Below are 57,057 nucleotides of genomic sequence, written 5' to 3' on the forward strand. Positions count from 1 at the left end.
GGAAAGGGCTGAATCGGACATATCTATGAAGCCGGAAATTTCTACTTTAGACCGGTACTAATTCTGGGGTACGGTCATTTTAACCGCAGACTCCAAGTCGTTCTCGTACTAAATTGGGGAGCAGGTCAGAGCGAGTGGTGCTTCGAAATGGTTAGGTGATTGATAGCCCAGCGCTGAGTGCATACGTCGCTCGTTGTAAATCTCTTCGATGAAATATAGAAGAGGTGTTCATTGCCGGAGAGCGTAACGAGCGGCTCTTGCGAGTGGAGGTGAAGGGGCTGTCTGGCGAAGGAATGGCCGTTGAGCTTACATCGAACGAGTATGATGCGTTCAAGGAAAATAAGATGGAAAAGTGATCGGTTCACTGAAATTCTCTCAAAGCAATCTTCTCGTCGACGTACCATCGAATCAGGCACTCTCGATCTTGGCAAGCGGTTTCGCGGTAGTTCCAGGCCTGCCGGGCGTGTGCTTTAAGGGCTGTCTGATCATTGACGGCCAGCTTAGCTTTGGCAAGTTCATCGGCCAATTCACGGTCATGTTGTGCAAGTTCCGGATCCTGGCAAATTAGCTTTTCCGCATAGGAACGCTTTTTGCTGCAGTCGAAGCTCGTCTTTTGCGTGGGCGTCGCCGCGGCGGCTTTTGGCTGATCGTTGCTCACGTTCATGCCATTTGAGGTGAGCCACGCAACGATCGGTGAGCCTTCCAAAGGGGCATTCGGCCATCCGAACCCTTTAGCGTTGGCCTTGTTCGTGGTGTAGTCGGTCGTCTCTTTGTAGACGACGGTCCCTCTGCCAGTGGCCTTATCAATCGAAAATGCGGCGATATCCGAACCACAAAAATGGGCCATACAACCTTCAGCAAAATAGTAGCCATCTTTGAATTGAATGCCATCTTTATCGCTGACATATAGTCGTTCAGCGATTTTCTTCCAGTCGGCGGCTGATATGCCATAGAAGGCAGCCCTAAAGCGTGCATCTTTGACGACGTCTGCAGGGTGTTTGCCCTTTAACCAGCTGAGATCAGAAGCACCTTTAGTATTCTCTCCGCTTTTTACGCTCCTATTGCTGTCGGCAACCTGCTTGGAGGTGCTTTTTCCCGTAGCAGCATTTTCACTCATGGTTGCACTATTGGTGTTAGACGCGGTCTGTGTTTTGCCGGTATCGTGGGGCTGAACCAGCACGGTCAATACCAGTAAGGCGACAATGGTGCCAAGCGTCCACGCCTTTGCTCGGGTGCGATCCACGGGCATTACAAATGTGGGCTTTGGCGTAATTTCCGTAGCCATGCGTAGCGAGAAGTGATGGTCAGCTTCGTCAATTTCGGCTTTGGCTTGCGATTTCTGCTGAGCAAAGGATTGAATTTTGAAGAATGAGAACAGTATGGCGCCGGCCACGAAGGCGCCACCAAGCGGCAGATTGCCTGAGCTCATGATCAACCATCCGACAATGCAGACGATGAACGGCCATAATAAGGCGGGGCGGTTTGGCCATTGCGCGATAGCTGAATTCAGCGCGTTCGCTGCAGCTTCCAAGCCTTCATGATCGCCTGCATGTTCGCTGCACTGTTTTTCGATGTCATACAACGCCCGCATTGCCTTTTCTTTTTCCGCCAACGAAATGCTACCAATGTCGATAGCAAGTCTAATGGCGCGAGAGGTCACTTCCAAATCGCCTGCAATACTATTAAGAAAATCCTGGTGATCGCCCAGCGTAGCTGCTTCAGCAATATCTTCGGGGGCAACGTAGACACCGTGAGAAAGAAAATACTGCCTTAGCGTATCGGTTAGGCGACTCTGCAGACGGTCCACAAAATCACGGGTGGCTTGCTCTCGCTTGGACAAGCGGACGATGCCGTCTGGGTCGATCGACGTGCTTCCTTTGAGCCGGGGATCCTGGCGGCCAGATGATTTGCGGCTATTCAGATTTTGGGTATAGCGAATTCCTGATCCAGGAATGCTTGCGGTGACGCGCCCACGTGTGTTGTAGGTCAGTCCTTTTGTACCGAGCGAGGCGCTGACGCCTTTTTTGCTCAGATTAATGCGCACGCCTGGTGCAATCTTGATGCTTTTTCTAAAACCCCATCCCATGCCGATCCCCTAAGTAGTTTTTTGAGTTTGATCGTTCGTACATGAATATCGAGAGCCACGCTATCGTTCCCCAACGTTGTTTATGTCGTACGCTCGATTCATTGATCGCGCAATATTATCGCGATATGGTTCATCACGTCAGTGCTGGCAAAGTAGCAAAAAGAAAGTGAGGATTGTTGCGTGGAAACCCTCTGTCTTGGACGCTGCGTAGGCCCGAAATTTGCGATAAATTTTCTACGGGGCTGAATGAGCTAATTCGTAAATGAGGAATGGGATGGCAAATCCAGAACAGCATTTCTTGGTTGTCGATGACTTCGCGACTGTTGATTTGCGGGAGAAATTGACGCAGTTTGATTTTTGAAGTCCCAAGGCCAGACCGAAGTAGAACAAGGTGGCCCCGGGTCAAGGGGCAATACAAATCAACACGCAGCCTTCGAGTTGGTTGACGACTGTTTTGCACCAGTCGCTGGCCCACAGAGGGCTAACGCAATCCCATCAGAGCCAAGTCATCGTGGCATGCCCAATGGCATACTGGTTGTGGTGGAAAAAGAAAAAGCCCTTAAAAATCAAGGGCTTTTTCAAATTTCCTGGCGGAGGCTGTGAGATTCGAACTCACGGACGGGTCACCCCGTCGGCAGTTTTCAAGACTGCTGGTTTAAACCACTCACCCAAACCTCCTTGTGCCGCAGCCGGGCATGGCGCCCGTCGCACGAGGGCCGCATTATACATCACATCACTTGCTTTGCATCCATCCCTTTCCGGCATGCCATGCGCCAGCGCAGCAGACCTGCCTCAGAACGTTCCCGGATAAGCCCCGCCATCCATCAACAGATTCTGTCCCGTGATGAAACCCGCCTGAGCACTGCACAGATAGGCACAGGCATCGCCAAACTCGGCCGGATCGCCGAAGCGCCCGGCCGGGTTGAGCTTGCGCCGCTCCGCCAGCACTTCATCCACGCTGCGCCCGCTCTCGGCGGCGGCACCGCTGGCGGTGGAACGCAGGCGATCGGTCTCGAACGGCCCCGGCAGGAGATTGTTGATCGTCACGTTGTGCGCCACCGTCTTGCGCGCCAGTCCCGCCACAAAACCGGTCAGCCCCGAACGCGCACCATTGGAGAGTCCCAGAATGTCGATCGGCGCCCGTACCGCGCTGGAGGTGATATTGACGATGCGCCCGAAGCCGCGCGCAATCATGCCATCCACCGTGGCCTTGATGAGCTCGATGGGCGTGAGCATGTTGGCGTCCACCGCCGCAATCCAGTCCTCCCGCGTCCACTCACGGAAGTCCCCCGGCTTGGGGCCGCCTGCATTGGTCACCAGGATGTCCGGAGCAGGGCAGGCAGCCAGCGCCAGGGCGCGTCCTTCCGGGGTGGTGATGTCGCAGACGACGGCGGCAATGACGGCGCCGGTGGCGGCGGTCTCCGCGCGGATCGCCCGGGCCGTGGCTTCCAGCGCCTCGGCACCGCGCGCCAGCAGGGTCACGTGGACGCCCTCACGCGCCAGCGAGAACGCGCAGGCGCGACCAAGTCCTTTGCTCGATGCGCAGACCAGCGCAGTTTTACCTTTGATGCCGAGATCCATTCTGTTGTCCTTTGCTTGAGGGGGATGGCAGAAAAACACAAGCGGCCGGGACAGCATGGGCCGGCTGCGCTACACTGTCGGGCCTGAACGGCGGCGCTACTTCTTCATCACCATGTAGATGGCCAGCGCAATGAGGGCGATAACGCCCATCTCCAGCGCAAACACCATGACGCCGCTCATGTCAGTCTCCTTTTTTATCCTTCGATGCGGCCACTGCATCCTGCAGCCGGCCAGCAGAGGCATCACTGTACACCGATGACGGCTTCCTTGTTTTTCTCCGGCGTAGTCAACTTCCTGCTCGGTGGCCTGCTGGGCGCCATGGGCGGTCTGTTCGGGATCGGCGGCGGGCTCATCGCCATTCCGGTGCTGGGCTACCTCTACGGCATGGACCAGCAACTGGCCCAGGGCACGGCGCTGGTGATGATCGTGCCCAATGTCGTCATCGCCTTCTGGCGCTACCGGCAGCGCAATCGCATCCAGTGGAGTACGGCCGCGATGATGTGCGTGCCCGCCGTCGTGACCACCTACCTCGCGGCCCGGATAGCCACAGCCATGGCCGCACGCAGCCTGCATGTCTGCTTCGCCGCCTTCATGGGGCTGCTCGCGCTTTACTACCTGTGGACGCTGTTGCGCAACAAGCGCAGCGTCGAGTCGTCCATGGTGCTCTCACGCCGCTACATTCCACTGGTGGGGATGTCGGCCGGAGCCTCGGCCGGTTTCTTCAGCGTGGGCGGCGCCATCGTGGCCGTGCCCATGCTGACGGCCTTGTTCGGCGTGACGCAGACCGCCGCGCAAGGCCTCGGACTGGCCATGGTCACGCCCGGCACCCTGGTGGCGCTGTGGACCTACGCCCAAGCGGGCCACGTGGACTGGTCAGTCGGTCTGCCCATGGCGCTGGGCGGCGTGCTGAGCATCTCATGGGGCGTGGCGCTGGCGCACCATTTGCCGGAACGGCGTCTGCGCATCCTCTTCTGCGCGGCATTGTTGTTGCTGTCGGTCTGGATGATGATCGGCGGCTGAGCGCTTCTCTTCCGTCCAGCACCACCTCAGGCGCTCTTCCTTGCACGAGCGACAGGCTTGCCTGCATCGGGCGCAGATAGTTTGTCTTCGTCATTGTCCGGCATCATCTGCTCGCTGATGAACTCCACCAGGTTGCGGGCATGCGGCGAGAGCGTCTCCATGTTCTGAAACACCATGCTGCGCTCGCGTACGCTCCACGGATCGCTCAATTCCACCACCGATAACTGCATGGTCTGCTGATGCCGCTGTGCCGCTGAACGCGGCACGATGCCGATGCCGACATTGGTCTCGATCATGCGGCACATGGCTTCGAAGCTGCGTACCTGGATACGCAACTTGAGCCGCTGGCCATGCCCGGCCACGATGTTGTTGAGGAAATGGTGCAGGGTGCTGCCCTCGTGCAGGCCGATGTGTTCGTATTCCAGCGTGTCCTGGAAGGGAAGGCTGCCAGCGCCGGCCAGCGGGTGTTCCAGCGCGGTGGCCAGGACCAGGCGGTCGGTGGAGAAGTTGAGCACCTGCAATCCATCTCCCTGTACCGGACCGGCGACGATGCCGATGTCGGCCGTGCCTTCCTGGATGCCGCGCAGGATGTCATGGTTCAGGCGTTCTTCCAGGGCGACATTGACCTGCGGATACCTGGCCAGGAACTTGCCGAGAATCTCGGGCATGAATTCGGTCACCGCCGTGGTGTTGGCGAAGATGCGGATATAGCCCTTGATGCCGTTGTTGTACTGCTGCATGTCGCTCTTGAGATGTTCCATCTGCTGCATGAAGAGCTGTGCGTGATGCAGCAAGGTCTGCCCGGCCGGTGTCAGTTGCACGCCCTTGCTCTCGCGATAAAGCAGGCGCGTACCGAAACGTGTCTCCAGTTCCTTGATGCGGTTGCTGGTGGCGGCCAGCGAGAGATTCATGCGCTCGGCGCTGCGGGTGAGGCTGTTGAGTTCGGCAATCAGGATGAACAGGCGCAGGTCGGTCAGATCGAAAAGCATGATGTCTCCCGGAAAGGATCAGTGAGGATCTCGCTTGCATTCCGGCAAGCCGCCCTCTCTTGTGTTGCGGCACGTTCCCGCGTTCGTTGCGCGCGTGCCCTCGGTGGCTGCTCATGGTACGCCGATTTGTCCGAGCGCATGCAGAGAAATCCCTGGCGCGCGTGATGCGATGCCGCATCCGCATCCTGGACGTGACTTCAGTTCTGCGTAAGCCCCCCTTCCAAAAATACAGATTGTTTGCCGCGTCGGCTGGCCACAGACTGGCGCCCATTGCACAACAACGACACGAGCAGACATGTCGCATCCCGACCTGGATATCACCTTGCTGCGTCAGTGGCTGGACAAGACCGAAACGCGCCACGACCAGATCAATCCTGCCTTTGCGGCAGCGCTGGCGGCGACGCTGGACGGTCCGCGTTATCCCGTCGCCGGGGATGCGCTGCCGCCCTTGTGGCACTGGATCTATTTCTGGAACGTGTGCCCTCAGTCGGAGGTGGGCGCGGATGGGCATCCGCAGCGTGGTGGCTTCCTGCCGCCGGTACCCTTGCCGCGGCGCATGTGGGCCGGAGGCCGGCTGCGCTTTGCCGCGCCGCTACCCATCGGCGCACAGGCCGAGAAAGTCTCGCGCATTGCCAGCGTGGACGTGAAGCAGGGACGCACCGGCGCGCTGGCCTTCGTGACCGTGCAGCACACCATCCATCATCAGGGCCAGCTCTGCCTGAGCGAAGAGCACGATATCGTCTATCGCGATTTGCCGCAGCCTGGTGCACCGGTGGCGGTAGCCCAAAGCGCGCCCGCCGATGCGCGCTGGTCGCGCCGGGTGGTGCCCGATCCGGTGCTGCTGTTTCGCTATTCGGCGCTGACCTTCAACGGTCATCGCATCCATTACGACCGCAGCTATGTCACCGGGGTTGAGGGCTATCCCGGCCTGATCGTGCATGGTCCGCTGATCGCCACCTTGCTGGTCGACCTGCTGGCGCGCGAGATGCCGCAGGCGGTGCTGCGCGAGTTCAATTTCCGTGCCGTGGGCAGCCTGTTCGATATCGAGCCCTTCACGCTGTGCGGCAAGCCCGCAGCCGATGGCAGGAGCGTAGCACTGTGGGCGCAGAACCAGCGCGGCGAGCTGGCGATGCAGGCGCAAGCCCTGTTGGGCTAAAAAAATAAATCATTTACACAATATTGAGCCGGAGTCCCTCATGTCGTATCAAACCGTCCCCGATGCCTACACCGACCTGCGCGATGCCGTGCGCGACCTGTGCCAGACCTTCCCCGCAGAATACTGGCGCAAGGTCGACGAGGCACGCGGCTATCCCGAGCAGTTTGTCGATGCTCTCACCAAGGCCGGCTGGATGGCCGCGTTGATTCCGCAGCAATACGGCGGTTCCGGATTGGGCTTGACCGAAGCCTCGGTCATCATGGAAGAGATCAACCGTACCGGTGGCAATTCCGGGGCCTGCCACGGCCAGATGTACAACATGGGCACCTTGCTGCGTCACGGCTCCGAACGGCAGAAGCAGCAGTACCTGCCCAAGATCGCCAGCGGTGAACTGCGCCTGCAATCGATGGGCGTGACCGAACCGACCACCGGTACCGATACCACGCGTATCAAGACCGTGGCGGTGAAGAAGGGCGATCGCTACGTGGTCAACGGCCAGAAAGTGTGGATCTCCCGAGTCCAGCATTCGGATCTGATGATCCTGCTGGCACGGACCACGCCGCTGGACCAGGTCAAGAAGAAATCCGAAGGCATGTCCATTTTCCTGGTCGATCTGAAGGAGGCCATCGGCAAGGGGCTGGAGGTGCGGCCCATCCTGAACATGGTCAACCATGAGACCAATGAACTCTTCTTCGACAACCTGGAAATTCCCGCCGAGAATCTGATCGGCGAGGAAGGGCGGGGCTTCAAGTACATCCTCGACGGCCTCAATGCCGAACGCACCCTGATCGCCGCCGAGTGCATCGGCGATGGTTACTGGTTCATCGACAAGGCTACCGCCTATGCCAATGAGCGCGTGGTGTTTGATCGGCCCATCGGCATGAACCAGGGCGTGCAGTTCCCGATTGCCGACGCCTACATCGAGATCGAAGCCGCCAACCTGATGCGCTACAAGGCCTGCGAACTCTTCGATGCGCACCAGAATTGTGGCGCCCAGGCCAACATGGCCAAGTACCTGGCAGCCAAGGCCTCGTGGGAAGCGGCCAATGTCTGCCTGCAGACCCATGGCGGCTTCGGCTTTGCCTGCGAATACGACGTCGAGCGCAAGTTCCGTGAGACGCGCCTGTACCAGGTGGCGCCGATTTCGACCAACCTGATTTTTTCCTACGTGGCCGAGCACATTCTCGGTCTGCCGCGTTCCTTCTGAGGCAAATCATGCAGGCCATTGCAGAAAACTCCACCCATGGTGCAGAAAACGTCAGGCCCGATGAGCATCCCTCGCGCCTGCTGGCGGCCTTTCTGGCCGGGCTGCGTTACGAGGATATCCCGACGGCAGTGATCGCCCGTACCGAAGATCTTTATCTCGATTGGTTCGCCTCGGCGCTGGCCGGCAAGACCGCGCGCCAGGTCGGCATCATCGAACGCTATGCGGCGCAGATGGGGCCGCAGCAGGGGCCGTCGACCATCCTCACCAGCCGTCGCAGTACCACGCCGTATTTTGCGGCGCTGGTCAATGGTGCAGCCTCGCATGTCGTGGAGCAGGATGACGTGCACAACGGTTCGGTGTTCCATCCGGCGGCCGTGGTATTCCCGGCTGCGCTGGCTGCTGCGCAGGCACTGGGCAAGTCCGGTGCGGACTTGCTGGTGGCCGCCGTGGCAGGCTATGAGGCCGGCATCCGCATCGGCCAATTCATGGGGCGCTCGCACTACCGGGTCTTCCATACCACCGGGACAGTGGGCACGCTGGCCGCTGCGGTGGCGGTGGGCAAGCTCATGGATTTCGATGCGCGACAATTCCTGCATGCCATGGGTTCGGCCGGAACCCAGGCCGCAGGGCTGTGGGAGTTCCTGCGCGATGCGGCCGATTCCAAGCAACTGCATACCGGCAAGGCCGCTGCCGACGGGCTGCTGGCAGCGTATCTGACGCGGGATGGTTTCACTGGCGCGCAACGCATCCTCGAAGGTGCCCAGGGCATGGCGGCCGGCATGTCCAGCGACGCCGATCCTGCTCGCCTCACCGATGGCCTGGGTACGCGCTGGGCTACGGCGGAGACCTCGTTCAAGTTCCATGCTTCCTGCCGTCATACGCATCCGGCCGCCGATGCGCTGCAATTGCTGATGCAGCGTGAAGGTCTGCGTCACGACCAGATCGCCCTGGTCACCACGCGCGTGCATCAGGGTGCCATCGATGTGCTGGGGCCGGTGGTCGATCCGCAGACGGTGCACCAGGCCAAGTTTTCCATGGGTACGGTGCTGGGCTTGATTGCCGTGCATCAGCAGGCCGGGCTGAGTGAATTTGAACAACAGGCCTTGAGCGATCCGCGCGTGGCGCAGTTCCGCCAGAAGGTGCAGATGCGGCTCGATAGCGAGGTCGATCAAGCCTATCCGGCGCGCTGGCTCGGCCGCGTGGAGGTACAGACCACTGATGGCCGCCGCTTCGAGGCAGCCGTCGATGTACCCAAGGGCGATCCCGGGAACACGCTCTCGCGGCCTGAGCTGGAACAGAAGGCGACACGGCTGATACGTTTCTCGCACGCGGCCAGCGACGCCGAGATCGCCGCGATCATCGCACGTGCCTGGCGCCTGCACGAGACGCGCGATCTGCAGCAGTTGTTCTGACGCCCGACCCTATCCGATCATCCCGACGCGCCAAGTACGCCAGGAGCACACGCCATGTCGCAAGCCAATCGCCCGCTGGAGGGCATCACCGTCATCAGCCTGGAGCACGCCATCGCGGCGCCGTTCTGTACACGCCAGCTGGCGGACCTGGGCGCCCGTGTCATCAAGATCGAGCGACCCGGGGTGGGAGATTTTGCCCGCGGCTACGATACGCGCGTCAACGGCCTGTCTTCGCACTTCGTGTGGACCAATCGTTCCAAGGAAAGCCTGACCCTCAACCTCAAGGACGAAGAGGGCAAGCGCATCATCGACCAGCTCCTGAGCGAGGCCGATGTCCTGGTGCAGAACCTGGCACCGGGCGCTGCCGCCGGTCTGGGCCTGTCGGCCAAGGTACTGCATGCGAAGCACCCGGGCCTGATCGTCTGCGATATTTCCGGTTATGGTGAGGACGGTCCTTATCGTGACAAGAAGGCGTATGACCTCTTGATCCAGAGCGAAGCAGGTTTCCTCTCGGTCACCGGTACGCCCGATGAAGTGGTGAAGGCTGGCTGCTCGATTGCCGACATCGCCGCCGGCATGTATGCCTATTCCAACATCCTGGCTGCGCTCATCAAGCGCGGGCGCGATGGACGCGGCAGCCACATCGATCTGTCGATGCTGGAGGCGTTGACGGAGTGGATGAGCTTTCCCCTGTATTACGCCTATCAGGGGGCCAGTGCGCCGGGTCGCTCGGGCGCCGAGCATGCCACCATCTATCCCTATGGCCCCTTCAAGGCCGGTGATGGCAAGACGGTCATGCTGGGCTTGCAGAACGAACGTGAATGGAAAGTCTTCTGCGAAGTGGTATTGCAGGATGCCGCGCTGGCCAGCGATGCACGCTTCTCCAGCAACGCGCGACGCCATGAGCATCGCGAAGCGCTGCGCCAGTTGATCTTGGGGATGTTTGCCGACATGAGCGCCGAGCAGGTCGTGGCGCGGCTGGATCAGGCGCAGATCGCCAATGCCCGTGTGAACACCATGCAGGAACTGTGGCAGCACCCGCAACTGGCTGCGCGCGAACGCTGGGCCGAAGTCGATACCCCGGTCGGCAAGGTCGCCGCACTGCTGCCCCCCGGTGTCAATGACAGCTACGACTACCGCATGGAGGCCATCCCGGCACTGGGCCAGCATACCGAGGCCATCCTCGGCAGACTGGGCTATGACGCGGCCGCCATCGCGGCCTTGCGCGAACGGGGAGCCGTGTGATGGCACCGCATATCACTGCCGCCAGCAGCTACCTGTTCGTGCCGGCCAACCGGCCCGAGCGCTATGCCAAGGCGCTCGAGAGCGGGGCGGACGCCGTCATCGTCGACCTCGAAGACGCTGTGGCCCTGCCGCAGAAGGAAGAGGCCCGTGCCACGCTGGCGCGCTGGCTGCGCGGCAATGGTCCGCAGGCGCGTCTGTGGGTGCGCATCAACGCCGCCGACACGGTCTGGCATGGCGATGACCTGCTGACGTTTTCTGCACTATCGATGGCGGGCATTGTTCTGCCCAAGGCGGAGGACGCCAAGACGCTGTCCTCCATCGCCCGTCGGCTGGGACCGGGGCGCGGACTGATCGCCCTCATCGAAAGTGCCGCCGGTCTGGCCGCCATGCGTGAGATCGCTGCCGTGCCGGGTGTGCAGCGACTGGCCTTCGGTTCCATTGATGCACAGGTCGATCTGGGCATGCAGTGCGGGCCGGAGGAGGAAGAGCTGACGCACTTCCGCATCGAGATGGTGATGGCCTCGCGCCTGGCCGGTATTGCCCCGCCCATCGATGGCGTGACCACGGATTTCAATGACGATGCCTTCCTCACGCGCATGGTGCAGCGGGCCCGGCGCATGGGCTTTGGCGCCAAGCTGTGCATCCATCCCCGTCAGGTCGACGGGGTGCGACGTGGCTTCATGCCCAGCGAGCGGGAACTGGCTTGGGCCGAGGAAGTGATGGCGGCCGTGCGCGCCGGCGACGGTGGTGCCATTTCGCTCAAGGGCAAGATGATCGACAGGCCGGTGATCTTGCAGGCGGAGAAATTCCTGCATCAGGCAGGGCGCCTGCCGCATTGAAGGGCAGGGCAGCAGCACAAAAAAATGACAGCAGCAGAACAGGCAGTACCCACAGTACCCACAGGCCGCAGCGGGGCGCGGCCAGGTTCCATCAACAGGAGGAGAGACATGTTCAACAAGAAAATCATCAGCACTCTGCTGTGCGCCGCAACCGCGCTGGCGTTTGCCCAGGGCGCAGCGGCCCAGGCCAAGCCGTCCGAACTGAAGATCGGTATCACCACCTTCACCTCTGGCCCGGCTTCAGTGTTTGGCGTGCCGGCCAAGCAGGCGGCCGAACTGTATCTGGAAGACCTCAATGCCAAGGGCGGCATCAACGGAGTGAAAGTGGTACCGACCTTCATCGATGAGGGCGTGGGGGGCGACAAGATGCTCTCCGAATACCGTCGCGTGGTGCAGGAAGAAAAGGTCAAGGTGATGCTGGGCTCCATCTCCAGTGGCAACTGCAACATCCTGGCCCCGGTGGCTGAAGACCTGAAGGTGTTGAACATCCTCTGGGACTGCGGTACTGAAAAAGTGCTGGAAGATCGTCGCTACAAGTACGTGGTTCGGACGCAAGCCAATGCCACCACCGAAATGGTGGCCAGCGTGCTGTACCTGCTGCGCCAGAAGCCCAACTTCAAGACCATCGCCGTGGTCAATCAGGATTACGCCTGGGGCCGCGATTCCTGGGAGCTGTTCTCGCAGACGCTGAAGGTGCTCAAGCCGGATGTGAAGGTGGTGGCCGAGCTGTTCCCCAAGTTCGGTGCCTCCGACTTCTCCACCGAGATCAGCCGCCTGCAGGCTCTGCGTCCGGACGTGATTCTTTCCACTTCCTGGGGCGGTGACCTCGATACCTTCGTGCGCCAGTCTGCCCAGCGCGGCCTGATCAAGTCTTCACTGTTCGTGCTGCCGCTGGCCGAAAGCTCGCTGGAGCGGCTGGGGACGACGCTGCCGGATGGGGTCATCATCGGCGCGCGCGGAGACCACTATTTCCTCCATCCGGTGCTGAAGGATGATCCCAAGCTCAAGGGTTTCGTTGAAAAATTCAAGGCCAGAACCGGTGCTTATCCCATCTATTCGGTCTATCACATGATCCAGGCGCTGGATGGTCTGGTGGCCGGTTATGACAAGGCGATCAAGGCCAACAAGGGCCAGTGGCCGAGTACCGAACAACTGGCCGAGGCCATGCACGGCTTGAGTTTCCGTGGTCTGACCGACCAGGTCACCATTCGCGAGGACGGCCAGGGCCTGGAAGATCAACTGCTGGGGATGACCAGGAAGGTGGCGGCCTATCCCTTCCCGATCCTGGACAAGATCGAGATCTATCCGGCCGAGATGGCCATTGCACCGGTCGGTCAGAAGTCAGTGGACTGGGTCAAGACGCTCAAGCCGGGATTGCTCAAGGACTCGCGCATCAAGACCTTCCCTGCCGTGAACTGAAGCGGGACGGACGACGATCATGAATCGGGAATTGTTCCTGCTGGCGGTGCTTGATGGCATCTCCTACGCCGCGCTGCTGTTCCTGGTGGCGCTGGGCATGACGCTGGTGTTTGGCGTCATGCGCATCCTCAACATGGCACACGGCAGCCTGTATGCCTTTGGCGGCTATTTCGCAGCCACTCTGGGCCTGTGGGCAGCTGCGCACGGGCTGTCGCCCGCCTGGTCCTTCCTGTGGCTGGTGGTGGCCGCGCTGGTGATAGGGGCGGTGCTGGGCAGCATCATGGAAGTGCTGCTGCTGCGTCGGCTCTATCAGAAAGAGCAGATCCTGCAACTGCTGGTGACCTTTGCCGCCTTCATGATCTTCGAAGACCTGCAGCGCATGATCTGGGGCGCCCAGCCTTATTTCGTCTCGGACATCGTCAGCTACCTGGGCGTGGCCGAGATTGTCGGCATCACCTATACGCGCTATCAGTTGATGGTCTTGCCGGGTGTGGCACTGGTGGTGTTCGTGGGACTGCGCTGGTTCTTGCGCTCCAGCCGTACCGGACGCCAGATCGTGGCCGTGGCGCATCACCGCGAAGTGGCCACTGCCATGGGAATCGACGCCAAGCGCATCTGCCTGCTGACCTTCGTGGCCGGATCCATGCTGGGGGCACTGGGCGGGGCGCTGGCTTCACCTACCACGTCGCTGGTACCGGGCGTGGGTGCGGAGATGATCGTGCTGTCCTTTGCCGTGGTGGCCACGGCCGGGCTGGGTCAGATCGAAGGCACACTGGTGACGGCGTTGCTGATCGGCCTGGCGCGCTCCTTCTCGGTGTATCTGCAACCAGAACTGGAGGTGCTGGTGCCTTACCTGATCATGGTGCTGGTACTGCTGTTCCGGCCGCAGGGATTGTTTTCGGTCGCCCAGGCGAGGAGGGTGTGATGACGCGAGCCAATTTTGCCGGCATGTTGCTGGCCCTGCTGGCCCTGGCCGCACCGCTGGCCTTTCCCTGGCTGAAAACGCCAGTAGTGATTGCGGCCAGCTTCGGTGTGGCGGCGTTGGGGGTGTCGATCCTGATCCGTGCCGGTCAGCTCTCCTTCGGTCATGCCATGTATTGCTGCGCGGCCGGTTATGTTGCCGCCTTCCTGGCCCGCGCCATGCCGCAGCTCGACAGTGCCCTGCTGCTGCTGGCCGGTACGCTGTGCGGTGCGGTCATGGGCATGCTTATCGGCCTGTTCGTGGTGCGTTACCGGGCGATCTTCTTCGGCATGCTCAATCTGGCCTTGTCGATGGTGCTGTTCTCCATCCTTGGCAAGTTCTACAGCTGGACCGGCGGTACCGATGGCATCCGCCTGGCGCGTTCGACCTTCTTCGGCTTGCGGCTGGACCGTGACGGTTTCGAGACTGCACTGCTGGTCGTGGCGGTGGTGCTGTCGGTCATCGTGGCTGCGCTGGTGCAGCGCTACCAGCAATCGATTGCCGGGCAGGCGCTGGCCGCTGTCAAGACCAACGAGACCCGGCTCGAGTATATCGGTCTGTCGGCCAATCGCGCCCTGTGGATCGGTTATGTCTTCTCGGCCGCCCTGTGTGGACTGTCGGGGGCAATGTTCGCCCTCATGCAGGGTCTGGTCACGCCGGAGATGGGCTACTGGGTACGCTCGGGCGAGATCGTCTTCATTTCCATCCTGGGCGGCGTGGGGCACCCGGTCGGCGCTTTCCTGGGCGCGGTGGTGTTCGAGTTCGTCAAGCTGTATTCGGCCGCGCTCTTCACCGGTGCCTGGCAGATGGTGCTGGGGCTGGTGCTGATCGGCCTGGTGTTCTTCATTCCCGGCGGGCTGTCGGGTCTGCTGTTCCGCAAGGCCAGGCCGACGCCCACCGTCGGCGACAAGACCGAACCCGGCACAGTCGTCATCAAGGAGTTGCGTCCATGAGTGCCTTATTGCAGACCCGTGGCCTGCAGCTGGCCTTCGGCGGGGTCGTGGTAGCCGATAGTATCGATTTCGAATTGCGGCAGGGCGAGCGCCTGGCCGTGATCGGACAGAACGGTGCCGGCAAGACCACCTTCATCAACATTTGCACCGGCTTCATCCGGCCCACCGGGGGCAGCGTGCACTTCGATGGCCGCGACATCACCCGCATGGCCCCGCGCGCCATTGTCCAGCGCGGTATCGGTCGTTCCTTCCAGTTGCCGCAACTGTTCCTGGAGCATACGGTGCGTGACTGCATCCGCCTGGCCGCAGCCGGTCGCAGCGGTGTGCTGCGTCTGTGGACGCCGCTGGCGCGGGTACTGCCGGACAGCGAGATCGACCGCATCCTGGATCTTGTCGGCCTGCGCCAGCGCGCCGACGATCCCTGCGCGCTGCTGCCGGAAGGCCAGCGCAAGCTGCTCGACATCGCCATGGCACTGGTGCTGCAACCCAAGCTGCTGATCATGGATGAGCCGACCAGCGGCGTCTCCACCGAGGAGAAACACGGCCTGATGGCCATCATCATGCGGGTGCTCGATGAGCAGAAGATCACCTCCATCTTTGTCGAGCACGATGTCGACATCGTGACCCGTTATGCCACCCGCGTAGCGGCGTGGATATCCGGTCGCATCGCTGCCGATGGCGAGCCGGGCGAGGTACTGGGCAATCCCGAGATCCGCCGTAACGTCATAGGGGAGTGAGATGCTGAAGATCAACCGCATCAGCGCAAGCATTGCTGGCATTACCGTGCTGCGCCGGATCGAGACCGAATTCGAGGCAGGCGCACTGCTGGCCGTAGTCGGCCGTAACGGCGCCGGCAAGACCACTTTGCTGCGCGCCATCATGGGCTTGTTGCCCTTGCAGGAAGGCAGCATCCACTTCGCCGGGCAGGACCTGGCCAGCGTGCCCGCCCACGGCCGCGCGGCGCTGGGCATCGGCTATGCACCGGAAGACCGGGTGATGTTCCCGACCCTGAGCGTGGAAGAAAACCTGCGCCTGCCCTGTGATGTGCTGGGGCTGTCCCGGTCCGAGATCGACCGCCGCCTGCAGAAGGTGGTGGAAGTGGTGCCGCAGCTCAAGGAGATGTTGCCGCGTTCGGGCGCGGCGCTCTCCGGCGGTCAGGGCAAGATCGCCGCGCTGGGACGTGCGCTCATGGCCGGCACCCGCCTGGTACTGCTGGATGAACCCTTTCAGGGCCTGGCACCGGTACTGGCGACGCAATACGGAGAATCCCTGCGCCGCCTGCGCGAGATCGACAGCCAGGTCTGCGTGGTGGTGACCGAATCCAATCGAAGCCTGTTGCGCGACCTGCCTGATGCCACCCTGATGCTCGAACGCGGTGAGCTGGTCGCCAACGGCGAACAGGCCCTGGCGCACTGAGGAATTTTTTTCTACAACGCAGGCCCGGTATCGGCCACGGCCTGCCAACCCATTTGAGGAAGAAGCCATGAGTTCCCCCAAGACCCTGTTGATCGATGGCCGCTGGCAGGCGGCTCAAGATGGCCAGGCCATCGACGTGATCGATCCCAGCCATGCCAAGGTATTCACCCAGATCTCACGGGGCGGTCAGGCCGATATCGACCTGGCGGTCGCTGCCGCAAGGCGCGCGCTCTGCGGCACCTGGGGCCGCCTGACCGCCACCGAACGCGGGCGCCTGCTGACGCGCCTGGGCGAGCTGATCCTGGCACATGCCGAGGAGATCGCGCAACTGGAAGCGCGCGATACCGGCAAGCCCATTACCGTGGCGCGCAATGACGTCAAGGTGGTGGCGCGCTACTTCGAGTTCTACGGCAGCGCCGCCGACAAGATCCACGGCGAGACCATTCCCTACCTGGATGGCTACAACGTCAGCCTGGTACGAGTGCCGCATGGCGTCACAGCGCACATCATCCCCTGGAACTATCCGGCCCAGATGTTCGGGCGCTCCCTGGCGCCCGCTCTGGCCATGGGCAACGCTACCGTACTCAAGCCTTCGGAAGACGCCTGTCTGTCTGGCATCAAGCTGGCCGAGCTGGCGATGGAGGCAGGCTTCCCGCCGGGGGCGCTCAACCTCGTCACCGGGTATGGTCACGAAGCCGGTGCGGCACTGACGGCGCATCCCGGTATCGACTTCGCCACCTTCACAGGCTCGCCGGAGGTCGGCGTCATGGTGCAGGAAGCCACTGCGAAAAATCACATTCCCTGCGTACTGGAACTGGGTGGCAAGTCGCCCCAGATTGTCTTCGATGATGTGGACATGGACAAGGCGGTGCCGGTCATCGTCAAGGCCATCACCCAAAACGCCGGACAGACCTGCTCGGCGGGCAGTCGCCTGCTGGTGCAGGAAAACATTTACGAGCGTTTCGTGGCACGGGTGGCCGAGCGCTTTGCCGACGTACAGGTCGGTACGCCCGAGATGGATCTCGATTGCGGCCCTATCGTCAATCGCAAGCAGCGCGACAGGGTGCAGGGATTCATCGACGAAGCCATCGCTTCGGGCGTGCCGGTACTGGCCCAGGCTGCCTTGGGTGCGGGTGTTCCGGGCGAGGGATATTTCGTGCGGCCGACGCTGTTTGGTCGGGTGCCGCGCGATCACAAGCTGGCCTGCCGCGAGGTCTTCGGCCCGGTACTCTCTGCCATGTCCTTCAAGGATGAAGAGGACGCGATCGCATTGGCCAATGCGACCGAGTACGGTCTGGCAGCCGGCATCTGGACCGAGAACGGCGGTCGTCAGGCGCGGCTGGCGCAGCGTGTGCTGTCAGGGCAGGTCTTCATCAATTGCTATGGCGCAGGCGGGGGCGTGGAGCTGCCCTTCGGCGGTGTCAAGAAAAGCGGCCATGGTCGCGAGAAGGGCTTGCTGGCGCTGGAAGAGATGAGTACCACCAAGACCATCGTTCACTATTTCAAGTAAGGAGCAACCCATGTCACAGCTTGCAGGCAAGGTCGCCATCGTCACCGGGGCAGCTGGCGGATTCGGCGCGGAGATCGCGCGTGCCTATGTACGTGAAGGCGCCAGCGTGCTGATCGCCGATATCAATGGCGCGGGCGCACAGGCCCTGGCGCAACAGCTGGGCTCCAGGGCGGCTGCCGTTACCTGTGATGTCACCAGTGCGGCGGCGGTGCAGGCGGCGGTACGCCAGTGCGTCGAGGCTTTCGGCATTCCCGATATCGTGGTCAATAACGCCGGTGCCACCCACAGAAACCAGCCCATGCTGCAGGTCGATGAGCAGACCTTCGACCGCGTCTTTGCCATCAATGTGAAATCCATTTTCCACATGACGCATGCCGTGGTTCCACTCATGCGCCAACGCAACCAGGGTGAGCCGGGACGCGGCGGAGTGATCCTCAATGTCGGTTCGGTGGCGGGCATCCGGCCGCGTCCTGGCCTGACCTGGTACAACAGTTCCAAGGGCGCGGTCAACATGCTTTCCAAGTCGATGGCCGTGGAACTGGCTCCGGACCGCATTCGCGTCAATGCCATCTGTCCGGTCATGGGGGCCACGGGGCTGCTGGAGCAGTTCATGGGGGTGCCCGACACACCGGAGAACCGTGCCCGCTTCATCGCCACCATTCCGCTGGGCCGCATGTGCGAGGCCACCGATGTGGCCAATGTGGCGGTATTCCTGGCGACCGACGCTTCGCATTTCTTGACCGGGATGGAAGTACCGGTCGATGGCGGTCGTGTAATCTAGGCGTTTTCCAACCAAGAGGGAGACGACACCATGAAAATCCAAGCTGCCGTGCTGCGCGAAGTGACCGAGGCGCACCCGTTTGCGCAGAGTCAGCCGCTGAAGATCGAGGAACTTGATCTCGATGGGCCCGGCCCCGGTGAAGTGCTGGTCAGGATGAAGGCGGCCGGCCTGTGCCATTCCGACCTGTCGGTCATCACCGGCGTGCGTCCGCGTCCGGTACCGATGGCCCTGGGCCACGAGGCATCGGCTGAAGTGGTCGAGGTCGGCAGTGGCGTGACCGACCTGCGCGCCGGTGACCTGGTGGTGCTGGTTTTCGTGCCCAGCTGCGGTCACTGCCTGCCCTGCATGGAGGGCCGCCCCGCGCTGTGCGAGCCGGGCGCGGCCACCAATACCATGGGTGAATTGCTCTCCGGTCAGCGTCGCCTGCGTGACCGCACGCAGCACGTGCACCATCACATGGGCGTGTCGGCCTTTGCCGACCATGCGGTGGTCTCGCGCCGCTCCTGCGTGAAGATCGAGGCCGACATCGATCCCGTTCAGGCCGCCCTGTTCGGCTGCGCGGTGCTCACCGGCGTGGGCGCGGCGGTCAATACTGCCGAGGTCAAGGCCGGCACCACGGCTGCCGTGCTGGGGCTGGGCGGCGTGGGCCTGTGCACCCTGCTGGGCGCGCTGGCTTCGGGTGCTCGCGAGGTGATTGCCGTCGACCTGCATGACAGCAAGCTGGAGGTGGCGCGCGCACTGGGGGCCACGGCCACCGTCAATGCCCGCGATCCGGATGCGGTGGAGAAGGTCAAGGCACTCACCAAGGGCGGGGTCGACTATGCCTTCGAAATGGCGGGCTCGGTACAGGCCATGGAAGCGGCCTATCGCATGACCCGCCGCGGCGGCATGACGGTCACCGCCGGTCTGCCGGCACCGAATCAGAACTGGGCGCTGCAGCAGGTCAGCCTGGTGGCCGAGGAACGTACCGTCAAGGGCAGCTACATCGGTTCCTGCGTGCCGGTGCGCGATATCCCGCGCTACATCGGTCTGTACCAGGCCGGCAAGCTGCCGGTGGACAAGCTCATGGGCGAGCGCCTGGCGCTGGCCGATATCAATCGCGGCTTCGATCGCCTGCACAGCGGGGAGGGACTGCGTGACCTGATTGTGTTTTAACGCGAGCGGGTCGAGGTCATCGGCCTGCTTGTATCACCCCGGAGGAGACATCCATGACCATCATCACAATGCGGGCGGCACTGACCGCCTGCGCCTTCGCCTCGTTGAGCCTGTCGGCCACCGCCGCGCTGGCCCAGCAGACCATCGTCATCAAGTTCAGCCACGTGGTAGCCAATGACACGCCCAAGGGCAAGGGCGCGGAGCGCTTCAAGGAACTGGCGGAAAAGGCCACCAACGGCCGCGTCAAGGTCGAGGTCTATCCCAACAGTACCCTCTACAAGGACAAGGAAGAACTGGAGGCCCTGCAACTGGGTTCAGTGCAGATGCTGGCGCCGTCCCTGGCCAAGTTCGGGCCGCTGGGCGCCAAGGAATTCGAGGTCTTCGATCTGCCCTACATCTTCCCCAACAAGACCGTGTTGAAGCGTGTCACCGAAGGACCGATCGGACAGGGACTGTTCCAGAAGCTGGAGAGCAAGGGGATCAAGGGCCTGGCCTACTGGGATAACGGCATGAAGGTGATGACGGCCAACCGTCCGCTGCACAAGGTGGCGGACTTCCGGGCGCTGAAGATGCGCATCCAGTCCTCCAAGGTGCTGGACGAACAGTTCCGCGCGCTCAAGGCCAATCCGCAGGTGCTGGCGTTTTCCGAGGTCTATCAGGCCATGCAGACCGGCGTGGTCGATGGCAGCGAGAATACGCCCTCCAACATCTATACGCAGAAGATGCACGAAGTGCAGTCCGACCTGACGGTCTCGGACCACGGTTACATCGGCTATGCGGTGATCGTGAACAAGAAGTTCTGGGAAGCCCTGCCAGCCGACGTGCGCGGCCAGCTGGAGGGCGCCATGAAGGAAGCGACGGAGTATGCCAACACCATCGCCCAGAAGGAAAATGATGATGCCCTGGCCGCCATCAAGGCCAGCGGCAAGACCAGGGTCTATACCTTGAGCGAGGCAGAAAAAGCCGAATGGCGGCGCGCCTTGCTGCCGGTGCACAAGAGCATGGCCTCGCGCGTGGGACAGGATCTGATTGACGCGATCTACAAGGAAAGCGAGGCCGCGGGCGTGAAGATGAACTGAGCGACTGACCGGTGGGCTTGCCCGGCGGCCTGCAGCGATGCAGGCCGTTTTTCATGATGCGGAGGCGGGCCGGAAACCTTATTTCTTCTTGCGCTCGCGCACGTATTGTTCGGCGGCGGTGACGGCATTCTGCAGGGCTTCCATCTTGGAGTTGCCCGGCTTGAAATCGCCGAATTCATGCGTGGTGCGATCCGGGAAGTCGATATGGACGAACGCCGTCCATTTGCCATCGGTACGCAATACGGGAGTCAGTTTGATGGTCGCGTCAAGATACTTGCACGCGATGGCGCCTAAGGTGGTGGACATCTTGCTTCGAAGCGGGGCGGCGGCGGGTGCTTGCCAGTCCGTCGCCTGCAGGTTGTGTGGCAAATCGAACCGGCATGATGCCACAGCCTGTCCATTCCTGCCTTGTCCGCAACGTCGGCTTTACGCGATTTTACGAGTCTTCCGCTTGACGATGAGCCGGGCCTTGTGGTTTGGGCTTGTTCGTCAAGCGTCTTGAAATGATGGGCTTGTAAAAAAGATGCGAGTCAGCGAGCGCCCAGCAGCAGGTCCAGGTTTTGCACGGCGGCACCGGAGGCACCCTTGCCGAGGTTGTCGAACACCGCGCACAGCAGAATGTGGCCCGCCGTCGCGTTGCCGAAGACCCCCAGTGTCATGTCGTTGCTGTTGTTGTGGCGGGTCGGGTCGAGCCGGGTGGTGGCCGCGCTTTGCTCTGCATCCAGCACCGTGACGTGGCGCGCACCGGCGTAATGCGCCTGCAGCGTTGTGCGCAGGCTCTCCAGCGTGGCCTGGGGCGGCAGCAGACGGGTCTGCAGGGCGATGGACAACACGATGCCCTGCCTGAAGGCGCCGTAGCTGGGCACGAACACCGGACGTTGCGACAGGCCCGCGTGCAGCTGCATCTCGGGCGGATGCTTGTGTGCCAGGCCCAGTCCGTAGAGCACGAAGGGCGCGGCCTGGGCGGCATCAGGACCTTCGTATTGCTCGACCTGGGCGCGTCCGCCACCGGAATAACCGGAGACGGCATGGATGGCCAGCGGGTAGTCGGCCGGCACCAGTGCTGCCTGCACCAGCGGGCGCAGCAAGGCGATGGCGCCGGTCGGATAGCAGCCGGGATTGGTCACGCGCTGTGCGTTGGCAATGGCCTGCGGCTGTGTCGTCGACAGTTCGGGGAAACCATAGACCCAGCCGGGGCTGGTGCGATGAGCCGAGCTGGCGTCGATCACGCGCACCCGGGGATTCTCGATCAAGGTGATGGCCTCGCGGGCGGCGTCGTCCGGCAGGCACAGCAGGGCGATGTCGGCGCTGTTGAGGGCCTCGGCGCGACGCCGCGCATCCTTGCGCTCGGCAGCCGGCAGGGTCAGGATGCGCAGGTCATGGCGGCCACGCAGGCGCTCATGGATCTGCAGGCCGGTCGTGCCTTGGTCGCCATCGATGAAGATCAGGGGAAGTGTGCTCACGGTTTGCTCCAATGCAGGGAAAGGCGCCGAAATCGAACGGCCGACGCTTGCCGAAGACTGCATGTTGAAGCGGATCGTATAATTGGAAAAGTTGAATATTCTAAAGAGTTCGTTCAGCTTTCCTGAACGTCCACTGAACGTGATCTTTTGAACGTGATCTTTTTCTGTCGGGAGTCATGCGATGCGTGAATTGAGCCTGGATCGCCTGCGTACCCTGGTGGCCATCGCCGACCTGGGTTCCTTTGCCGCTGCCGCGCGCGAGTTGCACCTGGCACCGCCCACGGTGAGCCTGCACATCAGCGAGCTGGAAGAGCGCATCGGTGCGCCGCTGCTGTTGCGCCAGCGCAGCCAGGTGCGGCCATCGGGCATTGGCGCCACCCTCATCGTCCGCGCCCGGCAATTGCTGGCCGCAGCTGATCAGGCGCTGGAAGAAGTAGGGCGGCAGGTGCTGGGGCTGGCCGGGCGCGTACGATTGGGCGCCTCCACCGGCGCCATTGCCACGCTGCTGCCGCAGGTACTGGAACGGCTGGGGCAACGTCATCCGGATATCGACGTGCAGATCCACATTCTGACCTCGCAGGAAACCTTGTCGCAGCTGCACGAAGGGCTGCTCGACATCGGCCTGGTGGCGCTGCCGCAATCACCCGTCCAGGGGCTATGCGTCAAGCCCTGGCGGCGCGATCCGGTGATGGCCTTCCTGCCGGCGGCCTGGCAGGTGCCGCGACTGGTCACGCCCGGCTGGCTGGCCGCGCAGCCGCTGATTTTGAATGCACCCGAAACACGGCTCTCGCGCCTGACCACGGAATGGTTCGCGGGGGCCGGGGAAGCACCGGTGGCGCGCATCCAGCTCAATTTCAACGATGCCATCAAGAGCCTGGTGGCCGCCGGTTATGGCGCCACGCTCTTGCCGCACGAGGCCAGCGCGAAAGGCCGGCCCGTGCTGCTGGATCCGCGCATCGTCATGCGACCGCTGCGACCGGCGCTGTGGCGCCCCCTGGGCATTGCCCACCGCGCCAGCCAGCTCGAACCGGCCACGTGCCATGTGCTGGAGGCGCTGTGGGAACTCAAGCAGTTGAAGACATCGCGTTGACGGGCGCGAGTGCAGCGCGCGTCAGGGCGGAGAGCGACTGGCGCTGCTGTCCCCTGGTATCGAAATTTTCATCATCCAGCCACTGTTCGAAGGCCCGGCGCAGGGCTGGCCATTCGCTGTCGATGATGGAGAACCACGCCGTATCGCGGCTGCGGCCACGATAAACGATGGCCTGACGGAACACGCCCTCGAAGCGGAAACCCAGACGCTGCGCCGCCGCGCGCGAGGGCGCATTGAGGCTGTCGCATTTCCATTCGTAGCGGCGATAGCCGAGGTCTTCGAAGACATGGCGCATCAGCAGGTAATGCGCTTCGGTGGCCATGCGGCTGCGTTTGAGACGCGCTGACAGTGCGATGTGGCCGACCTCGATGACGCCATGTACCGGTTCGATGCGCATGAGTGCCAGGGTGCCGATCGCTTCGCCGCTGGCCAGGTCGATCACGGCATGATGCAGCGGGTCCTGCGTGGCCTGCATCTGCTCGGCCTGCTGACGATAGCTGGCGGCATCAGCGAAGGGGCCGCTCATCATGTAGGTCCAGTCGCGCCCGTCCGGGGCGGTGGCAAAGGCGGCGTACAGTTGTCCGGCGTGGCGGGCTGCATCCAGAGGCTCGAGCCGGCAGCTGCGGCCTTGCAGGGTCTGGCCGTCGGGACGTGGACGCGGCTGCCAGTCGGGCAGGGCGGGGCCGATGGCTTGCTGGTATTCATTGGTGCGGGGGAGATCAGTCATGGTTGCTTTCGTGGCGGGTGTGAACAGACCCTGGCACGATAGCGTTTTCGTGGCATCATCAAAAGTGCCACAGGATACTCATTTGATGGAGCCACGAAAGCACCTTGCCATGCCTCTTTCCCTGTTGTCTTCCCCGCTCGACCTCAGTGCCGGTTCCATGTCGCGCCAGCAGCAATTGCTGGCGCGCTTCAAACGCGCCATTCTTGGCGGCCAGTTGCCGCCGGGCAGCCGCCTGCCCTCCACCCGCAGCCTGTGCGAGCAGTTGCAGGTAGCGCGCAATACGGTGCTGGCGGTGTACGAGCAACTGACGGCCGAAGGTTATGCCGAAGCGGATCGACAAGGAACCCGGGTGGCGACGCTGCTGGCGATGCCTGCCGGTATCCGCGCCGAACCGTCGGTAGCACGCCAGGACCGTCAGCGGCCATCACGCCGGGTCAGTGCGATCAAGTCCACGCGTGATGCCGGTGACCGTGCCCTGCCGCTGACACCGGGCATGCCGGCCCTGAACCGGTTTGCGCTCAATGCCTGGCTGCGCGCGCAGGAGCGCGCCCTGAAGCGGGCAGGGCCGATGGCGCTGGCCTATGGCGAAGCGCTCGGTGAACCGGCCCTGCGCGAAGCCATTGCGCAATATCTGCGGGTGGCGCGCGGGGTGCGATGCGAAGCGGGGCAGGTGGTGGTGACCGAAGGCGCACAAGGGGCCCTGTCGCTGTGCGTGCGGCTATTCGCCAATCCCGGCGAGCGCGCCTGGGTGGAAGATCCCGGCTATGGCGGGGTGCTTGCAGCCTTCCATTCAGGCGATATGAAGATTCGTTCCATGCCGGTCGACGACGAGGGCATCCTGATTGCCGATCGGGACTGGCGTTGGCCGCCCCGGCTGATCCATGTGACGCCTTCGCACCAATATCCGACCGGCGCGGTATTGTCGCTGGCGCGACGTCTGGCGCTCATCGCGCGGGCGCGTGAGCATGGCTGCTGGATCATCGAGGACGACTACGACAGTGACTTCTGCCATCACGGCCACCCCATCCCTGCCATGCAGGGGCTGGTGCCGGAGGCGCCGGTGCTGTACGTGGGAACCTTCAGCAAGACGCTGTTTCCGGGCTTGCGGATCGGTTTTCTGATCTTGCCGGCCTCGGTGGGGGAGGACACCTGGCGCGCGCTGGCCGAAATGTTGCGCGGCGGGCACAGGCTGGAACAACTGGCGCTGGCGGAGTTCATGGCGGGTGGCCAGTTCGCGCGCCACCTGGGCCGCATGAAACGGCTCTATCGTGAACGCCAGCAGGCCTTGCGGGCCGCCTTGCAGACCCATTTGCCGGGGCTGGACATCTCGGGCGGCGCCAGCGGCCTGCACCTGACGCTGCGGTTGCCACCGGGTTGTGCCGATACCGCAGTCAGCGCGGCGGCGCGCGCCGCAGGAATGAACGTGGGGGCGCTGTCCTCGTTTTCAGCAGGACCGCCACAGGCTCGCCACAACGGGCTGGTGATCGGTTACGGCAATACGTCCGAAGAGCAATACGATGCGCTGATCCGGCGCCTGGCCGGGATCGTCAGGCGCACTCTGCGCCATCAGATCAGAGCGTGGCAGGCTGACGCAGGCGCTGCTTGACGCAGCGCGTGACGAGGTCCATGTAATCGGCGGCGCGCGCGGGCTTGGCGGCATACCAGATGCGGCTGTCCTGCTCCTGTGCGAAATCGGCGGACATCGGTGCGGCCGTGAAGAGCACCAACGGAATCTGCGCCAGTTGCTGGTAGATGCACAGGGTGCGCAGCAATTCATAGCCTTCGGTGCCGGAAAAGCTGCGTGGATCGAGCAGGATCAAGGCCGGGAGATCCTTGCTGCGGCACAGGGCCTTGGTCAGCAGGGACGCATTGGCCAGCTCGGCATCATCGAACCATGCGAACTGGCAGGGCAACTGGCTGCGCCAGATGGCAAAGCGGGCGGTTTCGATGGCGTCCAGGTCGGCATCGACGACGAGTACGCGGGGCAGGTGATGAGTCAGGGACATGGCAGCCTCCTTGCTGGGATGGCACCATCTTAGGAGAGTCGGGCGACGGGGACTATCAGGGGCTTCCTGATGCTTCCTGATGCTCTGCGGTGGAGACGGGGACCGTCAATGCCCGGCCAGGGCAGTTCAGCTCATTTCAGCTCGACTGCCTTCGCCGGGGCTGGTTTCGAACTGTCTGGCGTATTCGGCACGGCGCGCCTGGTCCGATTCGATGAGCAGGCGGTAACGGGTTTCGGATACGCGCTGCTGGAGCACGGCGGCATAGCGCTCGCGCTGCAGCCATTCAATGATGATCGAGGCGGTGGCGACGATGACGATGTAGACCAGGATCAGGAAGATATCCTTGTCGTTCAATCCATCCATCGTATAGAAGGGCTTGCGGAAGAAGAACATCGCCGTGGGAATGCTCACGGCCAGCAGGCCCAGGGAATAGAGATAGCCGAACAGATAGCTCATCACGATGCAGTTGACGGAGAAAAACAGCATCGACAGCGCCTCATCCACAAACGGTGCCAGCGCATAGCGCAGTCCGAATGCAGCCACGAAGCCGACGGTACAGACGTACACTGGCCGGAACCCCTGCGGGCGCCAGCTCTTGGCATTCTTGAGTCGGATCAGGCTCATGATGGTCTTGGAGTGGGGGCGTGTGGTATCCATCTTGGTTCACATTGCTCGATGCTGCAATGGGCTCATGTTAAGAATGTAAGAATGCGGGTCTGTCAAATGGCGGATCGGCGGCAGGCAGCGTGGATCAGCGGTTTTTCTGCATATCCACTCAGTGCCGTCTGTCTTTGAGCGGCGAGGAGTGGGCGAGATACTTGCGGTTCATCTCGTTGCCGTGGATCTCGATGCTGCGCTTGATGAACATCACGGTTTCATTGGTGACGATCTCGCGTTCATTGTCCACGGTGATGATGTGATAACAGTCACCCAGCCAGACGACCTTGCGTATCTCGGCATTGATGTGCTGCAGGATCACTTCGGCATTGCGCGGCGAGGCGGTTTCATCGTCGATGGAATGAATGATCAGGGTATCGGTACGCACCAGCGGCAGCGACTTGCGCACGAAGGCGATCATGCGCAGGGCCGCGCGCAGGTGGCGTGCCGGGATGGAGGCAGCGCCCACGGCGGCGACGCCATCCTTCTCCAGCGCGGCGGCCACGCGACGACGCATTTCGAAGTTCTTGATGCCGTAGGGTTCGCTTTCCTTGTAGGACCAGTCGCGCACGCCCATGTCATAGACCACGGTGAGCAGCTTCCAATACCAGGGCACCGACCAGCCGTCATACTGGAGCACCGGCGAGAGCAGCACCACCGACAGCAGCTCCTTGCTGCGCGCCGCCACCGCCAGGGCCAGCGTGGCGCCCATGGACAGGCCGCACAGCGAGACGGTGCGGAATTCTTCCTTCAGGCGCGCCACCCGGCTCTCGACCACGGCGCACCAGTCTTCCCAGTCGGGGGAGACGCGGGGATTGGTCAGGGCCGCGGAATAATTGTCGATGTTCAGGGCAATGACGGTGCAGCCGGCCTTCTTCAACTGCTTGGGGATGGAGCCCATTTCCAGCTGCGAACCGCACAGGCCGTGCAGCAGGATGACGGCGTGGTCCTTGTGGGGGCCACCTGGTCTTTCTTCAGTATGCCGCTGGGCAGCGTCGTTGTCCGGCAATGGGCTGGCCGGACGGATGGTTTCTGTGGATGACTGTGAGTCCATAAATCTTCAAACGCTTTTCGCGCCCCGTCGGCGCGGCCTGGCGAATCGTTCGCCCCCCGTTCAGTACGAGTAAGCGGGTCGACGCTTGAGCGCGTTCTGTTTCCCGGCTACTAACTCCGCTGGCGTCCAGGCGGATGACTTTTTGCGGAAGTCTAACTGCCTCGACAAAATGTTGCCAGCGTTTATCACCTGCATCCCCACGATGGCCGCACGAGGGTGGCCTGACATGCCATCCGGCAGGAATGTGACAATGTGATGTCAGCATAACGTTGTAAAGCCGCAATCGGTGCACAAACCTTCATATATTGCACTAAAGGGCGAGATGCGGGCCCCCATCGGGTGCGGGGAAAACGAAAAAGCCCTTCGAGGCGAGTCGAAGGGCTTGCGGCCGGTGTAGCGGGGCAAGATAAATGCCGTCGGGCATCAGCCTCGGCCTTCCAGGCGGCCATTGACTACGCGCACCTGGTCGCCGACGCGCCAGTTTTCGCTGGTTTGCGGGAAGCTGCGGGTCTTGCCGTTTTCCATGCGTACGTCGACGACGTAGCTGGTGGTGGCGCGCACGTTCTTTTCTACCTCGTTACCGGCATAGCCGCCGCCGACGGCGCCAGCGATGGTGGCCAGGGTACGGCCGGTGCCGCCGCCGATCTGGTTGCCCAGCAGGCCACCGACCACGGCTCCCCCGGCGATGCCCACGCCGCTGGTGGGGGCGGTATGGCGCACGGTACGTACGCCCACCACTTCACCGCAGCTGCTGCAGACGGCCGGGGCGCGCTGGGCCACCGGAGCTGCCGCCTGGGCCGGGTAGGCGCCAGGCTGTGGCTGGTAGGAAGTCGATTGCGGTGCGCGCTGTTGCGCCAGCTCTTGCTGGCCCTGGCCCGCTTGACCCGCCTGCTCCAGAGCGGCGACCTGTTGCGGCGAATTGGCACTCTTGGAGCTGGGCAGCAGACCGGTCATGGCGGCCACGCCGATCAGGCTGACCAGGATGACGGCCACCGAGGCGCCGGCCACCAGCGGATGGATACGACCGGAGGAAGCCGGCTGGGCGGGCTGGGTCAGGGCATTGTTGCTGGCGTTCGGGTGCTGGGGGGTATTGGCATTGGTTTCCATGTTGACCTCTCTAGTTGTTCTGTTGTCGTTGATGAGTGGATGACTGGATTATGGAGTGGTCATGAGCCAAAAAAAATCCCGATTCTGTGTCAGTTGTAAGGACTTGTAATCCTGCAACAGTCATGCTGGGTGTGGCTTTGCGGCAAACCAGGATGGTCTTGCAAGGGGGGGAGGGGACAGGCGGGGCAATGCGGGGAGGCTTGGGTTGCGCATCCGGGGAGCGGGATGCGCAGGCGGGCTGGTCAGGCAGAGGGGAGACGGCGGCGGGATGCGCCATCTCCCTGCTGCAAGGATCAGTCTTCGCGACGCAGGTGCGGGAACAGGATCACGTCGCGGATGTTGGGCGAGTCGGTAATGAGCATCATCAGGCGATCGATGCCGATGCCGCAGCCACCGGCCGGGGGCATGCCATATTCCAGGGCGCGGATGTAGTCGGCGTCGTAATACATGGCTTCTTCGTCACCGGCATCCTTGGCCGCGACCTGGGCCTGGAAGCGGGCAGCCTGGTCTTCGGCGTCATTCAGCTCGGAGAAGCCATTGGCGATCTCACGGCCGGTGATGAAGAGCTCGAAGCGCTCGGTGATGCCGGCCACCGTGTCGGAGGCGCGCGCCAGCGGCGAAACTTCAACCGGGTAGTCGATGATGTAGGTCGGGTTCCACAGTTGCGACTCGGCCGTCTCTTCGAACAGCGCCAGTTGCAGCGCACCGATGCCGGCGCCGGCCAGCGGGGCCTGGTCGGTCTTGACACCGAACTTCTTCAGTTCGGTACGCAGGAAGTCGATGTCGGCCAGTTGCGTCTCGGTGTAGTTCGGGGCGTACTTCAGGATCGCGCCGGTGATGGTCAGGCGGTCGAAGGGCTTGGACAGGTCCAGCTCGCGGCCCTGGTAGGTCAGCACGGCAGTGCCGTGGGCGTCGATGGCGGCCTGGCGGATCACCTGTTCGGTGAAGCCCATCAGCCACTGGTAATCCACGTAGGCGGCGTAGAACTCCATCATCGTGAATTCGGGATTATGACGTGGCGAGACACCTTCGTTGCGGAAGTTGCGGTTGATCTCGAAGACACGCTCGAAGCCGCCCACCACCAGGCGCTTCAGGTACAGCTCGGGGGCGATGCGCATGAACATCTGCATGTCCAGCGCATTGTGATGGGTGATGAAGGGCTTGGCCGCCGCGCCGCCCGGGATCGGGTGCAGCATCGGGGTTTCCACTTCCATGAAGCCGTTGGTCTCCATGAAGCGGCGGATCGACGACATCGCGGCGGTACGCGCCTTGAAGGTGCGGCGGGTCTCTTCGCTCATGATCAGGTCGACGTAGCGCTGGCGATACTTCATTTCCTGGTCGGCCAGGCCGTGGAACTTGTCCGGCAGCGGGCGCAGCGACTTGGTGATGAGCTTGAGCCTGGTGACCTTGATGGACAGTTCGCCGGTCTTGGTCTTGAAGAGCGTACCCTCGGCACCCAGGATGTCGCCCAGGTCATAGTGCTTGAAGGCGGCCATGGCTTCTTCGCCGGTGACGTCGCGGGTCACGTAGAGCTGGATGCGGCCATCGGCGCGCAGGCCCGAGGCATCCTGCAGGGTGGCGAAGGCGGCCTTGCCCATGACCCGCTTCAACATCATGCGGCCGGCGACGGTGACGGTGACCGGCTCGGCTTCCAGGGCCTCATTCTCGAAGCCGTCGTATTTCGCATGCAGGTCGGCGGCGTTGTTGGCCGGACGGAAATCGTTGGGGAAGGCGATGCCCTGTTCGCGGATCGCCGCCAGCTTGGCGCGGCGCTCGGCGATGATGCTGTTCTCGTCGGCTGCCGGCTGGGCGGCGGGGGTGTTTTGCGTGGTCATGGTTGGAATTCTTGAAGGTTGAACGGTCGGATCAGCATGAGCCGGCCGCGCGGCAAGGCCGCGCGGCCGCTGCGGATCAGACGCCCTGTTTCAGCGAGGCCGCGATGAAGTCGTCGAGGTCGCCATCGAGGACGGCCTTGGTATTGCCGGTTTCGAAGTTGGTGCGCAAGTCCTTGATGCGGGACTGGTCCAGCACGTAGGAGCGGATCTGGTGGCCCCAGCCGACGTCGGTCTTGGAGTCTTCCAGCTTCTGCTGCTCGCTCATGCGCTTGCGCAGTTCCAGTTCGAACAGCTTGGCGCGCAGCATGTCCCAGGCTTCGGCCCGGTTGCGGTGCTGGCTGCGGTCGTTCTGGCATTGCACGACGATGCCCGACGGCGCGTGCGTCAGGCGCACGGCGGAGTCGGTCTTGTTGATGTGCTGACCACCGGCACCGGAAGCGCGGTAGGTATCGACACGCACGTCGGCCGGGTTGATCTCGATCTCGAAGGATTCATCCACTTCGGGGTAGACGAAGAGACTGGAGAAGGAGGTATGGCGGCCATTGGACGAGTCAAAGGGCGACTTGCGCACCAGACGGTGCACGCCGGTTTCGGTACGCAGGAAGCCATAGGCATATTCGCCTTCGACCTTGATGGTGGCGGTCTTGATGCCGGCCACTTCACCGTCGGACTGTTCCAGGATCTCGGCCTTGAAGCCCTTGCGTTCGCAATAGCGCAGGTACTGGCGCAGCAGCATGGAAGCCCAGTCCTGGGCTTCGGTACCGCCGGCACCGGCCTGGATGTCGATGAAGCAGTTGTTGGCGTCCATGGGGCCGCTGAACATGCGGCGGAATTCCATTTCTTCCACCAGCTTCTTCAGGTTCTCGGCATCGGCCTCGATGGCGATGATGGTGTCCTCGTCCTTTTCCTCGCGCGCCATCTCGAACAGGTCACGCGCATCGGTGAGTTCGCTGTCGATCTTGACGAGGGTGTGAACGATCGCTTCCAGCGATTTCTTTTCCTTGCCGAGGTCCTGGGCCCGCTTCTGGTCATTCCAGACGTTGGGGTCTTCCAGTTCGGCGTTGACTTGTTCGAGTTTCTCCGACTTCACATCGAAGTCAAAGATACCTCCGAAGCTCGGTGGCACGGGTGGCCAGGTCGTCGAGCAAGGATTGGAGGGAATTGAGGCGTTCTGCTTCCATGATGGTTTCTTTTGCGATCAAACCTCGAATTATACAAGAGGAGGAGGGCAGTTTCACCCCCGTCACGCGCCTGTCATTTTCCCTCGCTACCATCGGCGCGCTTGTTTGACTGACAAAATCCTGACAGCGGCGCCCGGCGCTGCCTGCCATCTGCTAGCCAATACGGAGAACCTTCGATGAGACAGCCTGCCCCCACCGCTACCCAATCCGACGTTGATCAGCCGCAATCCGGCCGCCGCAACCTGCTCAAGGCGCTGGGCGCCGCACCCCTGCTGCCGCTGACCGGCGGCCTGTCGGCCTCGGCCCTGCTGGCGGCCTGCGCCACCCCCGGCGCGGGCAAGCCCTTTGCCTCGGCGCGCTTCACCGGCATGCCGGCTCCGACCATGGCCAATCCGGCCGCGATGGCCACCACCACCGTCGGCTCTGCCCTGGAAGTGACCTTTGCCGATGGCAGCAAACAGAGTTACAAGCTGGCCTATCAACCCTTCTTCATGACCGGCGACATGGTGCCCGACGGAAAGGGCGGCACTATTCTCGCCGGCGGCTACCTCGACATCAACAATCAGCCCATCATCGACCGTTCGGTGCCGGGCAAGGAGCGCCAGTTCTATTCCGACTGCCCGGACGGCTCTTCGTTGCTGACCGTGGCCGGTGCCAAGGTGCCGGGCGTGAAGGGCAATGCGGTATTTGCCGTGGTGCAATTCGAATACACCACCCGTGACCAGAAGCAGGCCGCCATGTACGGCCAGCTGCCGTCGCCCATCGCCGTGCTGACGCTGGACCAGGACCCGTCCTCGGGCAAGCTGTCGCTGGTGCAGTACCACAATGTCGATACCTCCCAGGTCAACGGTCTGTGGATCACCTGCGGCGCCAGCCTGTCGCCCTGGAATACGCACCTGTCGTCGGAAGAATATGAACCGGATGCCTCGGCCATCGCCTCCAACCCGCAATTCAAGGCCTTCAGCAAGAATCTGTATGGCGACGAGAACCGCGCCAATCCCTACCACTACGGCCACCTGCCGGAAGTGACCGTCCACCCCGACGGCACCGGCTCCATCAAGAAGCACTACTGCCTGGGCCGCATCTCGCACGAGCTGGTGCAGGTCATGCCGGACCAGCGCACCGTGTTGATGGGCGACGACGCCACCAATGGTGGCCTGTTCATGTTCATCGCTGACCGTGCTGCCGACTTGTCGTCGGGCACGCTCTACGTGGCGCGCTGGGAGCAGGTCTCGGGCGTCGGTCCGGGCGCCGGCAAGTTGTCCTGGGTGCGCCTGGGCAGCGCCACCAGCGCCGAAGTCAAGGCCATGGCAGACCGCTACAAGGCCGCCGACATCATGGACATCCGCACCACTGATCCGGCCGACGGTTCCTTCTCCAAGATCCCGTTCAACGGCAAGTTCAACTGGGTGCGCGTCAAGCCGGGCATGCAGAAGGCCGCGGCCTTCCTTGAAACCCACCGCTATGCGGCACTCGCCGGTGGCAGCCTGGGCTTCACCAAGATGGAAGGCACGACCGTCAACGCGCAGGACAAGATCGCCTATTCGGCCATGTCCTACATCCAGACCTCGATGCTCAATGGCTCCGGTCACATCAAGGTCGCCGGGCCCCGGGCCGGCGCCGTGTACGCCCTGAACCTGCGCGGTGGCCAGCGCGATACCGGCGGCAATGTCATCGACAGTGAATGGGTCGCCATCGACATGGCCCCGCCGGCGGCCCTGGTGGGCGTAGACCTGAAGACACCGGATGCCCTCGGCAACCTGGCCGATCAGGAGCACATTGCCAATCCGGACAACATCAAGTTCTCCGAGAAGCTCCGGACCTTGTTCATCGGCGAAGACAGCGGCATGCACGTCAACAACTTCCTGTGGGCCTACAACGTCGATACCAAGGCGCTCACCCGCGTACTGTCCTGCCCGGCCGGTGCCGAATCGACCGGCCTGCACGCCGTCGATGAGATCAACGGCTGGACCTACGTGATGAGCAATTTCCAGCACGCCGGCGACTGGGAAAAGGGCTTGCACGACAAGGTCAAGGACACCCTCGACCCGCTGGTACGCGCCAACTACAAGGATCGCTTCGGTGCCACGGTCGGCTATCTGACTGGTTTGCCGCATACCGGAAAGGCCTGATGTGAAGTAAAAGGTTTCACCCCGAAGCGGGCGGACGGAACGCATTCTGCTAGGATCAGGCCCTATCAGCTCGTTTCGTGCCGCCTGCCGATGACCAGAAAGCTGTTTTTTCTCCTGCCGCCCCTGCTGTGCCTCGCACTGCTGGCCGGGTGCGCCTCGACACCCGCCCCGCATGGCGAAGTCAAGGGCGCCCAGGCCAGTTCACGCGAGATGGGCCAATCCGACAGCAACCGCGTGGCTACCCTGGCCATGCGGGCCAATCTCGACAGTCTCTACCTGCTGATGTCCAAGCTGTATCGGCGCAATCCGGCCGAATGGAAAAAGACTGCGGCCAGCCGCGACGAGGCCGAGCAGAAGGTGCGCCAGGCCATCGAACAGCGCCAGGCCTGGCCGGAACTGCAGGGCAAGCGCGATATCGAGGCCATGACGCTGGCCTTGTCGCCGGAGTTCAAGGGGGATAGGGTCGCGGCCTTCATCGATGCCACCGCCGACATGATCATCGTGGCGCATGGCAACAAGATTGAATTCTTCCTGGTCGACGGGCTCGATGCCCAGCGTCTCTACAACGCTGCCCGCAATGTGGAGATCGCCGCCTGGATCCTCTCCAGTCGCCGCCATGCCAGCGGTGCGCCCTTGCTGCTGTCCGACGAGATCGGCAGCCAGGTACGCAATCTGAGTTTCGAACGTGAATTCGGCAAGATCGTCGGCCGCCTGGACCTGATGGCCGAATTCATGACCGAGCGCTATCGCCGTGCCGGCATCAGCTATGTGCAGAACCTGTTGGGCGGGTCATTCCTGCAGTTCCTGCCGGTACGTTGAGTTCGTCGGCCACCGTCGGCCGTGCCGGGGCAATCACGTAGCAGCCACGGCCGTTGCCCTTGGCGGCATACATGGCCTTGTCGGCCGCCTGCAGCAGGCTGTCGGCGTCACAGCTGCCGTCACACACGGCGATGCCCACCGACACGCCCAGCTGATAGTCTCCCTGCGCCAGGTGCAGCGGTTCCGAGACCACCTTGATACATTTTTCGGCCAGCACCTGCGCGCCCTGTTCGTAGGGCTGGCCGAGATCGGTAATGAGCAGCACGAATTCATCCCCGCCCACGCGCGCCAGGGTATCGCCGTGGCGGGCCACCTGGCGCAGGCGCCGTGTGACTTCCTGCAGCACCAGGTCGCCGGCCTTGTGGCCGAGGGTATCGTTGATCGGTTTGAAACCGTCCAGATCCAGGAACAGCAGCGCCACACCATTGCGTTCGCGGCAGGCGTGGGTGAGCGCCGCCTCCATCCGTTCGGCCAGCATCATGCGGTTGGGCAGGCCGGTCAGCACGTCGTGATGGGCCTGATGTTGCAGTTCGGCCTGGTGCAGCTTCAGGCGGGAGAGCAGCCCATTGAAGGCCATGGTGAGGTGGCCGACCTCATCGCGCCGCTCCACCGGCAGCGGCGACAGCGGCAGCTCGCCGCGCGTCATGCGGTCGGCCAGGGCGGCGGCACGGCGCAGCGGACGGAAGAACCACAGGTAGGCCAGCACCACCAGCGCAACCACCATGACCCCCTGGATCAGTCCGCCGCGTCCGATCAGGGCGCGGGTGCGGGCGACCGTGGGCAGGGCATCGGCCAGCGGCAGCGTCACCGCCACCAGCCAGCTGGTACCGGGCACCGAGGAAAAGGCTTTGATTTCACTGACCCCATTGGCCGCCACGTCCACGCCATTGCCACGGTATCCCTGCTGCAGGGCCTGGTCCATCAGCTTGTCCTGGCCCACGGGAGGCAAGCGGGTATAGACCAGGGCCTCGTCACTGGAGGCGATGATCAAGCGCTGGTTGGGCGCAATGAGCAGGAAACTGCCGGTCGGCCCCAGTCTGGCCCGTTGCAGGTGATCGAGGAAGCCCGGCGCAGTCAGTTCGGTGCTGCCGCCCAGTACCCCCACGATCCGGCCCTCGGCATTGCGCAGCGGCGTCATGATCGCAAGGATGGGTTTGCCGCTGGCCGGGCTGGTCAGGGGCGGGCAGATCACGGTGGCGCCCTGCATGACGCGTTCGAAATCGGGGTACCGGGTCAGCGACAGGGCGCGGCGGCCGTTGAGCGTAGGGTAGTCGACGACGATCATGCCGTTGGTGTCGGCCACGAAGAGCCCTTGCGCAAACAGCGGCTGCAATTCCTGGTGCTCCTGCAGCCAGGTGTACAGTCCTGCGCGGTCTGCCGGCATCGCCGCCGGCAGGTGGCGGGCCAGGCGTTCCAGGTAGTGCGCCCGCTCCTGTACGCGGTACCCGATGTCCTCGGCCAGATAGCTGGCGATGGTGCTTTGCTGGTCGGCTGCGACCTGGGCTTGTTCCTTTTCCAGAAAGTCGATCAGGATGTAGTAGCGCATGAAGGCGCTGACCACGATCAGCAGGAGGCCGAAGAGGACGAGTCGAGACACCAGGCTGCAATGGATGCGCTTGAGCTTCATTCAGGGATTTGATGTTGTTGTTTTTGCTCGGAGCGCCCTTGTTGCCCACTTCCTTCAAAATTGCCCGGAAGTCGCTCCAAGCCAATATTGTGCCACTGCAATGTGGCGCCGGTGCTCTTTTTTTAGCTATTGCCGGACTGCAATCCTTGCCGGGCAAGGCTTTGCCCGCGTCCGCAGCCCGCCTGGCTCGACGAGGGGCCTGTCAGGGTTTCAGGCGGGTTCCGCATGTTCCACCATCAGTTGCACGCTGGTCTTGCCGTTGTATTCGTTGGCATCCAGCCGGAAGGCGACCTGGGCATGGTCGGGCAGGGCATCGGTATGGCCGAACCAGATGGCGTCATACTTGCGCCCTCCCTTTTCCAGTTGCAGCTTGAGGTGCTTGTCCTTGAGGATGCGCTGGCTGAGCACGCGGAAATGGTCGCAGAACACCGGCGGGGCAAAGCCCTGGCCCCACACTTGCTGGTCCATCAGGCTGATGAATTCCACCGAATAGTAGCTGTCCTCGAGTTCGCCATCGGTCTCGATGACGCGCTCCAGCTGGTTTTGCGTGAGCCAGTCGCGCCCTACCGCCTCGAAAGCCTGCGCAAAGGCATCGAAGGCTTCAGCATGGATGGTCAGCCCGGCCGCCATGGCGTGGCCGCCGAACTTGGTCATCACCGAGGGGGCATGCTTGGACACCAGATCGAGCGCGTCACGCAGGTGGAAACCGGCGATGGAGCGGCCCGAGCCCTTGATGAAACCTTCATCTCCCGGTGCGAAGGTGATCGTGGGGCGGTAGAACTTGTCCTTCAGGCGCGAGGCCACGATGCCGATCACGCCCTGGTGCCAGGAGGGATCGAAAACGGCGATGGTGCGCCGGTCGGCCGGGTTGAAATCGTCCAGCAGCAGCAGGGCGGTGTCCTGCATGCCGGCTTCGATGTCGCGCCGTTCGCGGTTGATGGCGTCGAGTTGCTGGGCGATGGCCCAGGCACGGCCTTCGTCATCGGTAGTGAGGCATTCGATGCCCAGCGACATGTCGGCCAGGCGGCCGGCCGCGTTCAGGCGCGGGCCGACGGCAAAACCGAGGTCGAACGGAGTGGCGCGGCGGGCCTCGCGGCCGGCGGCGCGGAACAGGGCGGCGATGCCGGGGTGCATCTTGCCGCTGCGCATGCGCTTCAAGCCCTGCGCCACCAGGATGCGGTTGTTGGCGTCCAGCTTGACCACGTCGGCCACGGTGCCCAGGGCCACCAGGTCGAGCAGGCTGTCCAGCCTTGGCTGGGTCTGGGCATCGAAGAGGCCGCGCTTGCGCATCTCGGCGCGCAGCGCCAGCAGCACGTAGAACATCACGCCCACCCCGGCCAGGTTCTTGCTGGGGAAGCCGCATTGCGGCTGGTTGGGATTGACGATCACGCGCGCCTCCGGCAGGGCGTCGCCGGGCAGGTGGTGGTCGGTCACCACGACGTCGATGCCGCGCCGCTTGGCTTCGGCCACACCATCGATGCTGGCGATGCCGTTGTCGACGGTGACGATGATGTCGGGATTCTTCTCGCGCACGGTCAGCTCGACGATCTCGGGCGTCAAGCCGTAACCGTATTCGAAGCGATTGGGCACGATATAGTCGACCTGCGCGCCCAACAGGCGCAATCCGCGCAGGCCGACGGCACAGGCGGTGGCGCCGTCGCAGTCGTAGTCGGCGACGATGACCAGCTTCTTGCGCGCGGCGATGGCGTCGGCCAGGTAGCTGGCGGCGGCATCGATATGCAGCAGGCCGGACGGGGCGATCAGGGCATTGAGCTCGCTGGCCAGCTCACGTGCGGTGGACAGGCCGCGCGCCGCATAGACGCGTGCCAGCACCGGGTGCACCCCTTCGGCGATGAGTTGCTCGGCCTGGGTGATGTCATAGGAGCGGGTGGTGACGCGTATCATGCCGACAGCCCCGCCAGTGAAGGTTTGTGCCAGAAACGCCGCAGCGCGCCACGGGTGACCGTCACTTCCAGGCTGCGATCCGCGCCGCTCAGGATCAGATTGAGCGACTCCAGGCTTGCTGCCCGCAGCGATACCAGCAAGGGCGCCAGCCAGTCGCGGTCCAGGTGTTCCAGGTGCTGCAGCCAGAGACCCCATTCCTCGGCCAGCGCGGCTTCGGCCAGGGCATCGAGCACCAGCAGGCGGTGGCCGCTGCCGCGCACGAGCTGGGCCGCGCCCCCATCGATGCGCTCCTGCCCGAAGGCGCGCAGCCAGCCACGCAGGCCGAAGCGTTCGGTGTAGATGTCCTGCGCCAGCACGCCGGCATCGGCGCCGCCCCAGATCCAGATCGAGTTGATGGCCTTCTGGCCGCGCATTTCGCGCTGTTCGTTGAGGGACTCGGCGAACCATTGCATCTGCACTTCGTTTTGCAGCTTGCGCCAGGCCAGCTCGCCCGGTCCTTCGGGCATCCAGATATCGACATTGCGCCCGCTGGCCGCCGAAGGCGTGGAGGTGCGCAGGCCGGCCCAGGCATCGGCCCGGATGAACCAGGTACGGGCGTCGCCATAGACCAGCTCATGGCCGATCTCGGTAAAGAGCGGCAGGGCGGCGTCGAACAGGCGGCGCGATTCGTCCTCCTCCAGTTGCAGCTGGCCGATGTCGGTCAACACCAGATGATCGCGGGCCACGTGGATGTGGGCCGGATGCAGCACGAACCAGTGGCCGGCGCTGGGCGCGTGGCCCAAGCGCTGCATCAGCGCGCTGGCGGCAGCCGGGCTGCAATCCTGGGCGGCAGGCGGCAGGCCGAAGCGCCGGGCCAGCCAGTGTTCATGCGGCAGGGCGCGTGAAAACGGATCATGCGCCTGGCGCGCCACGGCCTTGCCCCGGCCCAGCAGCATGGCCAGGGCCGGCGCCTGGCACTGGCGCAGCAGGTCGCGCGCCAGCTCGGCCGGGGGCAGGGCGAAGGGGATGAGGATGTCGAGTTGATTCATGGGGCGCTATTTTAGCGGCTGGCGCGCCGCTTGGCCCCGTCGACTGCACAAAGCTTCACTTCAAGACAGTGTCATTGCTTGTTCCAGGCGTTTTTGGCGCGCTGTCGCACCAGCATGCGCACGCTGTCGGGCATGGGCGTGCGCGCGCCATTGGTCTCGGCCGAGAACCACAGGCTGTCCTCGAAGAAAGGCAGCATGCGCGGCGTGATGAAACGGCTGCGGATGCCGTTGATGTGGCGCTCGCCCTGCGCCGTCTGCTGGGTGATGTAGAAGCGCTGCGGTACCACCAGGTGCAGATACTCCCTGGCGCGTGTCATGGCCACGTACAGCAGACGCCGTTCCTCGGCGATCTCGGCCTCGCTGCCGGTGGCCAGGTCGGACGGAATGCAGCCGTCGACCACATTCAGTACATGGACCGAGCGCCATTCCTGGCCCTTGGCGGAGTGGATGGTGGAGAGCGTCAGGTAATCTTCGTCGCGATAGGGCGGGCCGGAGAAATCGCTGCTGGCCTCGGGCGGGTCCAGGGTCAGTTCGGTGAGGAATTTCTCGCGCGAGGCATAGCCCCTGGCCAGCGCGGTCAACTGCTCGAGGTCGGCGGCGCGGGCGTCGGCATCCTCGTAGCGTTGTTCCAGCTGCGGCAGGTACCAGTCGCGCGCGGCCTGGAGGTCGGTCGGCCAGGTCGCGCTGGCGCGACGCATCAGGTCATAGGTGTCGGCAAAGGCCTGCCATTGCAAGGCGATGCCGGAGGGCGCGCTGAAGTTCAGGAGCGCGTCGGCCGGGTCGCTGGCACCGGCCATCAGGTCCAGCACCTTCCTGGCGGTAGCGGGACCGACCCCGGGGATCAGTTGCAGCGCCCGGAAGCCCGCCATCCGTCCACTGGGATTGTGGGCCAGGCGCAGCAGGGACAGCAGGTCCTTGATGTGTGTGCTTTCCAGGAACTTGAGGCCGCCGAACTTCACGAAGGGGATGTTGCGCCGGACCAGTTCCAGTTCCAGCGCCGCGCTGTGGGTGGCGGTACGGAAGAGCACCGCCTGCGACTTCAGCGTGAGTCCTTCTTCCCGATGCGCCAGGATGCGGTTGGCCACCCAGCGCGCCTGTTCGGCCTCATCCGGGATCACCACCAGTTGCGGCTTCTGCGAGGAAGGCTTGTCGCTCCAGAGCTGCTTGAGGTGCCGCTCCGGCGCATCGGCGATGACCGCATTGGAGGCCTGCAGGATGGGCTGCGTGGAGCGATAGTTCTGTTCCAGCGTCAACAGCCGCGCCGACTGCGTGAACAGCTCGGGAAAGTCGAGGATGTTGCGCACCGTGGCGCCCCGGAAGGAATAGATGGACTGGGCATCGTCGCCTACGGCGGTCACACCGGCGCCATCCGGTTTCATCCTTTGCAGGATCTCGGCCTGCAGGCGGTTGGTGTCCTGGTATTCATCCACCAGCACGTGGTCGAAGCGCGCGCCTGCCGACTGCGCGATCACTGGGTCCGAGAGCATGTCGGCCCAGAACAGCAGCAGGTCGTCGTAATCCAGCACATGCTGGGCTTCCTTTGCCTCCACATAGCGGGTAAAGAGTTCGCCCAGCAGCCTTTCCCATTCCCGGCACCAGGGGAATTGGGTTTGCAGCACCGTGCCCAGGTCTTGCCGGGTATTGACCGCACGTGAATAAATGGACAGGCAGGTCGCCTTCAGCGGAAAACGCTTGTCGGTCGAGGACAGCCCCATCTCATGGCGCAGCAGGCCGATCAGGTCTTCCGAATCGCCGCGATCCTGGATGGTGAAGTCTTCTTCCAATCCGATGACGGTCGCGTATTCGCGCAGCAGACGCGCGCCGATGGCGTGGAAGGTGCCCGACCAGGGCAGTTGCGGCGGGCTGTCGGCAGGCGCGAGCCCCAGGACCTGTCGGATCACCTGGCCGACGCGCCGGCCCATGTCGGCGGCCGCCCGGCGCGAGAAGGTCAGCAGCAGGATGCGCTGCGGGTCGGCCCCATCGAGGATCAGCCTGGCGACGCGGTGCGCCAGGGTATTGGTCTTGCCGGTACCGGCGCCGGCCACGATGAGCAGCGGCAGCTGCTGTGCCGGCGGAAGCTTGCTGCCGTGCTCGACCGCCTCGCGCTGCTGCGCGTTCAGGCGCGCAAACGGATCGCGCTCGCCGCCGGGCGGGCTGCTGGTGTCGGGGACGTCCTGGGCGAGTTCGGGTGGCATGGTGCGGGAAATCCGGAGGGGCGAGGGGGCGCAAGCAGATACTGTATATATAACCAGTTCATGATGCAACATCAGGAAGTGCTTTTATATGAAGTCACTGAGCGCGAACCTCTGCCGTGGAAGTGAATCTACAGACATCACGGCGGGCGACCGACGGGTCAGGCGCGAGCAGGCGGCTGAGGGCCAGGGATGGGCCGTCGGTCCAAACTGTGGCAAACTTCGCGCTTTGTCTTCGCCCGTGTTGGCGTGCGGCCGGAGCATTGCGCCCCTAGCCGGGGGCGCGAGGCGACTGGTGGCACATTGTGCAGGCCCTCTCCCGGAGCAATTTTGAGTCTGATTAAAAACCTGCCGTTCGAATGGCTGGTCGGTATCCGCTACACGCGGGCCGGCAAGCGCAGCGGTCGCAACAGTTTCATTTCCTTCATTTCCCTCATTTCCATGGCCGGCATCGGGCTGGGCGTGGCCGCGCTGATCGTCGTGCTGTCGGTGATGAACGGCTTCCAGAAGGAGGTCCGTGATCGCATGTTGTCGGTGCTGCCCCATATCGAGGTGTTTGACGCTTCCGGTGCCATGCACGACTGGCAGGCTGTCGCCAAGCAGACCTTCCAGAACCCGGAAGTCCTGGGCGCGGCGCCCTACGTGTCCGGTCAGGGCATGATGACGCGTGACGACAACCTGCGCGGCGTCATGGTGCGCGGCGTGCTGCCCGAAGAAGAGCGCAAGGTGTCCGACGTGGCCGGGCAGATCAAGCAGGGCAGTTTCGATTCGCTCAAGCCCGGCGAATTCAACATCGTCATCGGCGGCGAGCTGGCGCGCGGCATGCGCGTGGGCCTGGGGGACAAGGTCACGCTGATCGTGCCGCAGGGGCAGGTGACCCCGGCGGGCGTGCTGCCGCGCCTGAAGCAGTTCACCGTAACCGGCATCTTCGAGGCCGGCCATTATGAATTCGACTCGTCGCTGGCGTTCATCGACATCAAGGATGCCGAGACCCTGTTCCGCATGGATGCCCCTACCGGCGTGCGCCTGCGCATCCGCGACATGTTGCAGGCCCCGGAAGTGACTCAGCAACTGGCCCACACTCTCACCGGCGACCTCTACCTGCGCGACTGGTCGCAGCAGAACAGCAACTGGTTCGCGGCCGTGAAGACCGAAAAGCGCATGATGTTCATCATCCTCGCCCTCATCATCGCGGTGGCGGCCTTCAACCTGGTGTCCACGCTGGTGATGACGGTGACCGACAAGCAGGCCGACATCGCCATCCTGCGCACGCTGGGGGCCTCTCCCGGTTCCATCATGAAGATCTTCGTGATCCAGGGCGCACTGGTGGGCCTCATCGGTACGGCTGCCGGGGTCGGTCTGGGCGTGCTGGTGGCACTGAACATCGATGTGCTGGTGCCGGCCATCGAACATGCCTTCCATGTGCAGTTCCTGCCCAAGAGCATCTATGTGATTTCCGAATTGCCGTCCGAGCTGATCTGGTCGGATGTCACCACCATCGGCGGCCTGGCCGTTGTGCTGGCATTCCTGGCCACGCTCTATCCGAGCTGGTCAGCGGCCCGTGTCAAACCGGCGGAGGCGCTGCGCTATGAATAATATTGATCCGATCAAGAACCGCCAGGCCGTGCTCTCATCGCGCGGGCTGGGCAAGACCTTCACCCAGGGCAAATATTCCGTGAAGGTGTTGGGCAATGTCGATATCGACGTCTACCATGGCGAGCAGGTTGCCATCGTCGGCGCCTCCGGTTCCGGCAAGTCGACCCTGTTGCACTTGCTGGGCGGGCTCGATACCCCCAGCAGCGGTACCGTGAGCCTGCTGGGCAAGGATTTCGCCAGCCTGGGCGAGCGCGAGCGCGGAACCCTGCGCAACCAGTCGCTGGGCTTCGTCTACCAGTTCCACCACCTGTTGCCGGAATTCTCTGCGCTGGACAATGTGGCCATGCCGCTGATGATCCGCCGCATCAAGCGTGCCGAGGCGCAGGAACAGGCCCGCGAGATGCTGGACAAGGTCGGCCTGGCGCAACGCGTGACGCACCGGCCGGGTGAACTTTCCGGCGGCGAGCGCCAGCGGGTGGCGCTGGCGCGCGCGCTGGTCACGCGCCCGGCCTGCGTGCTGGCCGACGAACCGACCGGCAACCTCGACCGCAGCACCGCCGATCGCACCTTCGAGCTGATGATCGAACTCTCGCGTACGCTGGGTACGGCCTTCGTCATCGTCACCCACGATATCGAGCTGGCCGGGCGTTGCGCACGCGTGCTGCGACTGTCCGACCAGGGGCTCAAGGCGGCCGGTCAGCAGTCTTGAGGCTTTCCGGGTAAGCTATGCCCTTGATACCGCCGTCTTTTGGAGACGGCGGTATGCTTTTGAAGACACGAATACCTGAACAGATACAGATGGAAACTGGAGCAAGACAATGAACACCCGCCAATGGCTAGAGACCCTGGTCGCCTTCGATACCACCAGCCGCAATTCCAACCTGGAACTGATCACCACCGTGCGGGACAGCCTGGAAAAGCAGGGCATCTCCTCCTGGCTGGCGCACAACAAGGAGCAGACCAAGGCCAACCTGTTCGCCACCTTGCCCGCTACCGCCGGTCCCGATGCCGGCAGCACCGAGGGCGGGATCGTGCTCTCCGGACATACCGACGTGGTGCCCGTGGATGGCCAGAAATGGGATACCGACCCCTTCAAGCTGACCGAGAAGGAGGGCAGCTTGTACGGTCGCGGTACCTGCGACATGAAGGGCTTCATCGCCACCTCGCTGGCGCTGGTGCCGGAATTTCTGGCCATGCCGCGTGTGAAGCCTATTCACCTGGCGTTCTCCTATGATGAAGAAATCGGCTGCATCGGCGCTCCCGTGATGCTGGAAGAGATCGTCAAGCGCGGCATCAAGGTCGATGGCTGCGTGGTCGGTGAGCCCACCAGCATGAACGTGGTGGTAGCGCACAAGGGCATCAACGTGTTCGCCTGCAAGGTACACGGCAAGTCCGCGCACTCTTCGCTGACCCCGCAGGGCTGCAATGCCATCGAGCATGCCGCGCGCCTGATCTGCGCCATCCGCGATTTCGCCGATGGCTACAAGGCCAATGGCCCCTATGACCAATTCTTCGATGTGCCTTTCAGCACGATGACCACCAATCAGATCCGTGGCGGTATCGCGGTCAATACCATCCCTGAGCTATGTGAATTTACTTACGAATTCCGCAACCTGCCCGGCATGAGCGTGGCCGACATCCAGGCCCGGATCGACAAGTACATCGCCGAGGTGCTGCTGCCCAAGATGCGCAGCGAGTTCCCGGACGCCCGCGTGGAGATCGACAACTTCGCCGGCAGCCCGGCGCTGGAAGCGGTGGAGCAGGCGGCCATCACCGAACTGGTACGCGCACTGACGGGCGACCGTGAAACCCGCAAGGTGGCGTATGGTACCGAGGCGGGGCTGTTCCAGCAGATCGGCATTCCGACCATCGTCTGCGGTCCCGGCGACATCGGCAATGCCCACAAGCCCAACGAGTTCGTGACGCTGTCGCAGATGGAACGCTGCGAGCAGTTCCTGCGCAAGCTGGGCAAGTCCTTGCAGCCGGCCTGATCGCACACAGGATCAGCCAGGCTCGACAGCCAGGGACGCGGGACGCGAGCGATCGCGTCCTTTTTTCATGGTGCTGCGCGCCTGCTGCCGTCATTCTTTACGATTGTTAATCCCTGCAAGAGCGCGTTAGACGGTAAACTGCCGTCTCCGAAGCCGGTGCCAACCGGCTATGCTGTTGAAACAACTAGACGCTTCGGGGGAAGCGAGCCGGATCAGCCTGGCTGAGCCATGCGGTCGCGGCCCCTGTTGCGGGTGTCGTCATCCGGAGCCGTTGCCCGCCGGGCCGGTCTTTCCGATTTTCGCCAAGCCATCCAGCACATGTGGGTTGATACGCACTGCCATCTCGATGCCGGGGAATTCGGCGCCCGTTCCGCTGCCATCGCTGCCGAGGCCGCGCAGGTTGGCGTGCGCGTCATCGTCATCCCGGCCATCGCGCGGGTGAACTTCCGGGAGGTCGCCCGACTGGCGCGCGAGGTCGGCAACGCCGTCTATGCGCTGGGCATCCACCCCCTCTTCGTGCCCACGTCCGAAGAAAGCGATCTGGACACGCTGCGCACGGCCATTGCCGACGCGCTGGACGATCCGCTATTTGTAGGGATTGGCGAAATCGGGCTGGATTTCTTCGTACCAGCCCTGAAGGAAGCGCCGCTGCGCGACAAGCAGGAATTCTTCTTCGCCGAGCAGCTCAAGCTGGCGCGCGAGTTCGCGCTGCCGGTCCTGCTGCATGTGCGGCGCTCCCAGGACATCATTCTCAAATACCTGCGCCGTATCCGCGTGCCGGGCGGCATCGCCCATGCCTTCAATGGCAGCGACCAGCAGGCCCGGACCTTTGTTGAACTGGGGCTGCACCTGGGATTCGGCGGTGCCATGACCTTCCCGCGTTCGCTGCAGATTCGCCGCCTGGCAAAGGAACTGCCCTTGTCGTCCATCGTGCTGGAGACCGACGCGCCGGATATTTCCCCGGCCTGGCGCCATCCCGACATCAACACGCCGGACCAGATCCCGCGCATCGCCGAAGTACTGGCCGGGCTGCGCCAATTGCCCTTGCACGAGATCGCCGCCGCCACCACGGCCAATGCACGGGCCGCGCTGCCGCGCCTGGCCCATGCGGGACTGCACCTCTGATGCGCGCGCTGATCATCGGATTTGCCGTCGGCGTGGGCTTGCTGCAGGTGCAGGGCCAGTTGCCCGGGACCGAGTGGTATGCCGTGGGCCTGGTGCTGGCCGCCTTGCTGGCCTTGACTGCCTGGAAGTTCTGGCAGCCTTTCCTGCGGGTGCCGTTGTTGCTGACCTGCGGCGCCTGGCTGGGTTTTCTGTGGGCCGCCTCGTTTGCGCTCTATTACCTCGACCAGGCTTTGCCGACAGCCTGGGAAGGAAAGGACATCACCGTCATCGGTACCGTCGCCGATCTGCCCGTCCACAACGAGCAGGGGGTGCGTTTCCGTTTCGACGTGGAGCAGGTGGTGCTGCAGGGGGGCGTGAAGCCGCCGGTGCCGCCCCGGCTGGCGCTGTCCTGGTATGGCACCCAGCGTTACCAGCTGCCGTCCGAAGATGGCGAGCAGCTCGCCCCGCCCCGGCTGGCCGTACCCGACCTGCGCCCCGGCGAACGCTGGCGGTTGCAGGTGCGCCTCAAGCGTCCGCACGGCAATGCCAATCCCGACGGATTCGACTACGAATTGTGGCTGCTGCAGGACGATGTACGTGCCACCGGCTATGTCGTTGGTCGTCCGGCGGCGGCGGGCGCGCCGCTCACGGCGCTGAACCGGCGCGTCGATGAATTCGTCTGGACACCTTCCCACGTCATCGACAGCGCGCGCGGCTGGCTGCGCGATCGCATCCATGCGGCGTTGCCCGATGCGCCCTATGCCGGGGTGATCGCGGCGCTGGTCATGGGCGACCAGCGTGGCATCAACCAGGCCGACTGGACCGTCTTCAATCGCACCGGCATTGGCCACCTGATGGCCATCTCCGGTCTGCACATCACCATGCTGGCGGCCTTGTGCGGCGGGCTGGCGAGCTGGCTGTGGCGGCGTTCCTTCTTCACCGGGGCGCAACTGCCGCTGCGCCTGCCGGCCCAGAAGGTGGCGGTGATCGTGGGCATGCTGGTGGCTTTCCTCTATGTTCTGCTGGCCGGATTCGGAGTGCCGGCCCAGCGCACCTTCTACATGCTGGTCGTGGTCGGGGTCGCCTTCTGGCGCGGCCGCATCGTGCGTGTCTCGGTAGTGCAGTGCCTGGCTCTGGGGTTGGTCTTGCTGCTCGATCCCTGGGCGGTACTGTGGCCTGGGTTCTGGCTGTCTTTCGGGGCGGTGGCCTTGCTGCTCTATGGCTCGGTGGGTCGCATGCAGCCGCCGCAGGCCATGGCTGCCGCGGCCTCGCGCAGGCACTGGTGGTCGGCGCTGCTGCAGCGGATCAAGCAAGCGGGATACGCCCAATATGTCGTCACGCTGGGGCTGGTGCCCTTGACGGTGCTGCTGTTCGGGCAATATTCCCTGGTCAGTCCGATCGCCAATGCGCTGGCCATTCCTCTGGTCTCGCTGGTGATCACGCCGCTGGCGCTGCTGGGCAGCATCCTGCCGGAACTGCTCGCCCACTTCGTGTTGCAGGTCCCACACCAGCTGCTGGCGTGGCTGGCCGATTTTCTGCGAGTACTTGATGCCATGCCCTGGGCGGTGTGGCAAACGCCGCTGCCGGGCGTCTGGATGTTCGCGCTGGCCCTGGGGGGAACCTTGCTGGTGCTGGCGCCGCGCGGCTGGCCGGTGCGCTGGCTGGGCCTGTTCGGCTGGTTGCCGTTGCTGCTCAATGCGCCCGTGGCCCCGGCCGAAGGCAGCATGCGCGTGACCGCCTTTGACGTCGGGCAGGGCATGGCCGTGCTGGTGGAAACGCCGGGACATCGCCTGCTCTACGATACCGGGCCGTATTACACCGCCGAATCCGACGGGGCTACCCGCGTGATCCTGCCTTACCTGCGTGCGCGCGGTATCGATCATCTGGATCGTGTGGTGATTTCCCACAATGACAACGATCATTCCGGCGGGGCAGTGTCGCTCTTCAAGCATCTGCCGGTGGACAGCGTCTATTCATCGCTGGCACCACAGAGCCCCATCCTGCGCGCCGCACCCGCGCATACACGCTGCCAGGCCGGGCAATCGTGGAACTGGGATGGCATCGGCTTTACCATCCTGCATCCGCAGGCGGCCAGCTATGACAGCGACAAATGGCGTCCGAATGCCCGCAGTTGCGTGCTGAAGGTGCAGATCGGGCGGCAGTCGGTGCTGCTGGCCGGAGATATCGAGGCCGTGCAGGAAGACGAACTGGTCAACGGTCCGCTGGCCGACCGCTTGCCCTCGACGGTACTGCTGGCACCGCATCACGGCAGCGGGACCTCGTCCACCGAGCCCTTCCTGCGGGCGGTGCGGCCGGAACTGGCGGTATTCCAGGTCGGCTATCGCAACCGTTTCAATCACCCCAAGCCGGAAGTCTATGAACGATATGGTCGTCTTGGCATCCGCCGCCTGCGCACCGATGAAACTGGCGCGCTGACCATGACGCTGGGGGATCAGCTGCAAGTGGATCAGTACCGCAAGCAACATGCGCGGTATTGGTACGGCCAGTAAGCAGGCAAGGCGCTCGACGCCTGCCTGTCGTTCCATTTCGCGATGCGGGAAAATAGCACGCTCGCGGCGTCGGCCGTTTTGCTATGCTGCGGCCATTGCCTAGCCTGCACCTGTCCATGAGCCTTCCCATTCTTCATTTCGCCCACGCCAACAGTTATCCGGCGGGGACTTACGGCATGTTCTTCGAACAATTGCGTGCCCACTACGATGTGCGCGCCTTGCCTATCCACGCCCATGATCCACGCTTTCCGGTCGACGACGGCTGGCGCACTCTGGCGCGCGAACTGCGTGAGGAACTGGAGCGCAGCTATGCCGAACCGGTGATCCTGGTAGGGCATTCCATGGGCGGCATCCTGGCGCTGATGGCTGCGCGCAAGCGCCCGGCGCTGGTGCGCTGCGTGGTACTGCTGGATTCGCCGATCGTGGCCGGCTGGCGCGCGCAGCTGCTGCGCCTGGCCAAGTTGCTGAAGTATGAAAGCCGTCATTCGCCCTCGGTGGCCTCGGCGCGCCGCCGTGACAACTGGCCGGACATGGAGGCAGCCTACCGGCACTACGCCGCCAAGTCCCTGTTTGCGGCCTGGCCGCAGCAGGTGCTGCGCGACTATCTGCAACATGGCCTGGTGGCGCAGCCCGATGGCGGCGTGCGCCTGCGCTTCTCGCGCGAGACCGAAACCGCGGTCTATCGCACCATTCCTCATCACCTCGGGCGCCTGGCGCGCCAGACCTATCCGGTGCCGGTAGGCTTCGTGGGCGGCGTCGATTCGGTCGAGTGCCGTCTGGCCGGCCTGGAGGCCACGCGTCGGCTGGTCGGACCGAACTTCCTCCAGATTGCCGGCGGCCACCTGTTTCCGATGGAATCCCCGGTGGCGGCGGCCCAAGCCACGCACGGCATGATCGGACAACTGTTGCAGGGCAGGCAGCTTCACGGCCAGTGACGTGTAGATGAACCAATTTGCCGGGACGATGGTCAAGAATCCAGTGCGCGGGGTCGCGCATGTTTTCCTGCTGCAAGATTGTCGATGGAGAGACACTAATCGCAGGGAGGCTTAAAAAACGAGCCGGATTTGGGGTATAATTTGAATTTCCCGCATGTGCCGTTCGGCACTCATCTGTAATGACCAAGTTTGTATTTGTCACTGGCGGCGTCGTGTCTTCCCTGGGTAAAGGGATTGCCGCCGCGTCCCTGGCTGCGATCCTCGAATCGCGCGGCCTCAAAGTCACCCTCCTGAAGCTCGATCCCTACATCAACGTCGACCCCGGCACCATGAGCCCCTTGCAGCACGGTGAAGTGTTCGTCACCGATGACGGCGCCGAAACCGACCTCGACCTGGGCCACTACGAGCGCTTCATCTCGGCCAAGATGAAGAAGGTGAACAATTTCACCACCGGTCAGGTATATGAATCGGTGATCCGCAAGGAACGCCGTGGCGAATACCTGGGCAAGACCGTCCAGGTCATCCCGCACATCACCAACGAGATCCAGGAATTCATCCATCGCGGCGCCGAAGGTTTCGAGGTCGCGCTGGTGGAAATCGGCGGCACTGTCGGTGACATCGAGTCGCTGCCCTTCCTGGAAGCGGCGCGCCAGTTGAGCCTGCGCTCCGGCCGCAACGCCACCGCCTTCGTGCATCTGACCCTGGTTCCCTTCCTGGCCTCGGCCGGCGAACTCAAGACCAAGCCCACCCAGCACAGCGTGCAGAAGCTGCGCGAGATCGGCATTTCCCCCGACGCGCTGCTGTGCCGTGCCGACCGCCGCATCCCCGACGACGAGCGCGACAAGATCTCGCTGTTCTCCAACGTCGCCGCTGACGCCGTCATTTCGGTGTGGGATGCCGATAGCATCTATAAGATTCCGCAGATGCTGCACGACCAGGGTTTGGATACCATCATCTGCGAAAAGCTGGGCCTGTCGCCCAAGCCGGCCGACCTGTCGATGTGGGACAAGCTGATCGATGCGCAGAACAATCCTTCGCACGAAGTCACCATCGGCATGGTCGGCAAGTACGTCGACCTGACCGAGTCCTACAAGTCGCTCACCGAAGCGCTGCGCCATGCGGGCATCCATACCGGCAGCCGCGTCAACATCGAGTACCTGGATTCGGAAGAGATCGAAGCCAACGGCACCGACAGCCTGACCAAGTACGACGCCATTCTGGTGCCGGGCGGTTTCGGCAAGCGCGGAGTGGAAGGCAAGATCGCCGCCGCCCGCTATGCCCGCGAAAACAAGGTGCCTTACCTGGGCATCTGCCTGGGCATGCAGGTGGCGCTGCTGGAATATGCGCGCAACAAGGCCGGTCTGTCCAAGGCCAATTCGACCGAGTTCGATCCGGATACCGAACAACCGGTGGTGGCCCTGATCGATGAATGGCAGAACCATGACGGCAAGGTCGAGCGGCGCGATGCCAACTCCGACCTGGGTGGCACCATGCGCCTGGGGGCGCAGACCTGTGCGGTCAAGCCGGGTACCCTGGCTGCCGAAATCTACGGCGACAGCGTGACCGAACGTCACCGCCATCGCTATGAAGCCAACAACTTCTACCTGGGTCGCGTGGAAGAGGCGGGCATGATCGTGTCGGCCCGTACGCCCAGCGAAGACTTGTGCGAAATCATGGAACTGCCGCGCACCGGCGAGAACGCTCACCCGTTCTACATCGGCGTGCAGTATCACCCGGAGTTCAAGTCCACTCCGCGTGACGGCCATCCGCTGTTCATTTCGTACATCCGCGCGGCGCTGGCGCATCACGCAGCGTCGAAGGGCCAGGCATAAGCTGCCGGCCAGGTGCATGAAACGGCTGCCGTCGGGCGGCCGTTTCAACATGGGCGCCCCGGCTACCGGGCCTGCACCCGCCAATCATTTTTAAAACCTTGATGGAGATCTGGAATGAGTGCAATCGTTGATATTATCGGCCGCGAAGTGATCGATTCGCGCGGCAATCCGACCGTGGAATGCGACGTGCTGCTGGAATCCGGCGTGCTGGGTCGCGCTGCCGTGCCCTCGGGCGCATCCACCGGCTCGCGCGAAGCGATCGAACTGCGTGACGGCGACAAGAGCCGTTACTTCGGCAAGGGCGTGCTGCAAGCCTGCGAAAACATCAACACCGAGATCTCGGAAGCCATCATGGGCCTGGACGCCAATGAGCAAGCCTTCCTGGATCGCACCCTGATCGATCTGGACGGCACCGAGAACAAGAGCCGCCTGGGCGCAAACGCCATGCTGGCCGTCTCGATGGCCGTGGCCAAGGCCGCTGCCGAAGAATCGGGTCTGCCCCTGTATCGCTACTTCGGCGGCAGCGGTTCCATGCAGATGCCGGTGCCGATGATGAACGTCATCAACGGTGGTGCCCACGCCGACAACAACCTGGACATCCAGGAATTCATGATCATCCCGGTGGGCGCACCGAGCTTCCGTGAAGCCCTGCGCTATGGCGCCGAGGTGTTCCACACCCTGAAGAAGATCCTGCACGATCGCGGCCTGGCCACCTCCGTCGGTGACGAAGGCGGCTTCGCTCCCAACGTTTCCAGCCACGAAGAAGCCATCAAGCTGATCATCGAAGCCATCGAGAAGGCGGGTTACGAGCCGGGCACTCAGATCGCCCTGGGTCTGGACTGCGCTGCCTCCGAGTACTACAAGGACGGCAACTACCACCTGGCCGGTGAAAACATGGTGCTGACCCCGGCCCAGAAGACGGGTCTCTTGGCGTCCTGGTGCGACAAGTACCCCATCATCAGCATCGAAGACGGCATGGCCGAGAACGACTGGGCCGGCTGGAAACTGCTGACCGAAACCCTGGGCAAGAAGGTCCAGCTGGTGGGTGACGACCTGTTCGTCACCAACACCAAGATCCTGAAGGAAGGCATCGACAAGGGCATCGCCAACTCGATCCTGATCAAGATCAACCAGATCGGCACCCTGACCGAGACCTTCGCCGCCATCGAAATGGCCAAGCGTGCCGGCTACACCGCCGTGATCTCGCACCGTTCGGGCGAAACCGAAGACTCGACCATCGCCGATATCGCTGTTGGCATGAACGCCTTGCAGATCAAGACCGGCTCGATGTCGCGTTCGGACCGCATGGCCAAGTACAACCAGCTGCTGCGTATCGAAGAAGACCTGGGCGACATCGCCAGCTATCCCGGCCGCGCTGCGTTCTACAACCTGAAGTAAGAAGCTTGCGGCGCCCACCCCAAAGGCAGGCGCCGCATTGAGAGCTCCCGGCTATGCGCCTGATCATCCTTTGCCTGTCCTTCCTGCTGGTTGTGATCCAGTATCCGCTCTGGCTGGGCAAGGGCGGCTGGTTCAAGGTCTGGGAGCTCGACCGCCAGGTGCAACTGGCGCACAAGAAGAACGACGAACTCAAGGAACGCAACGCCAAGCTGGCCTCTGAAGTGGACGACCTGAAGCAGTCCAAGGGGGCGGTGGAAGAGCGTGCGCGCTTCGAGCTGGGCATGATCAAGCAGAACGAGGTCTTCATCCAGCTGCTCGATGGCAATTCGACCAAGCCTGCCCCTGCCGTCAATCCAAATCCCTTCATGCCTGGTTCCGGGCAACCGAGCAGTGTTTCCGTTCCCGTCAACGCGCCCGCCTCCAGCGCCCGCGTTGCTGCGCGTTGAGCGCCTGTCCGGCGTCGTCCTGTCTTTCGCATGAGCCTTGATACCCCGCTGAACTGGCTGGGCCTGAGCACCACGCCGCTGGAGCTGGTCTCCTTCGTGCTGGCGGTGATCACCGTCTGGCTCAACATCGCCCAGAATCATTGGGCGTGGTTGTTCTCCATTCTCTCTTCCTTGTTGTACGCGGCGGTGTTCGCCGATGCCCGTCTCTATGGCGATGCCGGCTTGCAGTTCGTCTTCGTGGCGGTCTCTGTCTGGGGCTGGTCGCAGTGGCTGCGTGGCGGCGAGCAGCAGGGGCCGCTGCAGGTATCGAGGCTCTCGGCACGGGGCTGGCTGCTCATGGGCATGGCCTGGGTGGCGGGGTGGGGGATACTGTCATGGTTCCTGCAGCGCTACACCGATACCGATGTGCCGCACGTGGATGGCCTGCTCACGGCCGGCAGTCTGGTCGGACAATTCCTGCTGTCGCGCAAGAAGCTGGAGAACTGGCTGGTCTGGATCGTCGTGGATGTGCTCTACGTGGGACTGTATCTCTACAAGCACCTGACGCTGACGGCCATTCTCTATGCCCTCTTCGTGCTCATGGCCGCAGCCGGCTGGCGCAGCTGGCGCCGCGCCTAGCGGGATGGCGGCAGTGCCGGTGCCGCCGCTGGCGGGTCGGCGAAGACGATGCGGTTCTTGCCGGCATTCTTGGCCTTGTACAGCGCCACATCGGTGCGCTTGAGCAAATCCGCCTGGCTCTCGCCGGGCTGATACACCGCCACGCCGGCACTGAAGGTGATGAGCAGGCGCTGGCTTTCGTGCATGAAGATGCGCTTGGTCAGTTCGCGCTGGACCCGCGTGATGATCTGGACCGCGTCCTGCGGACTGGTCTCCGGCATCAGCACCACGAACTCCTCGCCACCGAAACGCGCGATCACATCCAGCTTGCGCAAGGTCTCGCGAATGACCTGCACCATGTGTACCAATACTTCGTCACCGGTGGCATGGCCGTGCGTATCGTTGATGCGCTTGAAGTCGTCCAGGTCCAGCAGGGCCACGCACAGGGGCGTTTCGCGACGCAGGGCGTTGGCGATCTCGCGATCCAGGGATTCATCCATGCCGCGCCGGTTGAGGCTGCCGGTCAACTGGTCTTCGCGCACCAGTTCGCCCATCTGCTGCAGTTGCTGCTCCAGCGCCTGGATGCGTTCCTCGGCCTTTTCCACTTCCTGGCGCGCATCTTCCATCGCATCGCGCGAGCGGGTGGCTTCTTCCTGGGCTTTCTGCGTCTCGGTCATGATCTCGCTGAGCACGCTGTTGAGGTCGGCAATGTTGCCGGCCTGGCTGATCTGTTGCGAGAACCCGCGGATGGTGCGCTGGTAGTTGTCGGTAGTGGAGACCATGGCCGAGAGTCGATCCACGAAGGTCAGCATCATGTTCTTGACCACCACTTTTTCCTCGGACAGGGTGTTCTTCAACAGGCCCTGCTTGTAGATCACTTCCTTGAGGTTCTTGGTGGCGTCGGCCAGGGAGGTGCTGCTGAGCGGGCCGGCGATCAGACTCTGCACCGTCTCGATCTGGCTCGACAGCCAGGAACCTTGTTCCAGCAGGCCGTTGATGTTTTCCAGCAGCAACTGGAACAGGCGCATCAGCAAATCCTGCTGCTGGGCCATGTCGTCGGTCTTGAGCTCGATCTGGAAACTGAGCTGCCTGACGCGGCTGATGATGTCGTTCATCGCCTGTTCCGAGAACGCCATCTTCAGCTCCTGGCCACTGTTGCGCGACTCATTGGCCAGTTCCGGCGCGGTCGACAGCAGCGAGGGCAGATTGAAGACCAGGATGCGCGCCAGCATTTCGCGCAGCATCTTCTCCTTGATGCTGTCACGGATGAACTGGCGTTCCAGGTCGATTGGCACCAGTTCGCCGTGGGGCACTGCCGGCTTGGCGGGCAGGATGGGGCGACTCTGCCAGTTGGCGTCGGCAAATTCGGTCAGCTGGCGTTCGAACTCGCTCCAGTCCCCATTCTCGCGCGCACGTACCAGGCGCGTGCCGAGCAGGCCGTTCTCACCGGGCTGGCGCGAGAGCTTGGTGGCGAAATTGCCGAGCACCGACTCGGCCGTCACCCCTGGCAATCCGCCCTGGATTTCCTCGTAGGCGATGCGGTAGGCGTCCGGCGTGGGCGCAATGCGCCTGGCCCCCAGCCTCTGGAAAGCTTCTCGGGCGATCTCGACAGGCGTGAGCGTGGTCGGTTTCTTGGACATGCCGGCTGGTGACTGTATTGTTGGTGTGATTGTCTGGGTGCCACGGGGAATTTAACAAGGTATCGGCGCAGGCCGGCATTGCTTGAGCACGGCGCCTTCCCCTGTCATCGCGCAGACGCGGCGTAGTCTCCCCTTGCGCCGTAGTCCGTTGCCGCTGTCCCTCAAGGTAGAGGCAAGAATGACAACTAATTGTACTTCAGCGCATGTGCTCTGGATGCTTTTAATAGGAGGAGAAAAGCCCCTTTCCAACAAGGAAGCCACGGCTTGCTGACTGCTTGTCAGGCGTCAGCGGGGAAAGGGCGGGGCAAACTCATTCGACCAGCTTGTTCTTGAGCGCGTAATGCGTCAGCTCGGCGTTGTGGCGCATCTTCATCTTGGTCAGCACCCGCGAGCGATACATGCTGATGGTCTTGACCGACAGCAGCAGCTCGGCGGCAATGTCGCTGACGGTCTTGCCGGAAGCGATCATGACCATGGTCTGGTATTCCCGGTCGGAGAGGGTTTCATGCAGCGGCGTGTCGTGGTCCACGCCGATCTGGTTGGCCAGTTCCTGCGCCAGCGAGGGGCTCACGTACTTGCGCCCGGCGGCGGCCTGGCGGATGGCTGCCAGCAATTCGCCAGGACTGGCCTGCTTGTTGAGAAAGCCGGCCGCTCCGGCCTTGAGCGAACGGATCGCGTACTGGTCCTCACGGTGGATGGAGAGCATCAGCACCGGCAGCTCCGGCTGCTCCTTGCGGATCTGCTTGAGGATGTCGATGCCGCTGCGGTCGGGTAACACGATATCCAGCAGCATCACATCGCCATTGCCTTCGCGGGCCAGCTTGATGGCCTCCAGACCGTTGGCAGCATTGCCGACCACGACGATGTCCTTGCTGCCGGCACAGATCTGGCGCAGACCCTCGCGTACGATGGCGTGGTCATCGGCGATCAGGACCTTGATGGCGGCGGTGGATTTCTTGCTCATGGGCGGACGGCGACACTCCTCTGAAACCCTTGCTGCAAGCTGCGGCGGGCGAGGGCGTATTCTATAGCGTTCATTCAGAGTGTGACAGGTATGACGATATTTACGCAGGTACCGCCACTGGCGCGGGCCTCCCATGTCGCACTGCCGCCCAGGGCTGCGGCGCGCTGGCGCATGTTGGTCAGGCCATGGCCACGCCTGCCGTCGCGCCCGGCCAGGGCGGGATCGAAGCCGCCACCGTCATCGGCGATGCTCAGGTGCAGGTGTTTGCCGCTCTGTTCCAGGCGCACCTGCACCGTTCGGGCCGCTGCATGGCGCGCCACATTGTTGAGCGCCTCGCGCAGGATGCGCAGCAGGCCCAGTACCAGGAATTCATCGTGCACGGTCAGGCCCTGCTCAGCGTGGAAGCGGCAGT

General features: G+C 63.2%; 49 protein-coding genes and 1 tRNA gene (1 of these 50 only partly in view). 29 read left to right on the plus strand and 21 right to left on the minus strand.

Annotated features, from left to right (window positions below):
* Positions 1-361: 361 nt before the first annotated feature.
* From HWE01_RS19835 to HWE01_RS19850, 4 genes are all read right to left on the minus strand, one after another.
* Complete coding sequence (locus HWE01_RS19835; protein ID WP_241822657.1) at positions 362-2,086, minus strand: Ivy family c-type lysozyme inhibitor; 1,725 nt, start codon at positions 2,084-2,086, stop codon at positions 362-364.
* A 588-nt stretch (positions 2,087-2,674) separates the two neighbouring features.
* Positions 2,675-2,764 (minus strand) — tRNA-Ser (locus tag HWE01_RS19840).
* Between the two features lie 114 nt (positions 2,765-2,878).
* Positions 2,879-3,667: an SDR family oxidoreductase gene (locus HWE01_RS19845; RefSeq protein ID WP_241822658.1), complete on the minus strand. Its 789-nt coding sequence runs from the start codon at positions 3,665-3,667 to the stop codon at positions 2,879-2,881.
* A 96-nt stretch (positions 3,668-3,763) separates the two neighbouring features.
* A complete protein-coding gene (locus HWE01_RS19850; RefSeq protein WP_241822659.1) occupies positions 3,764-3,910 on the minus strand; it encodes a hypothetical protein in 147 nt (48 codons plus the stop codon).
* Between the two features lie 12 nt (positions 3,911-3,922).
* Here HWE01_RS19850 and HWE01_RS19855 point away from each other — a divergent pair, with 12 nt between their 5' ends.
* Positions 3,923-4,687 carry a sulfite exporter TauE/SafE family protein gene (locus HWE01_RS19855; RefSeq protein WP_008329753.1) on the plus strand — a complete coding sequence of 255 codons (765 nt, stop codon included), beginning with the start codon at positions 3,923-3,925 and terminating at the stop codon, positions 4,685-4,687.
* 26 nt (positions 4,688-4,713) lie between these two features.
* On the opposite strand, the gene HWE01_RS19860 is transcribed toward HWE01_RS19855, so the two are convergent.
* Positions 4,714-5,676, minus strand: a complete 963-nt coding sequence (locus HWE01_RS19860; RefSeq protein ID WP_008329751.1) for a LysR family transcriptional regulator — start codon at positions 5,674-5,676, stop codon at positions 4,714-4,716.
* A gap of 295 nt (positions 5,677-5,971) precedes the next feature.
* On the opposite strand from HWE01_RS19860, the gene HWE01_RS19865 reads away from it, so the two are divergent.
* The 14 genes from HWE01_RS19865 (at position 5,972) to HWE01_RS19930 (ending at position 20,809) form a co-directional block, all read left to right on the plus strand.
* A complete protein-coding gene (locus HWE01_RS19865; RefSeq protein ID WP_008329750.1) occupies positions 5,972-6,832 on the plus strand; it encodes an HTD2 family dehydratase in 861 nt (286 codons plus the stop codon).
* A gap of 40 nt (positions 6,833-6,872) precedes the next feature.
* Positions 6,873-8,039 carry an acyl-CoA dehydrogenase family protein gene (locus tag HWE01_RS19870; RefSeq protein ID WP_175344560.1) on the plus strand — a complete coding sequence of 389 codons (1,167 nt, stop codon included), beginning with the start codon at positions 6,873-6,875 and terminating at the stop codon, positions 8,037-8,039.
* 8 nt (positions 8,040-8,047) lie between these two features.
* Positions 8,048-9,451, plus strand: a complete 1,404-nt coding sequence (locus tag HWE01_RS19875; RefSeq protein WP_241822660.1) for an MmgE/PrpD family protein — start codon at positions 8,048-8,050, stop codon at positions 9,449-9,451.
* A 54-nt stretch (positions 9,452-9,505) separates the two neighbouring features.
* A complete protein-coding gene (locus tag HWE01_RS19880) occupies positions 9,506-10,696 on the plus strand; it encodes a CaiB/BaiF CoA transferase family protein (RefSeq protein ID WP_241822661.1) in 1,191 nt (396 codons plus the stop codon).
* The gene (locus HWE01_RS19885; RefSeq protein ID WP_241822662.1) at positions 10,696-11,535 is read left to right on the plus strand and encodes an HpcH/HpaI aldolase/citrate lyase family protein; all 840 of its coding nucleotides are present in this window, start codon (positions 10,696-10,698) and stop codon (positions 11,533-11,535) included. Before HWE01_RS19880 ends, HWE01_RS19885 begins: the two co-directional genes overlap by 1 nt.
* Before the next feature lie 108 nt (positions 11,536-11,643).
* Complete coding sequence (locus HWE01_RS19890; protein ID WP_241822663.1) at positions 11,644-12,954, plus strand: ABC transporter substrate-binding protein; 1,311 nt, start codon at positions 11,644-11,646, stop codon at positions 12,952-12,954.
* Positions 12,955-12,973: 19 nt separating this feature from the next.
* Complete coding sequence (locus HWE01_RS19895) at positions 12,974-13,879, plus strand: branched-chain amino acid ABC transporter permease (RefSeq protein WP_241822664.1); 906 nt, start codon at positions 12,974-12,976, stop codon at positions 13,877-13,879.
* Complete coding sequence (locus HWE01_RS19900; RefSeq protein ID WP_241822665.1) at positions 13,879-14,868, plus strand: branched-chain amino acid ABC transporter permease; 990 nt, start codon at positions 13,879-13,881, stop codon at positions 14,866-14,868. The genes HWE01_RS19895 and HWE01_RS19900 overlap by 1 nt, the downstream gene beginning before the upstream one ends.
* Positions 14,865-15,605, plus strand: a complete 741-nt coding sequence (locus HWE01_RS19905) for an ABC transporter ATP-binding protein (RefSeq protein WP_241822666.1) — start codon at positions 14,865-14,867, stop codon at positions 15,603-15,605. Before HWE01_RS19900 ends, HWE01_RS19905 begins: the two co-directional genes overlap by 4 nt.
* A 1-nt stretch (position 15,606) precedes the next feature.
* The gene (locus tag HWE01_RS19910; RefSeq protein ID WP_241822667.1) at positions 15,607-16,284 is read left to right on the plus strand and encodes an ABC transporter ATP-binding protein; all 678 of its coding nucleotides are present in this window, start codon (positions 15,607-15,609) and stop codon (positions 16,282-16,284) included.
* A 67-nt stretch (positions 16,285-16,351) separates the two neighbouring features.
* Positions 16,352-17,794 (plus strand): aldehyde dehydrogenase family protein, encoded by a 1,443-nt coding sequence (locus HWE01_RS19915; RefSeq protein WP_241822668.1) that lies wholly within the window; start codon positions 16,352-16,354, stop codon positions 17,792-17,794.
* 10 nt (positions 17,795-17,804) lie between these two features.
* Complete coding sequence (locus HWE01_RS19920; protein ID WP_241822669.1) at positions 17,805-18,575, plus strand: SDR family oxidoreductase; 771 nt, start codon at positions 17,805-17,807, stop codon at positions 18,573-18,575.
* A gap of 30 nt (positions 18,576-18,605) precedes the next feature.
* Entirely contained in the window at positions 18,606-19,730 is a 1,125-nt protein-coding gene (locus HWE01_RS19925; protein WP_008329740.1) for a zinc-dependent alcohol dehydrogenase family protein, read from the plus strand.
* 53 nt (positions 19,731-19,783) lie between these two features.
* The gene (locus tag HWE01_RS19930; RefSeq protein ID WP_008329739.1) at positions 19,784-20,809 is read left to right on the plus strand and encodes a TRAP transporter substrate-binding protein; all 1,026 of its coding nucleotides are present in this window, start codon (positions 19,784-19,786) and stop codon (positions 20,807-20,809) included.
* A gap of 78 nt (positions 20,810-20,887) precedes the next feature.
* Here the strand turns inward: HWE01_RS19930 and HWE01_RS19935 are convergent, their stop codons facing one another.
* Both HWE01_RS19935 and argC read right to left on the minus strand, forming a co-directional pair.
* Positions 20,888-21,115 carry a hypothetical protein gene (locus tag HWE01_RS19935; protein WP_050978085.1) on the minus strand — a complete coding sequence of 76 codons (228 nt, stop codon included), beginning with the start codon at positions 21,113-21,115 and terminating at the stop codon, positions 20,888-20,890.
* 224 nt (positions 21,116-21,339) lie between these two features.
* Positions 21,340-22,272 carry an N-acetyl-gamma-glutamyl-phosphate reductase gene (argC, locus tag HWE01_RS19940; RefSeq protein WP_008329736.1) on the minus strand — a complete coding sequence of 311 codons (933 nt, stop codon included), beginning with the start codon at positions 22,270-22,272 and terminating at the stop codon, positions 21,340-21,342.
* A 181-nt stretch (positions 22,273-22,453) separates the two neighbouring features.
* Here argC and HWE01_RS19945 point away from each other — a divergent pair, with 181 nt between their 5' ends.
* The gene (locus tag HWE01_RS19945; RefSeq protein ID WP_241822670.1) at positions 22,454-23,362 is read left to right on the plus strand and encodes a LysR family transcriptional regulator; all 909 of its coding nucleotides are present in this window, start codon (positions 22,454-22,456) and stop codon (positions 23,360-23,362) included.
* Here the strand turns inward: HWE01_RS19945 and HWE01_RS19950 are convergent.
* On the minus strand, positions 23,337-24,089 hold the full coding sequence (locus tag HWE01_RS19950) for a GNAT family N-acetyltransferase (RefSeq protein ID WP_175344555.1): 753 nt from the start codon (positions 24,087-24,089) through the stop codon (positions 23,337-23,339). The genes HWE01_RS19945 and HWE01_RS19950 overlap by 26 nt on opposite strands.
* A gap of 109 nt (positions 24,090-24,198) precedes the next feature.
* On the opposite strand from HWE01_RS19950, the gene pdxR reads away from it, so the two are divergent.
* Complete coding sequence (gene pdxR / locus HWE01_RS19955; RefSeq protein ID WP_008329733.1) at positions 24,199-25,695, plus strand: MocR-like pyridoxine biosynthesis transcription factor PdxR; 1,497 nt, start codon at positions 24,199-24,201, stop codon at positions 25,693-25,695.
* Here pdxR and HWE01_RS19960 read toward each other — a convergent pair.
* From HWE01_RS19960 to prfB, 6 genes are all read right to left on the minus strand, one after another.
* A complete protein-coding gene (locus HWE01_RS19960) occupies positions 25,661-26,095 on the minus strand; it encodes a response regulator (protein ID WP_175344553.1) in 435 nt (144 codons plus the stop codon). The two genes, pdxR and HWE01_RS19960, sit on opposite strands and share 35 nt — an antisense overlap.
* 126 nt (positions 26,096-26,221) lie before the next feature.
* Positions 26,222-26,752, minus strand: coding sequence for a DUF4118 domain-containing protein (locus HWE01_RS19965; RefSeq protein WP_034350434.1), 531 nt, complete (start codon positions 26,750-26,752; stop codon positions 26,222-26,224).
* Positions 26,753-26,870: 118 nt separating this feature from the next.
* Positions 26,871-27,806, minus strand: coding sequence for an alpha/beta hydrolase (locus tag HWE01_RS19970; RefSeq protein ID WP_008329730.1), 936 nt, complete (start codon positions 27,804-27,806; stop codon positions 26,871-26,873).
* 423 nt (positions 27,807-28,229) lie between these two features.
* A complete protein-coding gene (locus HWE01_RS19975; protein WP_241822671.1) occupies positions 28,230-28,913 on the minus strand; it encodes a glycine zipper 2TM domain-containing protein in 684 nt (227 codons plus the stop codon).
* A 293-nt stretch (positions 28,914-29,206) separates the two neighbouring features.
* Positions 29,207-30,748, minus strand: coding sequence for a lysine--tRNA ligase (lysS, locus tag HWE01_RS19980; RefSeq protein ID WP_008329721.1), 1,542 nt, complete (start codon positions 30,746-30,748; stop codon positions 29,207-29,209).
* 76 nt (positions 30,749-30,824) lie between these two features.
* Positions 30,825-31,929 (minus strand): peptide chain release factor 2 gene (prfB, locus tag HWE01_RS19985; protein WP_157174225.1). Its coding sequence is split into 2 segments (ribosomal slippage): positions 30,825-31,847 and positions 31,849-31,929, totalling 1,104 coding nucleotides; the frame shifts between segments, so codons are not numbered across the junction.
* Positions 31,930-32,105: 176 nt separating this feature from the next.
* Between prfB and HWE01_RS19990 the strand changes: the two genes are divergently transcribed.
* Both HWE01_RS19990 and HWE01_RS19995 read left to right on the plus strand, forming a co-directional pair.
* Positions 32,106-34,061, plus strand: coding sequence for a PhoX family protein (locus HWE01_RS19990; protein WP_241822672.1), 1,956 nt, complete (start codon positions 32,106-32,108; stop codon positions 34,059-34,061).
* A 90-nt stretch (positions 34,062-34,151) separates the two neighbouring features.
* Positions 34,152-34,880 (plus strand): hypothetical protein, encoded by a 729-nt coding sequence (locus HWE01_RS19995; RefSeq protein WP_241822673.1) that lies wholly within the window; start codon positions 34,152-34,154, stop codon positions 34,878-34,880.
* On the opposite strand, the gene HWE01_RS20000 is transcribed toward HWE01_RS19995, so the two are convergent.
* From HWE01_RS20000 to HWE01_RS20015, 4 genes are all read right to left on the minus strand, one after another.
* Positions 34,822-36,507 carry a diguanylate cyclase domain-containing protein gene (locus tag HWE01_RS20000; RefSeq protein ID WP_008329714.1) on the minus strand — a complete coding sequence of 562 codons (1,686 nt, stop codon included), beginning with the start codon at positions 36,505-36,507 and terminating at the stop codon, positions 34,822-34,824. The genes HWE01_RS19995 and HWE01_RS20000 overlap by 59 nt on opposite strands.
* A 210-nt stretch (positions 36,508-36,717) precedes the next feature.
* On the minus strand, positions 36,718-38,412 hold the full coding sequence (gene recJ, locus HWE01_RS20005) for a single-stranded-DNA-specific exonuclease RecJ (protein WP_008329713.1): 1,695 nt from the start codon (positions 38,410-38,412) through the stop codon (positions 36,718-36,720).
* On the minus strand, positions 38,409-39,440 hold the full coding sequence (locus tag HWE01_RS20010; protein WP_008329712.1) for a hypothetical protein: 1,032 nt from the start codon (positions 39,438-39,440) through the stop codon (positions 38,409-38,411). The genes recJ and HWE01_RS20010 overlap by 4 nt, the downstream gene beginning before the upstream one ends.
* Positions 39,441-39,511: 71 nt before the next feature.
* The gene (locus HWE01_RS20015; protein WP_241822674.1) at positions 39,512-41,635 is read right to left on the minus strand and encodes an ATP-dependent helicase; all 2,124 of its coding nucleotides are present in this window, start codon (positions 41,633-41,635) and stop codon (positions 39,512-39,514) included.
* A 327-nt stretch (positions 41,636-41,962) separates the two neighbouring features.
* Between HWE01_RS20015 and HWE01_RS20020 the strand changes: the two genes are divergently transcribed.
* The 10 genes from HWE01_RS20020 to pnuC all read left to right on the plus strand — a co-directional run bounded on the left by HWE01_RS20020 (position 41,963) and on the right by pnuC (position 54,062).
* A complete protein-coding gene (locus tag HWE01_RS20020; RefSeq protein ID WP_008329707.1) occupies positions 41,963-43,228 on the plus strand; it encodes a lipoprotein-releasing ABC transporter permease subunit in 1,266 nt (421 codons plus the stop codon).
* Positions 43,221-43,937: a lipoprotein-releasing ABC transporter ATP-binding protein LolD gene (gene lolD / locus HWE01_RS20025; RefSeq protein ID WP_008329705.1), complete on the plus strand. Its 717-nt coding sequence runs from the start codon at positions 43,221-43,223 to the stop codon at positions 43,935-43,937. The genes HWE01_RS20020 and lolD overlap by 8 nt, the downstream gene beginning before the upstream one ends.
* 109 nt (positions 43,938-44,046) lie before the next feature.
* On the plus strand, positions 44,047-45,219 hold the full coding sequence (gene argE / locus HWE01_RS20030) for an acetylornithine deacetylase (protein WP_008329703.1): 1,173 nt from the start codon (positions 44,047-44,049) through the stop codon (positions 45,217-45,219).
* Between the two features lie 318 nt (positions 45,220-45,537).
* Positions 45,538-46,344, plus strand: coding sequence for a TatD family hydrolase (locus HWE01_RS20035; RefSeq protein ID WP_241822675.1), 807 nt, complete (start codon positions 45,538-45,540; stop codon positions 46,342-46,344).
* On the plus strand, positions 46,344-48,833 hold the full coding sequence (locus tag HWE01_RS20040; RefSeq protein ID WP_175343823.1) for a DNA internalization-related competence protein ComEC/Rec2: 2,490 nt from the start codon (positions 46,344-46,346) through the stop codon (positions 48,831-48,833). Before HWE01_RS20035 ends, HWE01_RS20040 begins: the two co-directional genes overlap by 1 nt.
* 116 nt (positions 48,834-48,949) lie before the next feature.
* Complete coding sequence (locus HWE01_RS20045; protein WP_175343824.1) at positions 48,950-49,768, plus strand: alpha/beta fold hydrolase; 819 nt, start codon at positions 48,950-48,952, stop codon at positions 49,766-49,768.
* Between the two features lie 179 nt (positions 49,769-49,947).
* Positions 49,948-51,600 (plus strand): CTP synthase, encoded by a 1,653-nt coding sequence (pyrG, locus tag HWE01_RS20050; protein ID WP_008329694.1) that lies wholly within the window; start codon positions 49,948-49,950, stop codon positions 51,598-51,600.
* Between the two features lie 114 nt (positions 51,601-51,714).
* Positions 51,715-52,998, plus strand: coding sequence for a phosphopyruvate hydratase (eno, locus tag HWE01_RS20055; protein ID WP_013234743.1), 1,284 nt, complete (start codon positions 51,715-51,717; stop codon positions 52,996-52,998).
* A gap of 53 nt (positions 52,999-53,051) precedes the next feature.
* Positions 53,052-53,444, plus strand: a complete 393-nt coding sequence (gene ftsB / locus HWE01_RS20060; protein WP_008329686.1) for a cell division protein FtsB — start codon at positions 53,052-53,054, stop codon at positions 53,442-53,444.
* 30 nt (positions 53,445-53,474) lie between these two features.
* Positions 53,475-54,062: a nicotinamide riboside transporter PnuC gene (pnuC, locus tag HWE01_RS20065; RefSeq protein WP_241822676.1), complete on the plus strand. Its 588-nt coding sequence runs from the start codon at positions 53,475-53,477 to the stop codon at positions 54,060-54,062.
* Here the strand turns inward: pnuC and HWE01_RS20070 are convergent.
* The 3 genes from HWE01_RS20070 to HWE01_RS20080 form a co-directional block, all read right to left on the minus strand.
* Complete coding sequence (locus HWE01_RS20070; RefSeq protein ID WP_008329682.1) at positions 54,059-55,681, minus strand: GGDEF domain-containing protein; 1,623 nt, start codon at positions 55,679-55,681, stop codon at positions 54,059-54,061. The genes pnuC and HWE01_RS20070 overlap by 4 nt on opposite strands.
* A 310-nt stretch (positions 55,682-55,991) precedes the next feature.
* The gene (locus tag HWE01_RS20075) at positions 55,992-56,645 is read right to left on the minus strand and encodes a response regulator (RefSeq protein WP_008329681.1); all 654 of its coding nucleotides are present in this window, start codon (positions 56,643-56,645) and stop codon (positions 55,992-55,994) included.
* Between the two features lie 74 nt (positions 56,646-56,719).
* Positions 56,720-57,057: the 3' portion of a sensor histidine kinase gene (locus tag HWE01_RS20080; protein WP_175343827.1), read on the minus strand. Its footprint extends 322 nt past the window's final position; only the last 338 of its 660 coding nucleotides appear in the window; the start codon falls outside the window, past its right edge — the gene reads right to left on this strand; its stop codon occupies positions 56,720-56,722.

Source organism: Herbaspirillum sp. C7C8, assembly GCF_022627875.1.
Lineage (GTDB): Bacteria > Pseudomonadota > Gammaproteobacteria > Burkholderiales > Burkholderiaceae_D > Herbaspirillum.

What these genes read in the sequence shown, in the direction of transcription:
- HWE01_RS19930 (WP_008329739.1), top strand. Translation starts at nt 19,784, where the DNA reads ATGACCATCATCACAATGCGGGCGGCACTGACCGCCTGCGCCTTCGCC.
- HWE01_RS20075 (WP_008329681.1), bottom strand. Translation starts at nt 56,645, where the DNA reads ATGAGCAAGAAATCCACCGCCGCCATCAAGGTCCTGATCGCCGATGAC.
- HWE01_RS19935 (WP_050978085.1), bottom strand. Translation starts at nt 21,115, where the DNA reads ATGTCCACCACCTTAGGCGCCATCGCGTGCAAGTATCTTGACGCGACC.
- HWE01_RS19880 (WP_241822661.1), top strand. Translation starts at nt 9,506, where the DNA reads ATGTCGCAAGCCAATCGCCCGCTGGAGGGCATCACCGTCATCAGCCTG.
- HWE01_RS19835 (WP_241822657.1), bottom strand. Translation starts at nt 2,086, where the DNA reads ATGGGATGGGGTTTTAGAAAAAGCATCAAGATTGCACCAGGCGTGCGC.
- lysS (WP_008329721.1), bottom strand. Translation starts at nt 30,748, where the DNA reads ATGACCACGCAAAACACCCCCGCCGCCCAGCCGGCAGCCGACGAGAAC.
- HWE01_RS19950 (WP_175344555.1), bottom strand. Translation starts at nt 24,089, where the DNA reads ATGACTGATCTCCCCCGCACCAATGAATACCAGCAAGCCATCGGCCCC.
- HWE01_RS19960 (WP_175344553.1), bottom strand. Translation starts at nt 26,095, where the DNA reads ATGTCCCTGACTCATCACCTGCCCCGCGTACTCGTCGTCGATGCCGAC.
- HWE01_RS19900 (WP_241822665.1), top strand. Translation starts at nt 13,879, where the DNA reads ATGACGCGAGCCAATTTTGCCGGCATGTTGCTGGCCCTGCTGGCCCTG.
- HWE01_RS19945 (WP_241822670.1), top strand. Translation starts at nt 22,454, where the DNA reads ATGCGTGAATTGAGCCTGGATCGCCTGCGTACCCTGGTGGCCATCGCC.
- HWE01_RS20070 (WP_008329682.1), bottom strand. Translation starts at nt 55,681, where the DNA reads ATGTCCAAGAAACCGACCACGCTCACGCCTGTCGAGATCGCCCGAGAA.
- pyrG (WP_008329694.1), top strand. Translation starts at nt 49,948, where the DNA reads ATGACCAAGTTTGTATTTGTCACTGGCGGCGTCGTGTCTTCCCTGGGT.
- HWE01_RS19850 (WP_241822659.1), bottom strand. Translation starts at nt 3,910, where the DNA reads ATGCCTCTGCTGGCCGGCTGCAGGATGCAGTGGCCGCATCGAAGGATA.
- HWE01_RS19860 (WP_008329751.1), bottom strand. Translation starts at nt 5,676, where the DNA reads ATGCTTTTCGATCTGACCGACCTGCGCCTGTTCATCCTGATTGCCGAA.
- HWE01_RS19890 (WP_241822663.1), top strand. Translation starts at nt 11,644, where the DNA reads ATGTTCAACAAGAAAATCATCAGCACTCTGCTGTGCGCCGCAACCGCG.
- argE (WP_008329703.1), top strand. Translation starts at nt 44,047, where the DNA reads ATGAACACCCGCCAATGGCTAGAGACCCTGGTCGCCTTCGATACCACC.
- HWE01_RS20040 (WP_175343823.1), top strand. Translation starts at nt 46,344, where the DNA reads ATGCGCGCGCTGATCATCGGATTTGCCGTCGGCGTGGGCTTGCTGCAG.
- eno (WP_013234743.1), top strand. Translation starts at nt 51,715, where the DNA reads ATGAGTGCAATCGTTGATATTATCGGCCGCGAAGTGATCGATTCGCGC.
- HWE01_RS20010 (WP_008329712.1), bottom strand. Translation starts at nt 39,440, where the DNA reads ATGAATCAACTCGACATCCTCATCCCCTTCGCCCTGCCCCCGGCCGAG.
- HWE01_RS19965 (WP_034350434.1), bottom strand. Translation starts at nt 26,752, where the DNA reads ATGGATACCACACGCCCCCACTCCAAGACCATCATGAGCCTGATCCGA.
- lolD (WP_008329705.1), top strand. Translation starts at nt 43,221, where the DNA reads ATGAATAATATTGATCCGATCAAGAACCGCCAGGCCGTGCTCTCATCG.
- HWE01_RS19855 (WP_008329753.1), top strand. Translation starts at nt 3,923, where the DNA reads ATGACGGCTTCCTTGTTTTTCTCCGGCGTAGTCAACTTCCTGCTCGGT.
- HWE01_RS19975 (WP_241822671.1), bottom strand. Translation starts at nt 28,913, where the DNA reads ATGGAAACCAATGCCAATACCCCCCAGCACCCGAACGCCAGCAACAAT.
- HWE01_RS20015 (WP_241822674.1), bottom strand. Translation starts at nt 41,635, where the DNA reads ATGCCACCCGAACTCGCCCAGGACGTCCCCGACACCAGCAGCCCGCCC.
- ftsB (WP_008329686.1), top strand. Translation starts at nt 53,052, where the DNA reads ATGCGCCTGATCATCCTTTGCCTGTCCTTCCTGCTGGTTGTGATCCAG.
- HWE01_RS19895 (WP_241822664.1), top strand. Translation starts at nt 12,974, where the DNA reads ATGAATCGGGAATTGTTCCTGCTGGCGGTGCTTGATGGCATCTCCTAC.
- pdxR (WP_008329733.1), top strand. Translation starts at nt 24,199, where the DNA reads ATGCCTCTTTCCCTGTTGTCTTCCCCGCTCGACCTCAGTGCCGGTTCC.
- HWE01_RS19995 (WP_241822673.1), top strand. Translation starts at nt 34,152, where the DNA reads ATGACCAGAAAGCTGTTTTTTCTCCTGCCGCCCCTGCTGTGCCTCGCA.
- HWE01_RS19970 (WP_008329730.1), bottom strand. Translation starts at nt 27,806, where the DNA reads ATGGACTCACAGTCATCCACAGAAACCATCCGTCCGGCCAGCCCATTG.
- HWE01_RS19920 (WP_241822669.1), top strand. Translation starts at nt 17,805, where the DNA reads ATGTCACAGCTTGCAGGCAAGGTCGCCATCGTCACCGGGGCAGCTGGC.
- HWE01_RS19865 (WP_008329750.1), top strand. Translation starts at nt 5,972, where the DNA reads ATGTCGCATCCCGACCTGGATATCACCTTGCTGCGTCAGTGGCTGGAC.
- HWE01_RS19885 (WP_241822662.1), top strand. Translation starts at nt 10,696, where the DNA reads ATGGCACCGCATATCACTGCCGCCAGCAGCTACCTGTTCGTGCCGGCC.
- HWE01_RS19870 (WP_175344560.1), top strand. Translation starts at nt 6,873, where the DNA reads ATGTCGTATCAAACCGTCCCCGATGCCTACACCGACCTGCGCGATGCC.
- HWE01_RS19845 (WP_241822658.1), bottom strand. Translation starts at nt 3,667, where the DNA reads ATGGATCTCGGCATCAAAGGTAAAACTGCGCTGGTCTGCGCATCGAGC.
- HWE01_RS19910 (WP_241822667.1), top strand. Translation starts at nt 15,607, where the DNA reads ATGCTGAAGATCAACCGCATCAGCGCAAGCATTGCTGGCATTACCGTG.
- HWE01_RS19925 (WP_008329740.1), top strand. Translation starts at nt 18,606, where the DNA reads ATGAAAATCCAAGCTGCCGTGCTGCGCGAAGTGACCGAGGCGCACCCG.
- HWE01_RS19905 (WP_241822666.1), top strand. Translation starts at nt 14,865, where the DNA reads ATGAGTGCCTTATTGCAGACCCGTGGCCTGCAGCTGGCCTTCGGCGGG.
- HWE01_RS19875 (WP_241822660.1), top strand. Translation starts at nt 8,048, where the DNA reads ATGCAGGCCATTGCAGAAAACTCCACCCATGGTGCAGAAAACGTCAGG.
- pnuC (WP_241822676.1), top strand. Translation starts at nt 53,475, where the DNA reads ATGAGCCTTGATACCCCGCTGAACTGGCTGGGCCTGAGCACCACGCCG.
- HWE01_RS20035 (WP_241822675.1), top strand. Translation starts at nt 45,538, where the DNA reads ATGTGGGTTGATACGCACTGCCATCTCGATGCCGGGGAATTCGGCGCC.
- HWE01_RS19915 (WP_241822668.1), top strand. Translation starts at nt 16,352, where the DNA reads ATGAGTTCCCCCAAGACCCTGTTGATCGATGGCCGCTGGCAGGCGGCT.
- HWE01_RS19990 (WP_241822672.1), top strand. Translation starts at nt 32,106, where the DNA reads ATGAGACAGCCTGCCCCCACCGCTACCCAATCCGACGTTGATCAGCCG.
- HWE01_RS20045 (WP_175343824.1), top strand. Translation starts at nt 48,950, where the DNA reads ATGAGCCTTCCCATTCTTCATTTCGCCCACGCCAACAGTTATCCGGCG.
- recJ (WP_008329713.1), bottom strand. Translation starts at nt 38,412, where the DNA reads ATGATACGCGTCACCACCCGCTCCTATGACATCACCCAGGCCGAGCAA.
- HWE01_RS20000 (WP_008329714.1), bottom strand. Translation starts at nt 36,507, where the DNA reads ATGAAGCTCAAGCGCATCCATTGCAGCCTGGTGTCTCGACTCGTCCTC.